Raw genomic sequence first — 56,103 nt, 5'->3', positions numbered from 1 at the left:
AAGTCTAACGCCTCGGTTGCCTTATCCAGCGGATAACTTGCGCTGATCCGAGGCTTTATCTTTTCGTTCAGGTACATCTGAAACAGCTCGCCTATATTTTCGGCGTGGCCCTGAGGGTCGCGAAACACTGCAGCTCCCCAAAAGACCCCAACGATCTGACATCCTTTAAGCAGAGGCAAATTCAGGGGGATGTTGGGAATGCCTGCGGGAAAACCAACCACCAGATACCGACCATTCCACGCCATGCTGCGCAGCGCTGGTTCAGCATACTCACCCCCGACGGCATCATAGATCACGTCGACACCTTCACCACCGGAAAGCCGCTTAATCTCCGCTGACAAAGCCTTCTGTGCGTCCCTGTCGAGCTTTCGCGGATAGATGATCGTTTCATCAGCGCCAATTTCGCGACAAAACTTGGCCTTGTCCTCCGAAGAGACCGCAGCGATTACACGTGCGCCCATGGTTTTCCCAAGCTCAATCGCTGCAGACCCAACGCCACCGGCGGCCCCGAGTACCAACAGCGTTTCTCCGGGTTTCAACGCCGCCCGGTCTTTCAGGGCGTGGTAGGAGGTGCCGTACGTGAAGATAAAGCAGGCGGCATCTTTAAACGGCATCGTCTCGGGAAACTTGATCGCCGAAGATGCATTGATGCACAGATGCGTTGAAAATCCGCCATGGCCGGTTAGCGCCAGAACGCGATCACCCACCTGGAAACCTTCAACCCCAGATCCGGTTGCGATGACCTCACCCGAAACCTCACCACCCGGCGCAAACGGGCGAGGTGGCTTCATCTGATAAAGGTCTTGAATAATCAGTGTGTCCGGGAAATTGACGCCTGCTGCCCGCACTCTGATCAACAACTCGTTCTTTTTCGGCTCCGGATCGGACATTGTGGTCAATTCAAGAGTCTCGGGGCCTCCTGGCGCGACGCTGAGTAATGCTTGCATTTGAGTCTCTCGTAATTGCCTCTGTTAAGCACAGAAAGTTGAACCACCCGCATGTGTTGTCAAGAATTTAGCGAAATGTAATTCTGCACAGCGAAACAGCCTCGGTTTGAGAGGTTGTGTTTATGTAAGAACGGGCAACACAGAGCAGTCGATTAGAAAAGGACACCCTATGACCCCTGAACAACTCTTTTCCCTGCAGGGTAAGACTGCACTGGTCACCGGCGGTGCAACAGGTATCGGGCGCATGGCCGCCGAGGCGCTGGTGCGAGCAGGCGCAAGAGTGTTGATCGCGTCGCGAAAGGGAGACTCCTGTGAGGCTGTGGCGGCAGAATTGAACGCACTTGATGCCGAGGGAACTGCAGAGGGTTTTGCAGGAGATATCAGTACAGAAGAAGGTATTGACGCGCTGGTATCTGAAATCAAAAACCGGACGGAACGCCTTGATATTCTGATGAATAATGCGGGCATAAGTTGGGGGGCTCCGCTGGGTCAATTTCCCTATCATGCCTGGGAAAAAGTCATGTCGGTCAATGTCGCCGGTATCTTTGACCTAACGCAAAAGCTGCTGCCTATCTTGATGAAATCAGGATCCGGCGACGATCCTGCGCGCGTGGTTAATGTTGCGTCAGTTATGGGTGAAGTTCCTATGGGAGATGGGGCCTACAGCTATTCGGCTTCGAAGGCGGCAGTCATCCACCTTACAAGGATCATGGCCAAGGAACTTGCCCCGTACAACGTTACGGTTAATGCGCTGGCCCCCGGACCATTTGTCTCGCGGATGACCGCCTTCGCAACAGCAGACGAAGAAAAGAGGGAGAAGGTAGGCAAATCCGTGCCGCTGGGCAGAGTAGGCCGCGACGAAGACATCGCGGGCTGTTTGTTGTTCCTTTGCGGCCGCGGTGGCAGCTACGTGACCGGTTCGGTGATCCCTGTCTCTGGCGGTATCAACGTGGTAACGGGCGGCAATATTTTTGCCGACGCGCTATGAGCACCGATACGTTGGATATCGATGCTGTCGACGCCTATTTGGCAAATCACCTGGACGGTCATCGTGGCCCGCTGGAGGCTACTAAGTTTGCGGTGGGGCAATCTAACCCCACCTTTGAGTTAAAAACTCCAGATAAAAGCTTTGTTTTAAGGCGAAAACCGCCTGGTGTCTTGTTGAAATCGGCTCATGCTATTGACCGTGAGTTTCGTGTGCAGAGCGCTCTTGCAGGCAGCAAGGTGCCGGTGCCCAAGATGTATCTGCTATGCGAAGATGACGACATCATTGGATCCGCCTTTTATGTAATGGAACATTTGCAGGGGCGAACCTTTCTAGAGCCGACGATGAAAGGCGAATCCAACGAAACCAGAACCGCAATACTGGACGAAATGAACCGGGTTCTGGCCGAGCTTCATATGGTCGATATCGATGCGGTTGGATTGTCTGACTATGGACCGACGGGAAACTACTTTGAACGTCAGATTGCGCGTTGGACCAAACAGTACCGGGCTTCGGAAACCAACGAGATTGCAGATATGGACGCTCTGATTTCTGCGTTGGAAGCCTCGATTCCGGAAGATGATGGTCAGCGCACTCTGGTGCATGGTGACTACAGGATCGACAACCTGATGTTCGAGCGTGACGGCAGCCGTTGTATCGGGGTTCTGGACTGGGAACTGTCAACGATTGGCCATCCATATGCCGATTTGGCTGCTGTCATTATGCAATGGCAAATGCCACCGGGTAGAGAGGGACGGGGGCTTGCCGGTATCGATCGCGATAGCCTTGGCCTACCATCGGACCAAGCCTTTATCGCCAGATATTGCGAGCATCGCGGGATATCCGGTATCGAAAACTTCGGCTTTTATCTTGCTTTCAACTTCTTTCGTATGGCGGGCATCCTGCAAGGGGTCTACAAGCGCGCACTCGATGGGAATGCATCGGATCCTGCACGCGCGCAGGCCTTTGGCGCCTATGTTCCTGTTTTTGCACAACATGGGTTGTCAGCATTGAAGTGATAGGAAACGCGCATGGCCACAGATGATCTAGCCGAACCCGGTCAAGGGGAAAAAGACAGGAACTTTGTCACTTCGCTGGCGCGTGGCCTGCAAATTCTGCGTTGTTATCGCCATGGTGAGGCAGCTTTAACCAATACCGATTTCTCTGATCGAACAGGTTTGCCGAAACCCACAATTTCTCGATTGACCCACACACTTTGCCAACTTGGCTATTTGGTTCAGGATCATCCCGGGGGCTCATACAGGCTTGGGGCAGGGGTTCTGAGGCTGGGTTTCAGCGTCTTGGCCGGAACAGATATCTGCGAACGCGCGACGGATGTGTTGCGCGATCTAAGAAGCGGAGCGAACCCCTATCTTACAGTCGCACTGGGAGAAGCCCACCGCGCCGAAGTGATCTACGTGGCGGTAAACCGATCGACCGAGAATGTTGCGCTAACCATGCATGTCGGATCACGCCTGCCATTGTTCACCTCGGCAATGGGCCGCTCCATTCTGGTTGGAATGCCCCAAGACCGCCAAGAGGCAGCAATCGAAGCTGCAAAACAAGATCTCGGCTTGGGGAAGGTTCAGCTGCAAGATTCGATAAAAACTGCGCAAGATGAATATGATAGGCATGGGTATTGCACCGGATACTCGCTCTGGCGCGACGATGTTCATGCCATCTCTGTTCCAGTCCCTTCACCACAAGATGACCGGTTCTTCGGACTGAATATCGGTGGGCCTAGTTTCTATGTCAAACCGGAAGAACTGGAAAATGAACACGCTGAAAGATTGAAGTCTGCTGCACACGAGTTGGGGATGCGGCCTTAGAGCCTACTTGTCCAGCGAAAGCTCAAGGTCCAGATTCCCCAGGCTGTTCTTTCCAAAGAACATCTCGGGCCCGACAAACATGCTGGGTACGCCAAACACACCGCTTCGCACTGCTGCCTTGGTTTGCTCTTTCAACTTCTGTTTGATGTCGGCGCTCGAGATCGCTTCTCGGATCTTTCTTATAGGAAGACCATTTTCCTGAAGAACATCAGACAAAACGTTAAGGTCATCGATCTTTTGGCCATGCACCCAAATTGCGTCAAAAATAGCATCTATGTATTTGTTTTCCCATGGTTTACCCATCGCAAACACCGCACCTCGCATAGCGAATTTTGTATTCAGTGGGAAATGCGGGCTCATGTGAAAGCTAATTCCGCGACGTCGCGCGAAACGGTGTAGATCATGCGTCAGGTAAGCCGATTTTTGTCGGTTCTCCGCAAATGCCTGAAAGGGGCTCTGGTTATTCGTCGCCTTAAAAACAATACTTAGTAGTATCGGAACATTCCGCAGATCGGCCGAGCGGCGACTGATAAGATCCGGTAGTACCTTGTGCGCAAGAAACGCATTAGGACTACTAAAATCATACATAAAATCAACACTATGCGGCATGATCTTACTCCGAAATAATTCTTTGATGCGGGGAAAAACAAAAACACTGCGAATCTTTACCTGTTTCAGTTTAGCAGCGTCACTGTGCAGACGCCGATACTGCTTTGGCTTTTCAGGCAAACCCTTTCATTTTTGTCTGTCGTTTCATCGGACAAGGCGGCAAGATCACCTCAGATAAGGGTATTGAGCGGGTAGGGATCGTGACGGCAAATTTTGATACAGCACGGTTGGATCGCATCCGCGATTGGATGCAAGGCTATGTAGACCAAAGAAAATACGCAGGCAGTTCAATATTGCTGCACCAGGGTGGACGAGAAGCTTTTTTTCACACCTGTGGGCAGCGTAGTGTCGAGAACAAACTTCCATTTAAGCGGGATACCCTGGTCCGAATATACTCGATGACCAAACCAATAACATCTGTCGCATTGATGATGCTGGCAGAGCGCGGATTGTTCCATCTGGAAGCACCCGTTTCAGAGTTCATCCCAGAATTTCGGGATATGCAGGCCTTGGTTCCAGATGCAGAGCGCATTGATCAAACCGAAGATGCTCCGACACCCACACTGCACCAGTTACTCACCCATACCAGCGGTTTAAGCTATCCATTCAACCCCGGCATTTTGCCAGCGGCAATGGATGAGCTGGACCTGATTTTTGGGCCAAACCAAGGGCACTTGGCAGACAAAGTCAAAGAGTTGGCGCAACTCCCGCTCGCATTTAAACCAGGAACTCAATGGGAATATTCGGTCGGGATTGATGTAATCGGGCGTGTGATCGAAATCGTATCGGGACAAACGCTGGATCAGTTCTTCGCAGAACAAATATTTGCGCCATTGGGGATGCAAGAGACTGCCTTTCCCGTACCCTCAGGGGCAGGGGATCGATTTGCCTCGCTCTACACCCCGCTAGAAGGTGACGCGATGGCCCTGAATGCGGCTAAAAGCGGTGGGGAAACCTTGCGTCTGACGGATCAGCCCGGTCAATCACCGTTCGAGAATGCCTCAACATTTTCCGGTGGCGGAGGATTGGTCGGAACGATCGACGACTATGCCAGATTTGCAGAGATGCTACGAAACAAGGGAGCATTCAACGGCAACAGACTACTGGGTTCAAAGACCGTCGACTTCATGATGCGCAATCACTTACCCGGTGACATCGCATCAATGGGGCCGCATAGCTTTGCTGAACAACCTATGGAAGGCATGGGCTTTGGTTTGGCCGGCGCTGTCGTTCTCGATCCGGCACGTGCCCGCACACCCGGCTCAGTTGGCGACTTTAGTTGGGGTGGAATGGCCTCAACTTTCTTCTGGATTGACCGTGAGAACGATTTCACTTGTGTGTTCTTCACCCAACTTTCGCCGTCCAGCTCCTACCCGTCGCGATCAGAACTCAAGGGGCTTGTCCTTGGGGCATTGATTGAATGAGGGCCGTAGGGCTGCTACCCGAAGGCAAAACCAAACCGGAGAGTCGGATATGACTGAAGCCGAGCGCATTCTGCTGGACCTGTTGAACATTGAGCGCCTTGAGGTCGATCTGTTCCGCGGCACCGGATCGGGCGGTGAGACGCCAATGCGCATATTTGGCGGTCAGGTGATCGCACAGGCGTTGGCGGCAGCGTATCGGACCGTTGAGGATCGTTTGTGTCACTCGCTACATGCTTATTTCATAAGGCCCGGCGATCCAGAGATTCCGGTTATATATCAAGTTGATCGGGCACGAGATGGAGGTTCATTTACTACCCGTCGCGTTGTTGCCATTCAACACGGAAAGCAAATCCTGAACATGTCGGCATCTTTTCACATTCAAGATGACGGCTGGGATCACCAGCATAAAATGCCGGACGTGGAACCGCCGGAAAAGCACGCCACGCGGGATCAGTTAAGGCAAAGATATCTGCCTCGCGTCCCTGAGAGGCTACGCACGGAATTCCTACGTGAACGTCCCATTGACGTACGAGAAATTGAGCCGCTGGACCTATTTCAACCAGAGAAAGCAGATGATCATAACCATATCTGGTTCAGGATGCAGGCCGCCGATCAAGCAAGCCAAGTGACGCAACACCTTTTGTTGGCCTATGCATCGGATATGAGCCTGCTGAGCTCGGGCATGCGCCCGCATGGACTCAGCTGGTTTACCGGTGAAATCAATGGCGCAAGCCTCGATCACGCGATGTGGTTCCACGCGCCAGTTCAGTTTCAGGACTGGCATTTGTATTCGATGGAGTCGCCATGGACGGGGCAGGGACGTAGCTTTAACCGCGGGTCAATCTATTCCCAGGATGGCACTCTTGTCGCGTCGGTGGCACAGGAAGGGCTGTTGCGCAAACCTCAAAAAAAAACTTAGGTTTCACCGGCAAACTGTTGATTTAGCTTCCGCATTCCGCCCAGCCATCGATCATAGTCAGCTGTTTTCAAACGCATATAATCGAGTACCTGCGGATGCGGCAAAACAAGGAAGCGCTCTTCAGCGATTGCTTCTACACAGGCCTGCGCCACATCTTCGGGCTCAAGCATTCCATCGATTGCGGCAACCGAATTTTCGTGTCCGCGCGTCATCTCGGATCGAACAGCCTGCGGACACAGTACCGAAACGCGTATACCTTGATTGCCGTAAGTCAGAGAAAGCCACTCGGCAAAACCAACGGCTGCGTGCTTGGTGACCCCATATGGAGCAGCGCCAGGTTGGTTCAACAAACCAGCAGCTGATGCAGTTGTCAGGATGTAGCCGTGACCACGCTCAACCATCTTTGGCACCAGATGACGTGCGACCCAAACATGCGACATGACATTGATTTTCCAGATCCGGTCCCAATCTTCATCTGGCACCTCAAGTCCGCCAAGAGTCAGAATTCCTGCATTGGCACAAAAGAGGTCGATTGGCCCGAGTGTGCTTTCGACGGTTTCGATCAACGCCTGGATGTCATCTTCACTAGATACATCGCATTTTACGGCTTTGCCCTTGATAGCATCAGCGACTGCTTGAGCTTCGGGTAAATTCAGATCTGCACAGACGATACGTGCACCTTCGCGGGCGAACCGCTCAGCCAGTCCTTTGCCAATACCACCGGCAGCTCCGGTAATGACAATTACTTTATCCTTAAGTTCCATTTGGGGGTCCGCTGTATCTGTTTCAAATCACAGCGTAACATCTTGTAAAAACACCGCCAATGCGAACATTGGCAGTGTTCTTAGGGTATATTATTTACATAATACCGATTACACGATACCTGTCATATGGTTCAATAGAACGCCTGCAGCCCGGTTTGTGCCCGCCCTAGGATCAGTGCATGAACGTCATGCGTCCCTTCATAGGTGTTCACAGTTTCCAGATTGATCATGTGCCGCACGACCTGGAACTCCAGCGAAATTCCGTTGCCACCATGCATGTCACGCGCCATCCGAGCGATATCCAGTGCCTTGCCGCAATTGTTGCGCTTTACGATCGAAATCATCTCTGGTGCAGCTTCGGCCTGATCTAACAGACGGCCAACACGCAAGCTGGCCTGAAGACCCAGCGCTATCTCGGTCTGCATATCAGCCAGTTTGCGCTGGAACAGCTGCGTTTGCGCCAAAGGACGATTGAACTGCTTCCGGTCCAAACCGTATTGACGAGCTGCATGCCAGCAGCACTCAGCTGATCCCATCACACCCCAACTGATCCCATAACGCGCACGGTTGAGGCAACCAAATGGTCCTTTGAGGCCCTGAACGTGCGGCAGCAAGGCGCCCTCGTCTACCTCAACGCCATCCATCACGATTTCACCGGTGATCGATGCGCGCAGGCTCAGCTTGTTCTGAATCTTTGGCGTACTGAGGCCTTTCATGCCTTTCTCCAGCACAAAGCCTCGGATTTTACCGTCATGTGCGTCAGATTTCGCCCAGACCACGAACACATCCGCAATAGGTGAGTTGGAAATCCACATCTTGCTACCGGTCAAACGGTAACCGCCATCAATCTTTTCTGCGCGGGTCTTCATGCCGGCGGGATCAGATCCGGCGTCGGGCTCTGTCAGACCAAAACAGCCAATCCATTCGCCACTTGCAAGCTTTGGAAGATACTTCCTGCGCTGTTCCTCACTGCCGTACGCATAGATCGGATACATCACCAATGAGCTTTGAACTGACATCATCGAACGATAACCAGAATCCACGCGCTCGACCTCACGAGCAACCAGCCCATAGGTTACATAGCCCGCGCCAATCCCACCGTATTCCTCGGGAATAGTAGTCCCTAACAGGCCCATTTCGCCCATTTCTCGGAAGATTCCGGGATCAGTTTCCTCATTTTCAAATGCTTTGGTAACGCGCGGCTGTAGCTTCTCTTGCGCATACGCATGTGCACTATCGGCGATCAGGCGTTCGTCCTCATTCAACTGATCGGACAAACGGAATGGATCGTCCCAAGTAAAGTTGCCAAGGTCCGGAGCATCTTTTGCGCGAAGGACAGGTTTTGTTTCTGGGGCGTTCATCTTGCAGCTCCTTAAATCTGGTTGCCGCACCCTACTCTGACAAAACCGCAAAAAACAGCGAGACATTTGCATGTTTCCATGAGTATATCGCATACATGGAAACCACCCGACGCCTTTTCCCGTCAATCTCTTCGCTCCGTGCGCTTGAAGCACTGGATCGCCTTGGATCAGCTTCTGCGGCGGCTGAGGAACTTGCTCTTACTCAAAGTGCAGTAAGCCGCCAGTTGCAAACACTGGAAAATCAATTGGGTGTGGAACTGATCAGCCGGGATCGAAAACGCCTATCACTGACGCCGGCTGCACAGGAATACGTCGCCGAAATTCGGCAGGGATTGAACCACATAGCACAGGCTTCGCTGAAGCTTCACGTTGCGCCAGTTGGGGGTACCCTGAACCTGGCTATCCTACCGACTTTCAGTATGCGTTGGCTTGTACCACGCTTACCTGACTTCGCGCGCCTGCATCCTGATATCACAATCAACATGTCAACGCGCCTGCGGCCATTTAACTTTACCGCAGAACCATTTGATGCAGCACTACATTTTGGCGAACCTGACTGGCCGGGAACAGAGCGTCTGCTGCTTAGCGTCGAACGTGTCCTTCCGGTTTGTTCGCCTTCCTTGCTACCGACCGGGCGACTTCGTTCACCCGCTGATCTTCTGAAACTGCCACTGTTGCACATACAGACCCGCCCGGCAGCCTGGCAGGAATGGTTTCGCCAAATGGGCGTTCATCATCCAGACGCCCTGCCCGGCACAGTTCATGATCAGTTTACAACCATCAATCAGGCTGCGTTGCATGGCCTTGGTGTCGCGCTGCTGCCGAACTATTTGATCGAGCAGGATCTGGCGACAGGCAAACTGATTGCTGTCTTTCCAGATGCCGTGGAAACCATGGGCGCATATTATCTGGTTTGGCCCAAATCCAAATCCAATGACCCCTCTTTGCGAGAGTTCCGGCACTGGCTTGCCTCTCAGGCACAGACCGAGGAGACGCTGCCGCGATAGGCTTAGCCCAAGGCGTATCCAGCGCCTCGAACTGTGCGCACAGGATCCTCACCACCGTGCTGTGTGAGTGCTTTCCGCAGTCGCCCGATGTGGACATCCACGGTGCGTGTATCGACATAGATGTCCCTGCCCCACACCCGATCCAGCAGTTGCTCACGGCTCCAGACCCGGCCCGGTTTTTCCATGAACGTACTCAGCAGCCGAAACTCTGTGGGACCAAGTTTCAGAGGCTTGTTGCCACGGCTGACCTTATGAGTTTCCGAGTCGAGGATGATGTCATCGAACTCCAGCCGGATACCAACCGTCGCCGGACGTACCCGGCGCAACTGGGTCCGGACGCGAGCCATAAGTTCGACCACCGAATACGGCTTGACCACATAGTCGTCTGCGCCGGTTTCCAGGCCGCGAACCTTGTCCACCTCTTCACTGCGTGCCGACAGCATGATGATGGGGATCGAGCGTGTATCCGGGCGCGTTTTCAGGCGCCGGCAAACCTCGATCCCGCTGAGATTGGGCATCATCCAGTCCAGAACAATGATGTCTGGGCTGTCTTCATCCACAAGCAGCATGGCTTCGTCGCCGCTGGCCGCTTTGGAAACGCGGAAGCCTTCGGCCTCAAGATTGTAGGCCAGCACTTCGCGCTGCGCCAATTCATCCTCTACAACCAGAACTGTTGGCTGATCAGCGGACATTGTCTTGTCTCCTAGGCGGTTTGCGACGTGGTATCGGCTTTGGGCCGCGCCTCGGTCGGGCGCTCACCTGTCACGAGGTACACGACCTGCTCGGCAATTGCCGTGACATGGTCACCCATGCGCTCGATGTTCTTGGCGATGAAATGCAGGTGCATACACGAAGAGATGTTGCGCGGATCTTCCGCCATAAAGGTCAGGAACTCGCGGAACAGACCATTGTACATCTGGTCGACTTCTTCATCACGCTCGATCACATCGGTGGCCAGTTCGGCGTCACGCTGGATATACGCATCCAGAGCGTCACGCAGCATAACCTCAACCTCTCGTGCCATGCGGCGCAAGGCGGCAGCGCTGCCGTTAATCTCGCCGGCATTGACCAGAACCGTAGTCCGCTTGGCGATGTTTTTGGAATAGTCGCCGATACGTTCCAGGTTGGCCGAAACCTTCAGCACCGAAAGAACCAACCGCAAGTCACCGGCTGTGGGGGCCCGCAATGCGATCAGGCGCGCGGTTTCTTCGTTGATAACGTCTTCCAACGCGTCAATGGCCTTGTCGCCTTGGCGAACCTCTTGTGCCAGTTCTTCGTCACGTGTTTCCAGTGAGCGCGCAGCGCCCATAATCGCAGCCTCGACCAGACCACCCATTTTCATAATGTGTGCCTGAATGGCTTCGAGATCCCGGTCGAATGCGGATGCAATATGTTGTTCGGTCATATCTGAATACCTGTGTTCAGCCGATACGGCCTGTAATGTAGCTTTCCGTGCGAGGATCAACCGGATTGGTGAAGATCTGACCGGTTTCGCCAAACTCGACCAGATTGCCCAAGTGGAAGAACGCGGTTTTTTGGCTGACGCGCGCAGCCTGCTGCATCGAGTGGGTCACGATCACCACCGAGTAGCGTTCGCGCAGTTCATCAATCAGTTCTTCGACCTGAGCGGTTGCGATCGGGTCAAGCGCCGAGCATGGCTCGTCCATGAGCAGCACTTCGGGCGCCGTTGCCACGGCGCGTGCGATGCAAAGACGTTGCTGCTGACCACCGGACAATCCGGTTCCCGGAGCGTCGAGGCGATCCTTTACCTCATCCCAGATCGCACCTCGGCGCAGGGATTTTTCAACGATCTCATCCAGTTCCGCCTTGTTCTTAGCAAGGCCATGGATACGCGGGCCGTAGGCTACGTTATCGTAGATCGATTTCGGAAACGGGTTCGGTTTTTGAAAAACCATGCCAACTTTTGCCCGCAACTGAACCGGGTCGACTCGCTTGTCATAGATATCCTCACCATCCAGCAGGATATCCCCTTTGACACGGCAGATGTCGATGGTGTCATTCATCCGGTTCAGACAACGCAGGAACGTTGACTTGCCGCAGCCCGAAGGACCGATGAAGGCGGTAACCGTCTTGTCTTCGATTTCCACGTCTACGTCTTTGATGGCGTGGGTATCGCCATAGTAAACCTGAACGTTCTTCGCGGCGATCTTGATATCTTTGGAGTCCACAGTTCTCTCCACTCGTGACATGTCGTTCATTTTAGCCTCCACTTACCAGCGGCGTTCGAAGCGGCGGCGCAGGATGACCGCAATCGTGTTCATTGTGACGAGGAAGATCAACAAAATGATGATGCCTCCCCATGCGCGTTCATAAAAGGCCGGGTCGGCACGCTTGGACCATTCGTAGATCTGCGCCGGCATGGCCGAGTTTGGCGACAGGAATCCTGCAACGATGCCGTCGGGCGGGTTCGAGGCGATAAAGCCCACCATCCCGATCAGAAGCAGCGGAGCAGTTTCCCCTAGCGCCTGTGCCAGACCAATGATGGTACCGGTCAAAATACCGGGCGCGGCCAGCGGCAGTACATGATGGAACACGGCCTGCATTTTCGAGGCCCCTACCCCCAACGCCGCATCTCTGATCGACGGCGGAACCGCTTTGAGCGACGCACGGGTCGAGATGATGATCGTCGGCAAGGTCATCAGCGTCAGCACCAGACCACCGACCAGCGGCGCGGACGTCGGCAGGTGCATATAGTTGATGAATACGGCCAGACCCAGAATGCCGAAAACGATCGACGGCACGGCCGCTAGGTTCGAGATGTTGACCTCGATGATGTCCGTCAGGCGGTTCTGCGGCGCGAATTCCTCAAGATAGATCGAGGCCGCAACGCCAATCGGAAGCGCTAGCGCAAGCACTACGAACATCATGAACAGCGAACCCAGCATGGACACACCGATTCCCGCAGCCTCGGGTCGTTGGTCGGAGGCATCAGCGCCCAGTATGAAGTCCGGGTTGAACGCCTTGTAAAGAACTCCGGCATCCCGCAACTGGTCAACGAAATCAAGTTGTTCGACCGAGATACTCTTATCGTTGGCAATCGAGTCGCGAGTTACGCGGCCTTTCATGTAGCCATCAACGCGGCTGTTGGTCAGAAAACGGAAGCTGACCGTCTTGCCGATCTCATCAGGGTTGGCGATGACGTAGTTCCGCAACTCAGCTTGGGCTGCTTTGGACAGGATTTTGCCCATGTCCTTGGCCGACAAATCGGTCTGAATACCAAGTTTTGCAACTTCGGATTCCAGCGCAGACGCGATCAGAGGCGCATAACCAAAGGTCGACACCTTCTTGATGTCCTCGATATTCCGATTGCCTTTCTTGTCCAGCTTGTCAGCTTTCAGATCGACATCCAGTTCAAGATAGGTTTGCTGAAAGGCTCCGGTACCGGCGGTCACAATGTTCGTCACCAGCACGATCAGCATCAGCAGCCCGATACCGATGGCAGCGATACCGTACATCTTGAACCGGCTTTCAGCCGCGTTACGCCGCTTGGTGCGCGCGTCCTTTTCGAACAGCGAACCACTTTTAGGTTTAGCGGTCGGAGCAGCGCCAGGTGTTTGGGAAATATCGGTCATTCGTACTGCTCCCGGTATTTACGTACGATGTAGAGGGCGAAGATGTTCAGCCCCAGTGTGATGATGAACAAGGTCAGACCCAGCGCAAACGCGACCAGCGTTTCGGGGCTGGCAAAGTCAGTGTCCCCGGTCAACTGGCTCACGATCCGCGTCGTGATTGTGGTCATAGCCTCGAACGGGTTGCCCGAAAACTTGGCAATTGCTCCAGCAGCCATAACAACGATCATGGTTTCACCGATGGCGCGGCTGGCGGCCAGCAGAACCGCTCCGACGATACCCGGCAGCGCTGCTGGCAGGATTACACTACGCACGGTTTCGGAATGGGTTGCGCCAAGACCCAGCGAACCATCGCGCATGGATTGTGGCACGGCATTGATGATATCATCCGACAGAGATGACACAAACGGGATCAGCATGATCCCCATCACCAGCCCGGCGGTCAGAACTGCGTTGGAACTGGCCATCCAGCTGATGCCCAGCGTGCCGCCGTGGCCAAACATCGACACGAGTGCCGGACCAACGGTCAGCAACGCGAAAAGACCATAAACGATAGTCGGGATACCTGCGAGAATTTCAAGCAAGGGCTTGGCGATAGACCGTGTCGCACCCGATGCATATTCAGAAAGGTAAATCGCTGCAAAGAGGCCGATCGGCACGGCCACCAGCAATGCGATTACCGAGATATACAGTGTCCCCCACAGCAGCGGCAGGATCGACAGCTCACTGCCTCCGCGGAAATTCGGGGCCCAGGTGCTGCCGAAGAAGAAGTCCTTCCACGAATGCAGCTGGAAAAAGTTCATGGTCTCAAACAGCATCGACAGAACAATGCCGACCGTAGTCAGGATCGCGATTGATGCGGCCAACAGTAACAGCGCCAGAACGCCCTGCTCCACTACATTGCGCGCGCGGAATTCCTTGTGCGTACGCACATAGGCAAAGGCAGCACCAAGCAGCGCCAGAGCTAGTACGACGACTTGCATCGCAACCTTACCGGTTGATGTCATGCTGCGGAACTTTTGCGCCGCCACCAAAATTGGTTGCGTAATATCCTGTGTCAGAACCTGTCCTGAATCTTTCAGCGTTTTGGTCAGGGTCTCGATATCTGCGCTGCCGTCCTGCGCCTGTGTTTCGGTCATTGCACCGCTCGTGACGGCACCTTCCAGACCATAAGCCACACGGCGCACCTCGCTCATGACCAAGCCGCGATCTGAACCTTCGGGGATCGCTTGATCAGGAATAAGGCCGGATACTGTGCTGTTCACGATCATCGGCTGCACCAAGAGCCAGATGATCAACACGCCCAAGGCCGGAACCAGTGCTGTTAGCGCAACGTTGTAGCCATAGTAGGATGGCAGAGAGTGCAAATCGCGGGTGTCACCTCCCACACTTGCCAGAGAGCGGGATCGACCCGCAAAGTATCCAATCACTGCCAGCGCAAGCAGGATAAGCAACAGCCAGGATAACGCCATGAGAACTCCGTAGGAATGGCAGACTTGGAGTCAAAAAGAACCGGGGCGCGCATAAATCGCCCCGGTTCCGTTAGCAAGGGTTATTAGGAACCGCCGCCCAGAACGGTTTCGTTGGCAACAGCTTCCTGTACCTTGACTAGCTCAGGGTCAGATACCAGGCCGTATTCTGCCAGCGGACCATCGGGGCCAGCGATCTCGTCAGCGACGAAGAACTCGGCATATTCTTTCAGGCCGGGGATCACACCGATGTGGGCTTTCTTCACGTAGAAGAACAGCGGGCGCGAAACCGGGTATTCACCCGAAGCAATGGATTCGGTCGAAGGAACAACGTCCGACATGGTCGCAACCTGCAGCTTGTCGGTGTTGTTCTCGTAGAACGCCAGACCAAAGACGCCGATGCCGTCCTTGTTGCTGTCGATACGAGCCAGAGTTTCAGTGTAGTCGCCATCGATATCGACAGAAACGCCGTCGGTGCGCAGAGCGATACAGGCTTTCTCGGCCGCTTTCTTCTTGGCTTTGTCGCTGTCGCCTTCTGCAGCTGCCAGATAGGCGTCGAAGTCACCCAAATGCTCACAACCAGCCAGGATCACTTTGTCTTCGAACACTTCACGGGTGCCGTGTTTGGTGCCCGGGATGAATGCTGCGATCGGCTGCGCCGGGAACGCAGGGTTCACGTCGGCCCAGGTTTTGTTCGGATTGTCGACCAACTGGCCGTCAACAACGATCTGAGCGGACAGAGCTTTGTACCAGTCTTCCGGGGTGAACTCGAACGAGTTGCCATTGATGTCAGATGCGAAAACGATGCCGTCATAACCGATCTGAACTTCGATGATGTCGGTTACGCCGTTTTCGGCACAAGCTTTGATTTCTTTTTCACGGATGGCGCGCGAAGCGTTTGCAACGTCGATGGTGTTTTCGCCAACACCTTCGCAGAAACGCTTCAGGCCTGCCGAAGAACCACCCGATTCAACAACCGGTGTCGGGAAGTCAAAGTTCTCACCGAAGGCTTCAGCAACGATCGACGCGTAAGGCAGAACGGTCGAAGAACCAGCAACCTGTACTTGGTCACGAGCAGCAGCAGCAGTGGCCGATACGGCAGCGATAGCAAGCGCCGAAGCCGACAGTTTCACAAAGGACATCTCAGTCTCCTTGGTAATGATATACATTGATCACCCCCATGATGATCTTGTCGGCACCCCTAAGTACCGCGCGTAAGCCTTTTGTGACACATACGTAACGGTTTTATGACAACTCACGAATTTCTTAGGTTTTCTTAACTTGACGATGGGTAAGGTCATCGGCGAACGGATCAAAACCCGTTCCTCAGCGCGGCAAAATCACTGTAAAGACTGAACCTTTACCAAGATCGCTTTCCACGCGAAGTCGCCCGCGGTGACGATTCACAATATGCTTCACGATCGCCAGCCCAAGCCCGGTCCCACCCAGTTCTCGGGATCTGTGACTGTCGGCACGGTAGAATCGCTCGGTCAATCTGGGCAGATGCACCGCATCGATGCCCGGTCCCTTGTCCACAATCTGGACCCGAACAGCAGGTCCGCGCATTGCAGCATCGCGTTCAGAAATGGTCACCAACACATCAACACTGCCGCCGCTACCGCCATACTTGATCGCATTCTCAATCAAATTGGTAAAAACCTGACGCAGCTGATCGCTGTCACCAACCAGTGAAATCGGCGCATCCGGCGCGTTCAACTTCAAGACCACTCCGGCATCATCGGCCAGAGGGCGCAGTGAATTGAGAGTCGATTCCAGCAGACCTGTAAGTTCCAGCTGCTCTTTCGGTCGAACCCGCTCTTCGCTTTCGACACGGTTCAATGACAGCAAATCACCCACCAGCCTGTTCATTCGGTTGGCTTCGTCGTTCATGATCTGAAGAAATCGATCACGGGCGTTTACATCCTCTCGGGCAGGGCCACGCAGAGTTTCGATGAAGCCCATCAATGCGGTCAGAGGGGTACGCAATTCATGGCTGACATTTGCGACAAAGTCGCGCCGCATCTGGCTTGCCTGCTCAAGGTGCGTGACGTCCTGAAACGTCGCCAGCACCACACCACCTTCAACGGCGCCAACCCCTTTCATATACCGGCACTGAATCTCAAACGTTGTGTCCTGAGCACCATCATTCGACAGATGCCGCGCTTTAGCAGTACCTTTAGAGCGCAGGCTTTGCTCAATTGCGTCGATTACCTGAGGTTGGCGAAGAATTGTCGCAAAATGACGGCCAACGATATTCTGGCCCAGCAGTGTCCTTGAATCAGTGTTGGCCGCAATAATCCGTTCAGTCTGATCAACCATCAGAGCAGGCATCGGAATGGCCGAGACGACTTCGTTCAACAGATCGCCGGTCATGGATCAATCCTCTGAGATGGCTTGCTCATGTGACGGGTTTGAGAGTGTCCCGAAACTTGCGCATGTTGTCCTGATAGTGCAGCGCACTGAACGTAATGCGCTGGGCGGCGGCCTCATCAAGCTGCCTGACGACCTTACCCGGCGACCCCATGACCAAGGAGTTGTCAGGGATTTCCTTACCTTCTGTTATCAGAGCCCCGGCCCCGATCAGGCAGTTCTTACCGATCTTTGCACCGTTCAGTACGATAGCGCCCATACCGATCAGAGTATTGTCGCCAATCGTGCAGCCATGCAGCATGACCTTATGCCCAATGGTGCAGTTCTTACCGATGGTCAACGGAAACCCGGCATCGATATGCATAACGCAGTTTTCCTGAACGTTGCTGCCTTCCCCGACACGAATTTCCTCATGATCAGCGCGGATCGTGCAGCCAAACCAGACCGAAGCCCCCTGCTCCATCACGACTTTGCCAACAAGGTTCGCATCTGGCGCGACCCAAGTATCTTCGTGGATCTGAGGGGCATGCTCACCAAGCGCATAAATAGTCATGACAGGGCCTCGAACTCATTTTGCAGTGCACGAACGTGATTTTGCAGATCCGGCTGTTGGATCCGGCGCATCCGCTCAGCACTCACGATGGTTTTTAGTTTGGCTTCGGTAGCATCCAGATCATCATTGATAAGCACGTAGTCGTAGTAGCCCCAGTGACTGATCTCATCCCAGCTTTTGAGCATGCGCTTTGAAATCACATCTTCGCTGTCTTGTCCGCGCGTTTCCAGCCGACGGCGAAGCTCTCGGATCGATGGAGGCAGGATGAAGATCGACAAAGCATGTTTGCCAAGCTCCGAATTGCGGATTTGGACCTCACCTTGCCAATCGACATCGAACAATACGTCCCTGCCGTTGGTGATTGATGAGCGCACGGGACCGGCTGGTGAGCCGTAAAAATTGCCGAACACATGGGCGTGTTCCAGCATCTGTCCGTCAGCAACCTGCTGTTTGAACTCATCCTCACTCAGGAAATAGTACTCGCGACCGTGTTCCTCTCCCGGACGCGGAGCCCGGGTGGTGGCCGAAACCGAGAACTCAAGCTCAGGGTCCCATTTCATCAACCTTTTGGCCAGGGTGGATTTCCCAGCGCCCGAGGGTGAAGACAGAATGATAAGTAGGCCTCGGCGATCCGCCATCGTTAGTCTTTCCCGTATTTATTCAACGTTCTGCACTTGCTCGCGCAACTGATCTATGACCGCTTTGAGTTCCAACCCCACCGCAGTCAGTTCGGCATTCTGAGATTTGGAACACAAGGTGTTGGCCTCTCGATTGAACTCCTGCATCAGGAAATCCAGCTTTCGCCCAACCGGCCCCTCTTGCGACAGCAAAGCGCGTGCCGCGGTTACATGCGTCGCCAGACGATCAATTTCTTCGGTGATGTCAGCCTTGACCGCGATCAGGGCCAGTTCCTGTGCAATACGATCCGGATCAACGCCCTGCGCGTTTTCCAGTACACGCGCGAGGTTGTCGCGCAGCGTTTCTGCCATCAGGTCTTTGCGTTTTTCGGCCAGCGCGGCGGCTTGGCTGGTTAGTTCGGAAATGAGATCCAGTTGTCCGTTCAGAACAGTCGACAACGCCTCACCTTCGGTTTGACGCATATCCAGAAAGGCTGCCAGCAAACCACCAAACTCTGACTTCAACTCCTGCACCAACGGTGCTGGGTCATCCAGTTCACCGCCCGAGTCCAACATACCTTTGATGGCAATCAGTTCAGCCGCCGAGGGTTGGCTCAGTTCCACGCTATGTTCTTCAGCCATTACTTGCGTCTGCACCAACGCCCTTAAAGCTGCAGTCATCGCTGCTTCGTTGAGTTTAAGTTCTGTCGCTGTTTCTTCTCTGCTCAGCCGCAGGGACAAAGTCACGTTACCCCGGCTCAGCGATTTCGACATCTCCGCCCGCAACGCTGTCTCAAGCCCAGTCAACCACTCAGGGACACGCAACCGCATGTCCAGCCCCTTGCCGTTCACACTGCGCAGTTCCCAGGTCCAGCTGTGAGGTCCGAACTCTCCTTTACCCGAGGCGAACCCGGTCATGGATCTGATCATGACTGCCCTTTCCTTTTTCTGCCTGCGACCCGCTTGCTTGCCGCACCTAATGCCATCCGGAGCGATAGGGCAAGACTCACTGTCGCTGCAATTCATCACCAGAAGTTAACCATTCATTAAAGATTTGCTCCAATTTTGAATAAACCCGTGTCAATCTGTCCGTCACGATGACGGGTTGGCTACCTCTCCGCCCAATGCGGAGCATTTTATGAAAATGGTGGTCAATCGACATGAGGGTGGCAAAATGAAAACCTTTTTCGGGAATGGTTCCGGGTCGAAATTTGGAAAGATCGTTGCAATGGATCGCTTTGACAGTGGTCGCAGCCTGTCACCCATCCGACAGGCCGAAGCGTATTGGACGGCATTGCTGACAGGTGATGGCGTGCCGATGCGTTCGCAGATTGACCCGCGCGGGCTGGAGAATATTCTGCAATACACCTTTATTCTGGAAAGGATAGCACCCGGCCTCGCGCGCTTTCGGCTGGCAGGCAGTCATCTGAACCAGCTTGCTGGCATGGAGGTACGCGGCATGCCCCTGACGGCATTTTTCGAACCAAGCGCCCGCTCGGAAGTCAAAGACGCGCTGGAACAGGTTTTCGCGTCCCCAGCTATCGCTGAATTGGGACTGAATTCATCGGGAAAACTTGGCCGTACGCGACTGCAGGCCCGTATGATACTGTTGCCGTTGAAAAGCGATCTGGGGGATGTGAGCCGGGTATTGGGCGTCATGATCGGCGATGGCGCGATCGGAGCGACACCAAGACGTTTCGCAATCGAAGACATCCGGACGAAACCTGTGGCAGATCTTCATACTCCAGCAAACCCTAGGTCCACAGAGCCGGCAGGCTTTGCGGAGGAAAAGGCTGAGTTCGCCAGACCTGCCAACCACCTTCGCCTTGTTGTTTCGCGGGATGACTAATCAATAAAAAACGGCGGGCACATGTCCCGCCGTCTCAAAGTATTGTCAATCGACTTAGCTTGCAGCGCGCTTGCTGCGATCCCGCCGCAGATTGGTCAGCTCTTCTGCTACTAGGAAGGCCAGTTCGAGCGACTGTGTCGCGTTGAGGCGCGGATCGCAGGCAGTGTGGTAACGATCCGACAGATCTTCTTCGGTAACAGCACGTACACCGCCGGTGCACTCAGTCACGTCCAGACCGGTCATCTCGAAATGCACGCCGCCTGGGATTGTCCCCTCGGCCTGGTGCACACCAAAGAAGTCACGCACTTCGCGTAACACTGAGTCGAAGGGGCGCGTCTTGTAGCCCGTGGCCGACTTGATGGTGTTGCCATGCATCGGATCACAGACCCAGGTAACTTTCGCGCCCTCTTCCTTAACGGCCTTGATCAGGCGTGGCAGATGCTCACCTGCTTTGCCAGCGCCAAAACGTGCGATCAGAGTCAGACGACCCTCTTCGTTCTCCGGGTTCAGTTTGGACATCAGAACCTTGAGGTCTTCGGCGGTGGTTGTCGGACCACATTTCAGGCCAATCGGGTTCAGAACACCACGGCAGAACTCGACATGAGCACCATCTGGCTGACGAGTACGGTCACCGATCCAGATCATATGGCCCGAACCTGCCAGCCAGTTGCCGGAGGTCGAATCAAGACGGGTCAATGCTTCTTCGTATTCCAGCAGAAGGCTTTCATGGCTGGTGTAGAATTCTACGGTCGAAAACTCATGAGTCGTGTCCGCCGTGATGCCAGCCGCACCCATGAAATCGATCGTGTCCTGGATCCGGTCAGCGATCTCGGAATACTTCTGAACATCCTGTTCATCGGTAAAGCCAAGCGTCCATGAATGCACACGGCTCATATCCGCGAAACCACCGGTCGAGAATGCACGCAGCAGGTTCAGTGTTGCAGCAGCCTGCGTGTAGGCCTGCAACATTTTACCCGGGTTCGGAATGCGCGCCTCGGGTGTAAAGGCCAGTTCGTTGATGATGTCACCACGGTAGCTGGGCAGCTCTACACCATCCACGACCTCGGTCGGTGCGCTGCGCGGCTTGGCGAACTGCCCTGCCATACGGCCGACTTTGACCACAGGCACCTTAGCGCCATAAGTCAGAACCATCGCCATCTGCAGCATCACCTTAAAGGTGTCGCGGATTGCGTCTGCGCTGAACTGTTCAAAGCTTTCAGCACAATCCCCACCCTGCAGCAGGAAGGCCTCGCCGCGACCAGCGGCACCCAGATGTTGCTTCAGGCGCCGCGCTTCGCCAGCAAAGACCAGCGGGGGATACTGCGAAAGCTGAGCCTCGACTTTGGCCAGTGCGGCCGCGTCGGTATAATCGGGCATCTGAACTCGGGGCTTGTTGCGCCAGTTCGATTTTTGCCACTCGGTCATAGCTTTGATCTCCGCTGAGGTATTTCAGGGTGCCTCTATACAAAATGCATTACAGAGTGACCATATCTCATTTGCGCCTCTTGACTGGGCAAACAAGCTTTGAGCATGTTGTCTGGCAAATCCGTCGCAGCTAAAGAGCAGCGGTCGCCGAATCAAGGACAGTTCGCCATGCAAGAGCAACGCCAAGTTGTCACTGTGGACAGCAGCGCGGCAAAGCCGCTTAATTTCGTCTTTGTCCTGCTGGACAAGTTTTCGCTTTTGTCATTTGCGTCAGCTTTGGACAGCTTGCGCATTGCAAATCGTATGTCCGATCGCCCGATCTATACATGGACTTTGGCCGGAGAAGGCGGAGACGTCGTTCATTGTTCTGCCGGAACCACTTTCAAACTCGACACTGACCTGTCCGAACTTCAGCGCGATGATGTCATCCTGGTCTGCGGCGGGGTTGATGTGCAGGCAGCCACGACCAAGAAGATTCTGAACTGGCTACGTCGAGAAGCCCGCAAGGGGATCAAAATAGGTGGTCTTTGTACGGCGGCCTACACTCTGGCAAAGGCCGGGCTGCTGGAGGGCAAGAAAGCGACGATTCACTGGGAAAACTCCGATAGTTTCTCAGAGGAATTTGACACCGTCGAACTGACCAAATCGGTCTTTCAGATTGATGGCAACCGGATGACCACCGCGGGCGGAACATCATCGATCGACCTGATGCTCAAGTTGATTGCCAACGACTACGGCGAAGATTTGGCAAACGCGGTTGCGGATCAGATGATCTATTCGTCGATCCGCACCGATCAGGACACGCAACGCCTGTCAACACCGACGCGGATTGGAGTACGCCATCCGAAACTCAGTCAGGTTATCCTGATGATGGAGAAGAACATCGAGGAGCCGATCTCGCCTTCGATTCTTGCCAAAGATGTCGGCATGTCCACTCGTCAGCTGGAACGTCTTTTCCGCCGTTATCTCAGCCGCTCACCCAAGCGCTATTACATGGAACTTCGCCTGCACAAGGCCCGGAACCTGCTGATGCAAACCGACATGAGCGTTATCAACGTCGCATTGGCTTGTGGCTTCGCAAGCCCGTCGCATTTTTCAAAATGCTACCGCGCGCACTACAACACGACTCCGTATCGTGAGCGTGGAACTCAGGGCGGGCGCTTGTCTGTCTGACTTTGTCGCGAACTATCCGGGTGTCAGTCGGTAAACGGCACCCTGCCCCACAGAAATAAACCAGATCGATCCATCAGGCGCTTCGACGATATCGCGCACGCGTTCCGTCTCAGCGCCTTTGATCTGCTCGACTTCGCGTAGAGGACTGCCAGCAAGACGGGAAATGTAGTCGAATTTCAGAGATCCCACGAAAAGATCGCCTTTCCACTGAGGCCAGAATTTGCCCGAATACACCAACAAGCCTGATGGAGCGATGGAGGGATCCCAATAGAATTCGGGTTGCTCCATCCCCGGTTTGGATGTGCCCTCACCAATCTTTTGGCCAGAATAGTGTTTGCCATATGAAATGACCGGCCAGCCATAGTTGAGACCGGGCTGCACAAGATTGACCTCATCCCCACCCTGCGCGCCATGTTCTGAGACCCACAACATGCCCCGCGCATCAAGCCCCGCGCCCTGTGGGTTTCGGTGCCCATATGACCAAATTTCTGGTCGCGTGTTAGGATCGCCAACAAAAGGATTATCAGACGGGATTGTTCCGTCCCGATTGATCCTGATGACGGTGCCCATATGATTTGATTTGTCCTGCGCAGCTGGTCGGTCTCCGCGTTCACCCAGCGTGACGAACAGCGACCCGTCATTTGCTTCCACGACGCGCGAACCGAAATGACGACCACCAGACCCGCCTGGCACTGCTTCGAAGATCACGCGCAGGTTGGTAAGCCTCTTTCCATTTTCAGACAATCGCGCCACAGCAACGGCAGTCCCGGCACCACTACTCTGACGCTTGGAATAGGTCAGGAAGATCTCCCGACTATTCGAAAAATCCCGAGCGATCGTGACATCCAGCAATCCGCCCTGCCCAGATGCCGCAACTTTCGGCACACCTGACACTCGCTGAGACTTACCATCCTTCACAAATAGTAATTCACCATCACGTTCGGTCACCAGAAAGCTCTCGTCCGGCAGAATGCCTATGGCCCATGGCGTATCCAAGCCACCCAGCATTTCTGTTACTCGAACAGAACCGGCTGAAGTTTGAAGCACATCAGCCCTGATACCTCCGGATATCACCAGCAGAACTAGAATCGCGCAAACTCTGATCATCGTTGCTCTCCAATACCGGATGTTCGCCGCCATCATCGGGCAAACCCATCAAAACAAATAGAGTTATGGCCCACAAAAGCACTTTTTCGTTAGGACTTTTCTTTTCCGGACAGCTTGCCTAGGGTCGTGCGCAGAACGAATACGTTCCAATTAGGGAGTAACCATATGAAAAAGCTGCTTACTGCAACTGCAGCAACCGCTCTTCTGGCCGGCACCGCGATGGCTGAAGACGTCAAACTGGGCGTGCTGTTTGGCTTTACCGGTCCGATTGAATCGCTGGCCCCGGCAATGGGTTCAGGCGCCGAGCTGGCGATGGCTGAAGTTACCGAATCCGGCAAACTGCTGGATGGCACGACCGTAACCGCTTCGCGTGCTGACACCGGCTGCATCGACAACGGTCTGGCAACGTCGAACGGTGAACGCATGATCGCTGACGGCGTTGCTGGCATCATCGGTGGTGACTGCTCGGGCGTAACTGGTGCGATCCTGCAGAACGTTGCGATTCCGAACGGCATGGTCATGATCTCGCCATCGGCAACGTCACCTGGTCTGTCGACAATGGAAGACAACGGCCTGTTCTTCCGCACCGCACCGTCGGATGCGCGTGAAGGTCAGGTTATGGCTGACATTCTGAAAGATCGCGGCATCAACTCGATCGCCCTGACCTACACCAACAACGACTACGGCAAGGGTCTGGCCGACGCGATCAAAAGCTCGTTCGAGGCAGCCGGTGGTGAAGTAACCATCACAGCCGCGCACGAAGATGGCAAAGCTGACTATTCGGCCGAAGTTGGTGCCTTGGCATCGGCCGGTGGCGATATTCTGGTCGTCGCGGGTTATCTGGATCAGGGTGGTCTGGGCATCATCCAGTCGTCGCTGGACAGCGGCGCGTTTGACACATTCGGTCTGCCGGGTGGCATGATCGGTGACTCGCTGCCTGCAAACGTTGGTCCGGACCTCGATGGTTCGTTTGGTCAGATCGCAGGTTCGGGTGGCGAAGGTGCTGAAAAGTACTTCGCAATGGCCGAAGCCGCAGGTTTCGACGGTTCTTCACCTTACTCGCCTGAGTCTTACGACGCAGCCGCTCTGTTCATGCTGGCCATGCAGGCCGCAGGTTCGACCAGCCCAGCTGAGTACGGTGCCAAGATCATGGACGTCGCCAACGCTCCGGGTGAAAAGATCTATCCGGGTGAATTGGCGAAAGGTCTGGAGCTTCTGGCCGCAGGTCAGGACATCGACTATGTCGGCGCATCGGGCGTTGAGCTGATCGGCCCCGGTGAAAGCGCGGGTTCTTATCGTGAGATCGAAGTCACTGACGGCGAGAACAAGACCGTCAACTTCCGTTGATCCGACCGTTTTCTTCATAATACCAAGCAGCCCGGGCCTTGTGTCCGGGCTGTTTCAATGACAAAAGACCGCACCTCTTTCGGGGGGATGGGGCAATTCAGCAAAGCGCCGCACAAGTGGCCAGGGGAACACATGATCGTCGTCGAGGACGTGCATAAGCATTTCGGCGGTTTTCACGCGGTGGATGGTGCATCGCTGGAAATCGAAAAGGGTTCGATCACCGGGCTCATCGGGCCCAACGGGGCCGGAAAAACCACTCTGTTCAATGTCATCGCCGGGGTGCTTCCACCCACCAGCGGCAAGGTGTTCATGGATGGCGAAGATATCACCGGCCTGCCCCCGCATGATCTGTTTCATAAAGGTCTGCTGCGTACGTTCCAGATCGCGCACGAGTTTTCATCGATGAGCTGCCGCGAGAACCTGATGATGGTCCCTGGCGCCCAATCGGGTGAATCGCTCTGGAACACTTGGTTCGGCCGCAAACGCATCGCTGATGAAGAGCGTGCGCTGAAGGCCAAAGCAGACGAGGTGCTGGAATTCCTGACAATCGAACATCTGGCCGACCACAAAGCGGGTCAGGTCTCGGGCGGTCAGAAAAAACTGCTTGAGTTGGGCCGCACCATGATGGTTGACGCCAAGATCGTATTTCTGGACGAAGTTGGCGCGGGCGTGAACCGCACCCTGCTGATGACAATCGCCGACACGATCCTGCGTCTGAACAAGGAACGTGGCTATACCTTCGTCGTCATCGAACACGACATGGATTTCATCGGCAAGATCTGTGACCCGGTCATCTGTATGGCTGAAGGCAAAGTGCTGGCCGAAGGCACTCTGGACGAAATCAAGGCGAATGAGCACGTGATCGAAGCCTATCTGGGCACCGGCCTTAAGAACAAAGATAAGCTGGAGGCCGAGGCATGAGCGATAATCCCTATCAGGACGATCACGGGAACAAGGACGCCTCGATCACCAACACCCAGGGCGTCGGCACAATGACACCCGCACATCGCGTAAGCGGTGAAACACACTATGTTGGCGGCGGCCCCTTCCTGATTGGTGACACGATGACGGGTGGCTATGGCAAAGGCCCCGACATTCTGCATGATTGCACCATCGCCGTGGACAAAGGTGAGATTGCGGTGATCGTGGGCCCGAACGGCGCTGGCAAATCGACCGCAATGAAGGCTGTCTTTGGGATGCTGGACGTTCGCGCAGGTTCGGTACGTCTGGATGGCGAGGACATCACCAATCTCAGCCCTCAGGACCGCGTGATCAAAGGCATGGGGTTCGTTCCGCAAACGCAAAACATCTTTACGTCTATGACGGTCGAGGAAAACCTCGAGATGGGCGCTTTCATCCGTCGCGATGATATCAGCCAGACGATGGAGCAGGTCTATGACCTCTTCCCCATCCTGCGAGACAAGCGCAATCAGGCCGCCGGAGAACTGTCGGGCGGCCAGCGCCAGCAGGTCGCCGTCGGCCGTGCGCTGATGACCCAGCCCAAAGTGCTGATGTTGGACGAACCGACCGCCGGTGTCTCGCCCATCGTGATGGATGAACTGTTTGACCGGATCATTGAGGTGTCCCGCACTGGCCTGCCAATCCTGATGGTTGAACAAAATGCTCGCCAAGCGCTGGAAATCGCGGATAAGGGATATGTGCTGGTTCAGGGGCGGAATGCCTATACTGGCACGGGCAAAGAACTGCTGGCTGATCCGGAGGTTCGAAAGAGTTTCTTGGGGGGGTGAGTAAGGTGTTTACTCTTCAGAGACTAAAACACAGTGCAATTTTGACTGCCGCAGGGTTTGGCTTGGCTGACATGGCCTATGCCGAAATCACTCCTCAGAGCTATTGCCGTATGAAAATGTGTGAAGTTCGTGCACACTGCATCTCAAACGACTGTGATGCCGTCGAGTGTCTTGAAGGCAGCTTTACTATGGAGCTTTCTTCTATCGGTAACCAGCTGAACACTTTTGCCGTCGGACCAGACAAAGACTCCAAAATTCCAATATCCGGGTTTGAGATAGACTCAGAGCTTTCGATAGATGGCGACCTAGTTGCAAGCCGAACTAATGATGAAGAAATAGCCTTCATACAGGTCCAGCTACACAAGGGGCAACCAACCGACGTAACGATCACAACCCAAACTAGAGGTTCGCTGGTCGATATCTCTGTGCTTCACGGCCATTGCGGAGAAGACTATTAATGGACTTCCTAAATGCCCTTTTGGCGCTCTCGAATTTCGTCCTTGTTCCCGCAATAGGGTAAGAAGGCCAATCTCCACCGTACGCCTTTGAGCAATTACTCTTCTTTTACCCGAGCCTACTTTGGCTTGTCTGAACAAAAGGACGCTACTGACAATTCAGTTACTCTTACGGACAGCCTAAGTATATTAGAACAGGGCTTGTACCGCTAAGCCCTGTCACAAAACGAACTCAAACCTCAATCACCCAATCGGATCACCACAAGAGCCAAAGTCCTGCGCAGCGTGCGGACCTTTGATCGACATGTCGTAGTTGAGGTTGTCAAAATCCACGACAAAGGTCACGACATCCTTGTCCATGATATGCAGGAAGGTCAGTGAATTCAGACCTGCAATAATTGTCGCCTCGCCCTTGATGTCATCAGTTACGATGAATCCTTTGTCGGTCGCCCCAGACCGTGCCAGCGTCACCGCACCACCATTGCTGTCTGACACACAGTTCACAACGAAGTCCGCTCCGTTCAGCGGATCGTTTGTTGCGGCGAAAGCTATCGTGGGCATGGCAAGACCGGCGAGCAACAAGATGGTATTTTTCATAGTTCTACTTTCCTTCTGGGGTCCGGTTCGGATGAGTGATCGACCGGGACCCTTTGTTCCTGTCTGGGGCGGGACATGCCCTGCGCCACGAACATAGGTAGATAGAATACTGCCTTCGCAAAGACTTATCGGTCTTGCCTCACGCCTAGTTGAGAGTAAGTGAGAATTGTCGCGCAAGCGCCTGGGGAGTTCACAGGTCAGACAGACTCAGCTTGGTGACGGGTTGGCTTTAGCGACAGCGCTGAATCACCTAAAAGCAAACAAACCAACGTGTTTATGACCGATTTTGTGTCTCCAATGTGGCGCCACACCAGCGATCAACGTTTCCGAGGTCAAACATACATTCTAAACCATTGATTTGGTTGATTTGACCAACTGGAAAAAAGAACAAGCAGATTTTCGCAGGAACCGAAGTTGGACACCGTTAGGCTGTATTGGCGTCACAATGCCTGACTAGTTCCGCATCGTCCGGATACAAAATATATCCGGGCTAAACATGTAATTTGAACATGCTGCCAAAGCGAAACAAGACCAATAAAACTAAGGAAATCTCAACATGAAAACCTGGATCATGGCTGCTGTTGCCGCTGTTCTTGCGACCGGTGCAGCTGCAGAGGAACGTCACTTTGTCTGTGTATCAGATCGTGACGGCAGCGAAGTCCGCCTGAACCGTGCTCCTGAAGGAGACAAGGGCAGCATCGAGACAAAGGACATCGAGGGCGATGCAATGGTCTTCAAAGGTGTTGGCAACATGACTTTCGTGCATATCGAAGAAAGTGATGTGATGACCTTTGTCGTGCATTTCTCTGACATGACCTACGACCTGTCCGTCAAAGGACCTCACGCCGGGACCGACCACGGATCGTGTGAAGAGGTATAATACAGCTCATCCAGTAATTGAATTCGATGCACGCGATTCAACGTTTGATTTTGTGATCCTACTCGCCTACCCCGGTGCCGAAAATCGTGAGTCAAAAACTCACGATTCTTTGGTGCCACGTCGCAGCAGCCTATGCCACAAGCGACCACTTCAGGAGAAGCAAAATGAAACACCTGGCCGCCCTTGCAGCCGTATTTATTCCTGTCGCCGCTCAGTCCGTGACGCTGGATGTTCCCAAAGGTCGGTTCGTCTATGAATGTCAGCTGACCGAGATCTGCAAGGCGGGAAAGTGCTCGTCCCTCGATCCCGTTATTCCAGTCACGCTGGACCGGGTCGAAGGGAATTCCAAGGGCACCGTGACTAAGCAAGGTAAGGTTGTCGAAGTACTGGTGTTCCCCGGTCTGGGAACCCACGAATTCCTCTCGATTTCTGCTGGCGGAAGTGTTGGCTATACCGTCAATGACGAAACCGGAAAGGTCTCAGTGCATACGTCAGGTGGCCAGATGCATGACGAACGCGGAAGCTGCGCAGTAACCAACAAGTAGTCTGTTTATATTCATCACTTCGACGATTGGGCCGAACGGATATGAACTCTGTTCGGCCTTTGTATTTTCAGGCCCTGCATCGATATGCGAGTTTTCAACCTGACGATGCGGGGGACAGAAAAAAACATGAGAAAATTGCCGATTTAACAGCGTTATTCGCTACCTGATTGTTGTGTATCGGGCGGCCTGCATGCCATAAAGCCGCACCCGAGAAAATGAGAAGGTCACATGGACATACTGAACGCGCTTGTCGCGCTTGCTAACTTTGTGCTGGTGCCGGCAATCGCCTACGGATCCCAGCTTGCCCTAGGGGCGCTGGGGGTCACTCTGATCTACGGCATTCTGCGATTTTCCAACTTTGCTCATGGTGACACGATGGCGTTCGGCGCCATGATTGCCGTGCTTGTCACTTGGGGGCTGCAAGCCGCCGGTGTCAGCTTTGGCCCGTTGCCCACTGCATTGCTGGCCCTGCCATTCGCGATACTTGGATGCATTATTCTTGTCCTGATCACAGACAGACTGGTTTATCGTTTCTATCGTGAACAGAAAGCCAAACCAGTCATATTGGTCATTGTCTCGATGGGTGTCATGTTCATCATGAACGGCCTTGTTCGCTTTATCATCGGACCCGACGATCAGCGCTTTTCGGATGGTGCGCGTTTTCTGATTTCCGCACGTGATTTCAAGAAGATGACTGGCCTGAACGAGGGACTTGCGATCAAGACCTCACAGGGCATCACCGTCGTCGTCGCCGTTGTCTCGGTCGCCTTGCTGTTCTGGTTCCTGAACAAAACACGCACCGGGAAATCCATGCGTGCCTATTCCGACAACGAAGATCTGGCGCTGCTTTCGGGCATCAACCCGGAACGCGTCGTGATGATCACCTGGATCATCGTGGCAGCGTTGGCGACAACCGCCGGTGTGCTGTATGGGCTGGACAAAAGCTTTAAGCCGTTTGTGTACTTCCAGCTTCTGCTTCCAATCTTTGCTTCGGCTATTGTCGGCGGTCTGGGTAATCCGTTGGGTGCCATCGCCGGAGGTTTCATCATCGCTTTCTCGGAAGTCACGATCACCTATGCGTGGAAGAAAGTCCTCACCTACATTGCACCCGAAAGTTTGGCACCGTCAGGCTTGGTTCAGTTCTTGTCCACGGACTATAAATTTGCCGTCAGCTTCGTCATCCTGCTGATCGTGCTTCTGTTTAAGCCCACGGGGCTGTTCAAGGGGAAAGCGGTATGAGTGAGATGACCAAAAACACTCTGTTATTCGTAGTGGTCGGTGCGCTTATTCTTGTGACCGGTTTTTCCCAAAGCTGGAACACCGCGATCCTGATCCTGAACATGGGGCTGATCTCGGCCATCATGGCCATAGGCGTTAACCTTCAGTGGGGTTTTGCGGGCCTGTTCAACGTCGGCGTCATGGGCTTTGTAGCCCTTGGCGGACTTGGTGTGGTTCTTGTTTCCACCCCACCGACCCCCGGTGCATGGTCTGCCGGCGGCTATGGAATCATCCTTGCGCTGCTGCTAGGTGCCGCAACGGTTGTAGCTGCTGTTCTTGTGGCGCAAAAACTGCCCAGCGGACGTGTTCGGACTCTGTCGATCATAGGTATTCTGATCGTTGGTTTCTTTGTTTACCGTGCAATTTTTGACCCGAATGCTGCTGCAGTCGAAGCAATCAATCCCGCGGTGGAAGGCAACATTGGCGGACTGAACTTGCCGGTTCTGCTGGCATGGCCTGCAGGTGGATTGCTGGCTGCTGGTGCCGCATGGTTGATCGGCAAAACGGCGCTGGGGCTACGTTCGGACTATCTTGCAATCGCTACACTGGGTATCGCCGAAATCATCATTGCCATCATGAAGAACGAGGATTGGTTGGCGCGGGGCGTTAAGAATGTCTACGGCATCCCGCGTCCATCCCCGGTCGTTGGCTATGAGATCGAGCTGCAAAAAGATCCGGGCTTCATTGAGCGTGCAGCGTGGTTCGGTCTGGATCCGGTTACAGCCTCCACACTCTCGGTCAAACTGGGATATTCGGTGTTGTTCCTGGCTGTCCTGCTCATTCTGCTCTGGATGGCTCAAATGGCGTTGAAAAGCCCTTGGGGCCGTATGATGCGCGCAATCCGAGACAACGAGGTTGCCGCCGAAGCCATGGGCAAGGATGTGACCCGTCGCCACTTGCAGATTTTCGTACTGGGGTCGGCCATTTGTGGAATTGCGGGTGCCATGATGACCACGTTGGATGGGCAGCTGACACCAAGCGCATACCAGCCATTGCGCTTTACGTTCCTGGTCTGGGTCATGGTTATTGTCGGCGGCTCCGGCAACAATTTCGGCGCTGTTCTGGGGGCATTCCTGATCTGGTTCCTCTGGGTTCAGGTCGAACCAATCGGGCTGTGGTTGATGAACCTGATCACAGCCGGAATGCCGGACGGAAGTGCACTCAAGACACATCTGATCGAAAGCGCGGCCCACATGCGCCTGTTCACCATGGGCCTGATATTGCTGGTTGTTCTCAGATTTAGTCCAAGGGGCCTTATTCCGGAGAAATAGTTCCGGAAACCTCCACAAACTAAAAGCCGCGTCGCAATTCGGCGCGGCTTCTTGATTCTAAACAAAGAACTTTATACACGGGTTCATCGTCGGTAAACGTGTTCGTTCCAATGTAACGAACCAATTCACTCAGTATCATCGACGTTTCGTAACAATCAGCTCTGGTCATCATAAAAGAACACAGACACTCATGAAAAAACCATTCACCACATCCGTCACTCTTTTGCCCGTTCTGGCAGCCTTGGCCGGCTGCATCCCCAGCCCGGAAGACCTTGAAACGACTCCAGTCCAAGTTCAGACACCCCAAGGTGTCGTCACCTGCCAGCTCTATCGTCTGGATCGTGTAACTTGGGATCGTGCAATCGATTACCCTGCTACTAAGATGTCTGTTACTCAAGCGGATAACTACTGTCGGCAAGAAGGCCAAAGGCGGCTCAAACGCTAAGCGATAAAAGCCCCGCAGTTTCGTTTCAGCGGGGCTTAACGCCAATTCTATCGGTTTCTGAACAAACCGCCCAAAATGCCACGCACAATCCGGCGGCCTGTGGTGCCTTTGAGTTCCTTTATCACCGCTTCACTCATTGCACTGGCAAAAGTGTCTTTCTTGCGCACCGCCCTTGATGTTGATCGGCCAACACGTCCACCGGTGTATCGGCGAGCCGACGAATACTCCCGTTCCATCGGACTTTGCCGTTCAACTACTTCGTCAGCTTCCGCGACCTCTGCCTCTTGCGCAGCCTGGTTCGCTCTAGCCTGCAAAATCTCAAACGCCGATTTCCGATCCAGCAGCTTGTCATACTTTCCCGCCATTGGAGACGCATCGAGAACAGCTTGACGTTCCGCTGCAGTGATTGGCCCAAGCTGGGACCCAGGAGGGCGAATAAGGGTGCGTTCAACCATGCCCGGAATACCTTTTTTCTCAAGCATGGACGTCACGGCTTCTCCGACCCCAACTTCCCGGATAGCAGTCTCGGTATCGAAGGCCGGATTCTCGCGATAGGTTTCGGCCGCAAGCCGTAGGTTCTTGCGATCCCGCGCGGTAAAGGCGCGTAACGCATGCTGAACCCGGTTACCCAATTGACCGAGTATATCCTCGGGGATGTCGGCCGGGTTCTGGGTAATGAAATAAACCCCAACCCCCTTTGACCGGATCAGGCGCGCCACCTGTTCAACCTTGTCGACCAGAACCTTCGGAGCATCCTCAAATAGCAAGTGTGCTTCGTCAAAAAAGAAGACCAGTTTTGGTTTGTCGGGATCACCAACTTCGGGAAGTTCTTCGAACAGCTCGCTCAGCAACCAAAGAAGGAAAGTCGCATAGAGGCGCGGTGCCCCCATCAACTTATCCGAAGCCAGGATGTTCACCATCCCGTGCCCGTTTTCATCCTTTCGCATGAGATCGGACAAGGCCAAGGCTGGCTCACCGAACAAACGGTTCCCACCCTGGTTTTCCAGTACCAGCAAACGCCGTTGTATCGCCCCAATCGAAGCTGTCGATACGTTACCGTATCTCAGGGAAAGTTGTGCCCGATTTTCACCGATCCAAACCAGCAATGCCTGAAGATCTTTGAGATCCAGCAATGGCATTCCCTCTTCATCGGCAACCCGAAATGCAATGTTCAGAATCCCTTCCTGGGCTTCGGACAGTTCCAGCAAACGGGAAAACAGCAATGGGCCCATCTCGGTTACTGTCGTGCGGACCGGATGTCCTTGCTCACCAAACAGATCCCAGAATGTCACCGGACAAGCAGAATAGGAAAAATCCGTAAACCCAATTCGTTCAGCACGCTCCATAAAAGCTTTATGTAACTTGTGTTGGTCGCTGCCGGATCGTGCAAGGCCAGACAGATCCCCTTTGACATCGGCCAGAAACACAGGAACACCAGCTTGCGAGAAACCTTCGGCCAAGATTTGCAACGTTACGGTTTTGCCTGTGCCCGTTGCACCCGCAATCAAACCGTGACGGTTTGCATACTTCAAAGTCAGCCCTTGTGCTTGCCCGTAGTCCGGCCCTGCACCGCCAACAAATATGTTCTCGCTCATGGATTTACTATCCTAAACTTCATCGCTCTTTGACCAGCATACAAACTTAACCTTTGGCTGCGATAGTCAATTTGCCTTCAATGCGGCTCAAGCCGTCGAGGGCAGACTTCCTCCCTGTCGACTGGCCGTGCCTGCGGGCACGGCTTTTTTCGTGGCCTTTATGTAAAATATTCAAATGCGTAGAATGATTAAATTTTCAGGATAGCTGTTGACCGCTGGCTTCCCCTTTCGTAACGTCTGCGCATAACTAAGTCGGCCAGTCCGACGGGGAGAACTATTCTAAGGGGAGCCGCCTCACCGGCTCCCTTTTTCATTGGCCTGCACAAGACCGAAAACAGCGGTCTTTGTGCGTATTCGGCAGAATTTCGTTCAATTCGCAAAACAATGACAGGTTTGCGCCTGACACCTGAAGTTTCAGATGTTAGACGAGTGGAAAAGCTGGATCAGCACAATGAGGCATTCATGATCAAGAAACTTCTCCCACTTAACATGGTGGCGGCCGCTCTTTGGTGCGGTGTAGCCATTGCTCAGGAAACCACGCAGGACGCGGAAACACCGGCAGATGCGCCGCAAGCCGAAGCGGGTACTGACCTGGATCTGGGCGAAACCGGTCCCCGCATTGGCGAGCAGTACGTTAAGGAAAAATCGGGCGATTGGGAAATTTCGTGTCTGAAGGCTGAAAACGGTGAAGACCCTTGTGCGATGGTCCAGGTACTTAGTGGCCAACAGGGTGAACCCATTGCTGAGATTACCGTTGGAAAATTGCCCGAGGGCGGTGCCGCTGTCGCTTGGGCAAACGTGATTGTTCCGCTCGAAACTCTCCTGCAGGCCCAACTGGCTCTGTCAATCGATGGAGCTCCGCGCAAGCTCTATAACTATCACCACTGTGTGCCGGTCGGCTGCGTAGCGCAGCTGGGTCTGACGCAAGGTGATGTGGACGCAATGAAGGCGGGCACAAAAGCCGTTCTGTCGCTGGTTCCGGCCCGTTTCCCGGATCAGATACTGGACATGGAAATGTCCCTCAGCGGTTTCACGTCAGCATTTGACGGACTGTCCGTTAATCTGAATTAAGACGAAAACAAACCTACGAAAAAGCCGCCGGTTATCTCGGCGGCTTTTTTTGTTAGACCCGCTTCAGCGCGAGAACCGCATTCAGGCCACCGAACGCAAACGCGTTGCTCAAAGCAACATCGATCTTCGCATCACGCGCCTCATTCGGGACAACATCCAAAGCGCATTCCGGATCAGGTTCTTCATAGCCGATCGTCGGGGCAATAACGCCGTCTTTGAGTGCCATAATACAGGCCAGCAATTCCACTGCACCCGTACCACCAATAAGGTGACCATGCATCGATTTGGTCGAAGAAATCATCAATTCATCGGCATGAGGACCAAACACATCTGCAACCGCAGCGCATTCGGTTTTGTCATTTGCCGCTGTACCGGTTCCGTGCGCATTGATGTAACAAACATCGCTGGCATTCAGCTTGGCATCAGCCAGTGCCCCGGACATCGCGCGTGATGCGCCTTGTTTGCTGGGCATCACGATATCTGCGGCATCGGAAGACATCGCATATCCAACGACCTCACACAAAATCTCAGCACCCCGAGCCCGTGCGTGCTCGTACTCCTCGAACACGAACACACCTGCACCTTCGCCCTGAACCATACCATTGCGGTTAGCGCTGAATGGGCGGCAGGCGTCCTTGGACATAACGCGCAAGCCTTCCCAAGCCTTTACGCCCCCAAAGCAGAGCATAGATTCCGAACCGCCAGTCAACATCGCTGGCGCAGCACCGCTGCGGACCATCTGAAAGGCCAATGCCATCGCGTGATTGGAAGATGCACAGGCTGTGGAAACTGTAAAGCTTGGACCTTTGAGGTTGTGCTCCATCGAAACGTGGCTGGCAGCAGCGTTGTTCATCAACTTAGGGACGACAAAGGGATGAACGCGGTTTTTGCCATCTTCATAGACAGAGCGATAGTTATCGTCCCATGTAGACACTCCACCGCCGGCAGTACCCAAGACGACCCCGGACCGTGCAGCAAGTTCGCCATGAAACTCGATACCTGATTGTTCGATGGCCTCTTTTGCGGCCGTCAGTGTGAATTGAGTGAACCGATCATACAATGTCATTTGCTGACGGTTAAAACGGCCTTCAGCTTCGAACCCGCGGACCTGACCGCCGATCTTGATTGCCAGCCTTTCGACATCCCGGAATTCCAGTTCCGATATGCCGCACCGGCCTTCTCTCATGGCTTCAAGCGTATCCGGAACTGAATGGCCCAACGAGTTGATTGTGCCGGCACCTGTAATGACAACGCGTTTCATGATCGCTTGTCAGACCTTTTCCGCAACCAGCTTTTCAATCCCGGCGATGATGGCAGCGACATTCGAAATATCGAAATCGCTGGCTGTTGGTTCATTCGCGTTGAAGGGGATCGTTATGTCAAATTCTTCTTCAATGGCGAAAATGCTCTCGACCAATCCAAGACTGTCGATGCCCAGATCCTCAAGCGTGCTTTCAGGCGTGACATCGGATGGCTCCAGCACTGCCTGCTCTGCAATGATCGCGATGACGCGGTCGCTGATGCTCATAGTGATCCCCTAATTATCGCTTTGAGGATGATTTAATCGCTTGGAGGCTGTTTGAAAACAGCCTTTTTCAACGCCTCGACGTCACGTGCCATACGCGGCAGCCGGCGCTGAGCCTTATAGATGTCTGTGTGGCTTTCCATTTTTATGCCCGGATAGCCCATGATTACGCGCCCGGCAGGTACATTGGACAGGATCTTGGTTCCACCGCCAGAGATCACTCCATTGCCAATGAAAATATTATCCACGACCCCGGTTTGACCGCCCAGAACAACATTGTTTCCGATTTCAACTGAACCTGAAACGCCTGTCTGGCCGCACAACAAGCAATCTTGCCCAACCCGGGTATTGTGGCCCACGTGGACAAGGTTATCCAGTTTCGATCCGCTACCAATGCTCGTATTGCGGATAGTTCCGTTGTCGATGGTGCAGTTCGCGCCGACCTCGACATCATCACCGATTTCGACCGCGCCGAGCGAATGGATGCGCAGCCAGTTCTGAGCCTTGGCGTCTCCTTTGTCGCCCATGGTCTTGCGGACATTTTCGACGTCAGACACTTCGGGCGTAACAAAGCTAAACCCGTCACCGCCAATCCGTGCGCCGGGTTGCGCAATGAAACGGTCGCCAATCTGAGCCCGTGCGCCGATGCTGACCATTTCGCGCAGGACCGCGTTGGAGCCCAGCTTCGCATCCATCCCTATAACGCAATGGGCGCCGACCACTGATCCCGCGCCAATTTGGGCGCGCGCGCCAACCACACTCAGAGGGCCGATTGCAACGTCGTCACCGATGTCAGCAGTTGGATCGATCACTGCCGAAGGGTGAATGCCCGGTTCTACGCCCTGCCCCCGGTCCAGCATGGCTGTAATCCCGGCCATTGCCATCCGCGGACGTGGCACAAACAACGCTGCCTCCAACCCAAGAGCCTTCCAGTCTGCACCTTCCCATAACACTGCTGCGCGAGCAGTACCGGACGAAAGTGCCTCGGCGTATTTGGGCGACATTGCCATTGCCAGGTCCGTGGCCCCCGCCTCAGCCGGTTCCGCAGCACGCAGGATTGTCAGATCAGTGTTACCCTCGGCCGGGACACCGAGCGCGTCAGCAATTTGTTGAATGGTAAACTGCATGGCAGGCTTCCTTATATCAGGACTTGCCTGCGTGATTACCCCTGAACGTCAGGCAGGACCACCCCTGCTTTTTGCAGCGCTTCCCAAATTTTTCGATCCCGATCATAGACATCGCGGCGATACTGCACCTCACCTTTGGGGCCGATATAGGCTGTCCGGTAAATCAAGTGCACCGGAACCGGTTTATCCAGGTTCACCTTGGTTTCTTTACCCGAGCTCAGGATGCGGTGGAAAAACGCTTTGGGATCTTCTTCCTGACGCGCCAGCAAAGCATACGCAAATTCGAATGGCTGCGCCAAACGAATACATCCGTGCGAGAATGCACGCACTTCACGCGCAAACAAGCTCTTTTGCGGCGTATCGTGCAGATAGATATTGTGCTTGTTCGGGAACATGAACTTCACCAAACCAAGTGCATTGCTCTTGCTTGGAGGCTGTCGCATGGCGAACGGAAAGTTCTTAGCCGTGAATTGGGTGAAATCCACCGCCCCTCGGTTTACCTGACGCCCCCGGCGATCGGTGATCTCGATATGACCTACCGCATTCGGATTGGCGCGCAATTTTGGCAGATATTCTTTGGTGATGATCGAGCGTGGCACGTACCAACTCGGGTTAATCACCATATGCTCCATCTCATCCGAGAATTCCGGGCTACGACGATCATGAGTGTTTTTTCCGATAACCGCGCGCGTTTCGAACGTGACGCGACCGTCATCTACGATCTTAGCCGAAAAATCCGCCTGATTTACAAGGATATGGCGTTCGCCCCGTTCACGCGGCAGCCAACGCTCCCGCTCTAGCGCAACGAGTACGGCTTTCAAACGATCCGAGGCCGGACGGTTAAGTTCGGTTATCGTGCCCTGACCAGCAACACCATCAGGCTCCAGGCCATGATCTCGCTGAAAATCCTTCACTGCGGACAGAAGCGTTTTATCGAAAGTCGGGCTGGCAGTCGGCTTCATATACCCCAATGAAACCAATCTGTTGCGAAGCTTAATTACATTCGGCCCACTGTCGCCCAACTCCAGCTTATCAACCGGAACTGTCGATCCCCAACCGCCTTTCGCGATCAGAGCTTCAAGCGCCATTTTCTGCTTCATAAGCGCGCGATATTGCCCGGTCTGAGGCGCCAGCTGCTGAATGTAGGCACCATCTTTAGAAGCCAAGACCGCGTTCAGATGTTCCTCGGCCGGCAGCCGATTGACGGTTCGAACAAGGCCGGGATCAACTTGTGAGGGGCGCAACGCACCCGACTGCACGTCACGCGCGTAATTCAGAAAAACACGGCTGAGCTCAGCCTCTATCTGGCCAAGATCCCTGACCGATTTGGCATCCTGCATTTTCGAGATCAGCGACTGAACATCATATCTGGACGCTGGCAAACCGTGCATTTCCACGTTTGACAGAGCTCTGATCAGAGCCGCACGTCTGGCTGCATGTTCCGGCGTATCGCCAACCCAAACTGGTTCAAAGCCATTGTTGCGATAGAACTCAGCAAGACCAGACCCTGCCGAAGTGCTCTCGGCAACTGACATCTGGAAAGCTGTACTTTGCCCTTCATCGGTTGCTGCCGATGTAAAGGACGCTGAAACCGCAAAACAGGCGGCAAGAAGAAGACTGGTACTTGTCCGAAAGACAGACTGCATGGGATGGCCTTGAATTTTCAATAACTTGTAGATTGCGCTGCTCGCCGAACAAATATGATTTCGGTACCTGCCCTTTGTCCATTCACAAATAGATGACTCTGACCTATCTGTCAGACGCTGATGCGCGTTTGCATCGGACGCCGGAAAAATCGTCGAAATGTGTCATAACTGTGCACACCTGTGTCATATGCGCAAGAAACTGCCGAATATTCCCCCTTGAAAACATGAGTGCGAAAGACTTCTTGGCGGATGATTCCTACTGTGTCATAAATCCCGCATCTGGGGATGGGAAAAAATTAAGAGAGCGCACGTAACATCGTGTGCAGGCAGGAACAGTACGGGACGAAACATAAAATGGCCGAGAGCAGTACTTCGGGGTTGACCCGGCGTGCCCTATTGGGCGCATTTGCGGCAACAGCAGTGGTTGCAGCACCGACTTATTCCAACGCAGCGGGCTTTCTTCGTGGGGGTGGCGATATTCGTCGTATCCGCATGTATTCTGGTCGCACTGGCGAACGTATCGACATGATATATTGGGTCGATGGAAAATACATCAAGGATGCTGTCAAAGAAGTGAACCACTTCATGCGCGATTGGCGTACCGACCAGTCCAAATCAATGGATTTGCGCACAATCGACATCATGGCAGCTTCCCATAACTTGCTGGACGTGAACGAGCCTTATATGCTGCTGTCCGGCTATCGCTCCCCACAAACCAATGCAATGTTGCGCTCGCGCTCGCGCGGGGTAGCGAGAAACTCGCTGCATATGAAGGGCCAGGCAGCTGATCTGCGCCTGTCTTCACGTTCAGTTTCGCAAATGGCCAAAGCAGCTATGTCCTGTCGTGCAGGCGGTGTTGGTCAGTACTACCGCTCGAACTTTGTCCATATGGATTGCGGTGTGGTTCGCAGTTGGCGCGGCTAAGAAACACAAATCGTTAACTGCCTGAAACCCCGGTGTGCCGTACCACCCGGGGTTTTGTTTTATGGATTTGTTCACTTTGGTCTGACTTAGCGCAGTTGTTTCAACCAGAACTGGTAAGTCAAGTGATTGCGGCAGATCACACAAGACTGCGCCCTGCGTCTTCAATCGGAAAAATAGTTGGTCGATGGCGCGCCTCAGAGCTCCACACGATTCGTAAGATTTTGTTATAAGTGCAGTCTATTCCGGCTCAGAAAGTGAGAAGTGAACTTGCATTTATTTTCAACCGATCCTGAAGGTTAGAACCACCGCAACATCTGGCAACATAAGCGCGACGACTCAACTGAAGCATCGCGCGGATAGCCAAAATACTGCCGCATTTCATCGATACGCCCTCTATCAATGCTATTTTAAGTCGATCGGTTCAGGCCTGTCGACGAACGTACTCGGAGAGCACAATGTGTGGATATTGCGGCAGGCCATTGAACCCTGGACTTATCGATAGTTTGAGAAACGATCTCCCGGACAATGTTGTTGCCAATGGCGATACGAACAATGCAGGAAGCACTGCTATGGTAAACGCAGTTGCGGTTGATGCCAGTGGCGGTTGGCAACTGCAGGAATTAGGAAACTTGTTCAAACTCGCTGAATCTGTAACCGCAACCAATGCATGGACTGGCAACGACGAGTTTGTATTTAACGCTCCGGCTCAGGACACCGAAAATGGCGCGTCAGCCAATGGGTTGGATCTCAGGTTGTCCAGTTTGATGGGACAAAAAAGTTCATCATTGTCTTCACAAACCACAGAAACCCCTGAAGCTGTGTTTTGGACTTTTGACACGGTCCCATCATTCGATGACTGGTTTTCCTGAGAGAACTGGCAGAAATACCCAGCACAGGCCACTCGCAATAATGCCCGACCACATAGGTCGGGTGATTGCTCTGATGGGGGGTAACGCCTTCTAGTCTGCACAGAACGAGCCCGAGTTTTGTTCATCGCAACTACGCAAAGACTTTGACCTAGAGAAATCTGGGTTTGGCAACGTCTTCACGCTTTCATCAGTACGGCTGGCTTATGGCTCAACCCGGGACATCCCCCAAGTACCGGTGTCGCAGGCTACCCATTGATTGCTGAGAGCGTTCAGCGAATTGATCGCAACGCTATCCACTTTCAGCATAGAGCCATCGATTACAGCTGCTGTTCTTCATCTCCTAAGAAGTACTGAACCATCTCCCTCACAGACGGGTCGCTAGGTACAATCGACCAAAAAGATCGAACTAGGAATGGATTAAAAAAACAGCTAGAACCAGCGCTCTTAAGTCGCCGATAAATCACATTAATTTAGGGTATATGGCGCACCTGAGAGGATTCGAACCTCTGGCCTCTGCCTTCGGAGGGCAGCGCTCTATCCAGCTGAGCTACAGGTGCCTTGGCCGTTAGCTAACCCTGATACGATCCGGGTGCAACTGAAAATCTGCTCTTGATGCCAAGCTTTTGGCAACATCAGGCGAACAGATCATGGGCAAGCTCCAGTGCGTCGATCAGCGTATCGACCTCATCTGTTGTGTTGTACAGACCAAAGCTGGCGCGGCAGGTGGCCGTCACTCCCAGATGATCCATCAGTGGCCCGGCGCAATGGTGACCAGCACGAACCGCTACGCCTTTTTTGTCGAGAATCGTAGAAACGTCATGCGCGTGCCCTGCCCCGTCCAAAGTGAAGCTGAAGATTGCAGCCTTGTTAGACGTCGTTCCCTGAACCTGTAGCCAGTTCAGCCCGGTAAGGCGCTGCATCGCGTAGTCACGAAGTGAAGATTCGTGCGCCGCGATGTCATCCATCCCTAGCTCCATCATGTAATCAAGCGCTACACCCATCCCTATGGTTTGTACGATGCCGGGAGTACCCGCTTCGAACTTCATTGGTGGGTCGTTGTAGATGACCTGATCTTTGGACACTTCCTTGATCATGTCCCCGCCGCCAATGAAGGGGCGCATCTCGGCCATACGCTCGGATTTGATATAGATCGCACCGGATCCGGACGGACCGTACAGCTTGTGCCCGGTGATCGCGTAGAAGTCGCAGCCAATATCCTGAACGTTGACCGGCATATGCACCGCGGCCTGGCTACCATCCACCAGAACCGGCACGCCTTTGTCATGCGCGCCTTCCGTAATCGCTTTGACGTCCACAACAGTGCCCAGGACATTCGAGCAATGGGTGACCGCAACCAGTTTGGTTTTCGGCCCGATCGCATCAATCACGGCTTGCGGATCCAGGCTTCCATCGGCGTCAACATCAACCCATTTTAATACAACGCCCTGCCGTTCCCGAAGAAAGTGCCACGGGACGATGTTTGCGTGATGCTCCATCACGCTGAGTACAATCTCGTCCCCCGCTTCCATCCGGGGCATGGCCCAACCATAGGCAACCAGATTGATGCCTTCGGTCGTGCCCGAATTCAGGACAATCTCATCCTCATTGGAGACACCCAGAAAACGCGCAACGGTTCCGCGCACGGATTCATACTTCTCAGTAGCGAGGTTGGACAGATAATGAAGCCCTCGATGCACGTTCGAGTACTCATGTGCATAAGCATTCGTCACCGCATCAATCACCACTTGTGGCTTTTGCGCTGATGCGCCGTTGTCGAGATAAGTCAACGGCTTGCCGTTCACCTCTCGTGACAGGATGGGAAAATCGGATCGGATCTTCTGAACGTCATACATGGGCGGGGATTCCCAGCATTGGTCCCCCAACGAGGGACAACAGGATAGTGATAACAACGGCGATAGCCAACGCCGAAAGAACGAGAACACCAAGCGCCTTGAGCGGAGATCCAAAGCGATGGGCCTGATCGATGAAGTGGACCGTGATGTAAAGGCCCAGCAAGAAAGCTGCAAAAGCCAGAATGTCCAACAGCCCGGGAAGGCTGATCAGCAACAACAGGCTGAAGGCCTGAACGGCGACACGCAGAAACTGAAGCCAGACCATCAGTATCATGATGTCATTGAAAGACCCTTTGCCGCCCATCTTTTGGCCGACCTGATAGAATGCGGCGATGCTGACGACCAGCCCACCGCCAACCACGGCGACATACAGGGTGATTGATCCGGCCAGATCCTGCATATCAGGGTCGCTTACGGGGTATAGGACGTTTGACAGAACCTGAAGCAAGGTGTTCAGAACAACGGCAAGCGCCAAAGCCACCCACAGCGCCTCGCGGTTCATATTCAGAGTCAACAACCTCCGCGCAGCTTCGGCGGGGTCTTTGACTGTCAGCAAAGCCAGATTACCCAATACGGCGACATTCATGCGGCAGGCCCTTGTGCTTGTCTGAAACCGGAGAACCAGAACCACACAAAAACCACAACCCACAAAAGACCCGCAGCCGTTTGCGCCGGTCCCGGTCCGATAAACCCGGCGATCAGGCCATTCAGCAGAACTAAAGGCGCTGAGGCCAAGAGCGCCCAGAACAAAGCAAGCCGGGCGCCATAGGATGTGCTTTTGCCTCCTACAAGCTTCGCCCCGAGATACGAAATCCAAGCCAGAAAATAGAACATCAACGGCAGGATGAAGACCGATCCCAGTAGCGCCCCGCCCAAGAGCATGTTGAGTTCAAGATTCTCAAGATGGGCGCGCCGGGCTAGACCGGGCAGCTGAGCAATAAAGCCAACCACGCAGAAAGCCATCACAAACGCTAGCGCTCGATCTTCGCGTGGCCCCATATCCAACAGGCGCCGCACCACACGGCCCGGCCCCCGATATGTGGCCACGATATCTGTGGTAACAGGCATTAGCCGCGCCGCGCCAGCCAGCCTTCCAGGCGCGTCACGATGTCTTCGGCCAGCGACTGATCTTCTATCTCATCCACGGCTTCTGCCAAAAACGCCAGCGTCAGCATATTTGTGGCGTCTTTCACGGGAACACCGCGCGAGCGCAAATAGAACAATGCTGTCTCGTCGATCGCACCCGAAGTGGAACCATGCGAGCAGGCAACATCATCGGCGTAAATCTCGAGTTCGGGCTTGGCCAAGAACTGACTGTCGTCATCCAAAAGTAGCGACTGGCTGATCTGATAACCATCTGTTTTCTGGGCACCTTCTTTCACAAGGATCTTGCCCTGAAACACACCAGTGGCACCGTTTCGCAGAACCTTCTTGAACACCTGCCGGCTTTCGCAGTTCACCGCATCATGGGTGATGAAAACCGTATCGTCGTGATGAAAGTCGCCATCTCCGACGCAAGCGCCTGCGACATGGGCGATCGCATCGTCGCCCGTCAGCTCGACCACTTGTTCGTTGCGTGTCAGCACACCATTCACGGTAAGCGTAAATGATTTATAGACCGACTCTTTGCCCAGTCGCGTAAACATATGTGTTGCAGCACGGCGCTGATGATCGCGGCCCTGCGCTCGCACATGATGCAATGCTCCACCGTCGGCAATATCGATTTCCATGCACTTGTTAAAACGAGATGCAGCTGGACCATTTTCAAGGATCGTGACTTCGGCACCACTTTCAACGCGGACGATATGGTGCAGGATCGCATCCGATGTTTCCGATGCATGACGGTAGATCAGGCTGATCGGCTTCGACGGCTTACCTGTAACATGGATCGCAACACCATCGGTGGCAAAAGCGGTATTCAGCGCTGCCAGAGGGCGCTCGACCGGTGATTGACCACGAGCTTCCAGTACTCCGTAGAGCTCTTTGGCCCAATGAATGTCCTTGCAGCAAATATCCTCAAGACGATCGATGCTAACGCCTTCCAGCGACAGATCATCTGATGCCTCGGCAATGAATACCCCATCGATGAAAACGATCTTCAACCGGTCAAATCCATCGAACATCATGGGTTCGTCGGATTTGAACAAGGCGGCCGGAGTAGCTTCTGGGGACACCAGAGTATCGGGATGTGTGTACTTCCAATACTCGTCCCTGCGGCTCGGCAGGCCCATTTCACGAACACGTGCAAGCGCTGCTTCGCGGGCAGCGCGCGTGCAACCGGCTTCGGGCAGGCTCAGCGTTGCCAGCCGAGCCTCAGTCGCGTTTTGTTTGACTTCGGGCAAGGCCATCAGTTCACCTCAGCAAGGATGTCGGCGTAGCCGTTGTTTTCAACCTCAAGTGCCAGATCAGGACCACCAGTTTTGACGATACGACCATCTGCCATGATGTGCACAACGTCCGGTTTGATGTGATCCAGCAGTCGCTGATAGTGGGTAATGACAAGGAAGCCACGGCCTTCGTTACGCAATGCGTTTACACCTTCGGCCACTAGTTTCATCGCATCGACATCCAGACCCGAGTCTGTCTCGTCCAGGATGCACATCTTGGGCTCAAGCATCGCCATCTGAAGAATCTCGTTGCGTTTCTTTTCACCGCCCGAAAAGCCAACATTGACCGGACGCTTGAGCATGTCAGCGTCGATCTTCAAGGATTTGGCCTTTGCGCGAACTTCCTTGAGGAAATCTGTCGCAGACAGTTCTTCTTCTCCACGCGCCTTGCGCTGAGCATTTACGGCTGTACGCAGGAAGGTCATGTTGCCAACGCCGGGAATTTCAACCGGGTATTGGAAAGCAAGGAAAACACCCGCTGCCGCGCGCTCTTCCGGTTCCATCTCCAACAGGTCTTCCCCGTTCAGAGTTGCTGAACCTTCGGTAACTTCATAGCCGTCACGCCCGGACAGCACGTAGCTAAGCGTCGACTTACCCGAACCGTTCGGCCCCATGATCGCGTGCACTTTGCCAGCTTCGACAGTCAGGTCGACGCCTTTGAGGATTTGCTTGTCTTCTTCCTCAAGTTTCACGTGCAGGTTTTTGATTTCCAGCATTTTTTCCTCACATACTTCGATGCCGTCTGATTTGGCGGCTTTATCTGATTGATCTCTGCAGGCCCGGGCCGTCACATCTCTGACCGAGATGAGACTGCCGCAGCAGAAACCATTGGTTTGAAAGAATCTTGTCAGTTACAGCGCCATCGACTGGCATCTGCAGATAAGTGTCAGTGATCGGCTCTGAGCTTTCCTCGATCAGTCGAAGGCGATCACTATACTGAACAGTCGAATACTTGATGGTTCGGTTTGCTTTTTCACCATTTCCACCCAGTCCGGCCCATACACCTGCTCGAACGAGTCTGGGTAAGCCCATACGGCATTGTGGAACGTGAACGTGGTTGCCATCATAGCCAATGCACTTGTCCGAGCGAATTCTTTCTGCCTGCCGTTCAACAGGAACGAAATCAGAAAGATCGCGGCCATAGCCAGAACAATACTGATCAGATCCTGAGAACCGGCTTTTGGATCGCCCGGCACGCCGATCATCTGAAACTGGATATAGCGCGAAAGGAAGACCGCCCCGACTCCCAGCAGAAACGCTCCGATGAATGAAATCGGATATGAAAGGCGATGCCAGATGGTGTCCCCTGACCGCCGAGATGTGCCTTTTAACGCTTCCTCCGCCCGGGCATTGATGCGTTCGACGCGTGATTGGAAGGCTGACTTTTGTTCTTCTATCATCGACGCGTCTACCAAATTCACAAACTCTATATCCGCGTCTGGATACCAAGCGTTGGAACGGCAGGCAAATCACCATTTTAGGGTGAGCCAACAATTGCTGTTGCAATGCTGACGCGACTCCGCCCGGCACTGCGCAAGCCACCGTGCGGACAGCCGAACGCGGCGCAGAGCCAGTTATGGTCCGGGTGTCCAACATAGCGAATTAGCCTACAGATCCTTCAAGACTGATGGCGACCAGTTGCTGGGCTTCCATCGCAAACTCCATCGGCAATGCCTGAAGAACGTCTTTGCAGAACCCGTTGACGACCAGTGCGACGGCCTCTTCCTCGTCCATACCGCGCTGGCGGCAATAGAACAGTTGATCATCGTCAACTTTCGAGGTTGTGGCCTCGTGCTCCACCCGGCTCGAGTTATTCTTTACTTCAATGTAAGGCACCGTATGGGCACCGCATTTGTCGCCGATCAACAGCGAGTCACACTGGGTATAATTGCGACTGTCCTTGGCTTTGGGGTGCATCGACACCAGCCCACGATAGGTGTTCTGCGCCTTACCGGCACTGATGCCTTTCGAGACAATCCGCGACTTGGTGTTCTTACCCAAATGCACCATCTTGGTGCCGGTATCAGCCTGCTGATAGTTGTTGGTGATGGCGATCGAGTAGAATTCACCCTGGCTTTCATTGCCGCGCAATATGCAGGATGGGTACTTCCAGGTTACCGCAGAACCTGTCTCGACCTGTGTCCACATCACTTTGGACCGATCACCCCGGCAATCGGCGCGCTTGGTCACAAAGTTGTAAATGCCGCCTTTGCCGTTTTCATCCCCGGGGAACCAGTTCTGAACCGTCGAGTACTTAACCTCGGCATCTTCCTCGATAATGATCTCAACCACGGCTGCGTGCAGCTGTGCTGTATCCCGCTGTGGTGCTGTACAACCTTCGAGATACGAAACGTAAGAGCCCTTGTCGGCGATGATCAGAGTGCGTTCGAACTGACCTGTGTTTTCCGCGTTGATACGGAAATAGGTGCTCAGTTCCATCGGACAGCGCACGCCAGGCGGTACGTAGACAAACGATCCATCTGAGAACACAGCCGAGTTCAGGGTTGCATAGAAGTTGTCAGAAACAGGAACCACAGATCCCAGATACTTTTTAACAAGTTCCGGATGCTCACGGATCGCCTCCGAGATCGAGCAGAAAATTACACCATGTCTTTTCAGCTCATCCTGGAAAGTCGTACCAACCGACACCGAGTCAAATACCGCGTCCACAGCAACCTTGCGGCCCTCTGCGGGCGCATCCTCTGCACCTTCCACACCAGCCAGAATCATCTGTTCTTTCAGCGGGATACCAAGCTTTTCGTAAGTCGCCAGAAGCTTGGGATCGACTTCATCCAAAGATTTCGGCTTCTCCTCCATCGATTTTGGACGGGCATAGTAATACTGGTCCTGAAAATCGATCTTCGGATAGTGAACCATGGCCCAGTTCGGTTCTTCCTTCTGGGTCCAGCGTTCAAACGCTGCAAGGCGCCACTCGGTCATCCACTCGGGTTCGTCGTTTTTTTCTGAGATCAGGCGAACGATATCGGGGTTTACGCCCTTTGGCGCATACTCCATCTCGATATCGGTATCCCAACCGTATTTATAGGTTCCGACCTCGCGTACCGCATCAACGGTTTCCTGATCGACACCTTCTTTTACCTGGGTCTGGTCCAAAGCGGCCATGACTCACCCTCCGTCAGATCACGCGGCGCGCGCGCGATGCTTTTTCTCTTTCTCAAGCCACGTTTCCGCGAAACGCAGCACATCTTCTTCGGTCGTCTGAGAGCCCAGCGAAACGCGGATCGCGCTGGCTGCTGTCACCTCATCATATCCCATCGCGGTTAGTACCGCGCTGGCCCGGACCTTGCCGCTGGAACATGCTGAACCTGCGCTGATCGCAAATCCGGACAAATCCATCTGCATCACTTGTGTTTCACCCTTCCACCCGGGTGTCGCAAAACACAAAGTGTTCGGGAGGCGATCCCGACCTTTCCCGACAAAAATAGTAGCTTTAGAACCGGCCTCAAGGGCCTTTTCTAGAATATTTCTAAGTTCTGCAACCTTTTCCCAAACGCCATCTGCCAAATCCTGGGTAGCCGCTTCAGCTGCAGCACCGAACCCTGCAATTCCAATGACATTTTCCGTGCCTGAACGACGCCCCATTTCCTGACCACCGCCCTTGATCTGAGCGGCCAAGTCGGTTCCGCGCTTCATCACGACTGCGCCAACCCCTTTGGGTCCACCCAATTTATGGGCGGAAATCAATGCCATCTGCGCACCCAGCCAGTTGAAAGCCACTGGCAGTTTCCCAAAGGCCTGCGTCGCATCCGTCACTGCGATGCCCTGCGGTAGCTTTTGGATGATCCCAGTCTCGGAATTTGCAAGCTGAAGCGTCGAATCCTTAGGGTCAGGTACATCGACCACCCCAAGACTTGAAACTGAAAGATCTTCAACAGACCAAGCCCTTACAGCATCATGCTCAACAGCCGCGCCATTCAGGTTACGCCCAGCCATTGTCAAAGCGGCACCCTCGGTAGATCCGGATGTAAAGACGATATCTGCACCATCCGCGCCAAACGCTGAAGCAATCTGTGCCCTGGCCTTTTCAACCACTGCCTTGGCTGCCCGACCTTCGGCATGAACAGAAGACGGGTTACCACACACTTCCATGGCAGCAATCATTGCGGACCGCGCTTCGGGTCTGAGCGGCGTCGTAGCGTTATGATCCAGATAAACACGATTCATGGATGCATCTTTTCCTGCGAAAAACCTGTCCGGACTTTATGCTCAACCCCTAAACTCATCAGTCATCAACGACCGAAAACAAGTTGGGCACCGCAGGACATGGCGCAAGATCGTTCTTGATCACATCAGACAACCGTGTCTGATGCAGGAAAACATAAACATGAGCACTGAGGCTCTCCCACAAACGGTTTGTCAGTGACTGTGCCCGACTGCCCGATGATCCACCTGAGGCACCAGCCCCCTTGTGCATTGCATCGACGGTCTCATCAACGGCAGCCAGAATCTCAACCACGCGAATCTCGGACGCCGGACGCGCAAGCCTGTAACCGCCACCCGGTCCGCGCACAGAAGCAACCAACTCGGCGCGGCGAAGCTTAACGAACAACTGCTCGAGATACGGCAGGGAAATATCCTGACGTTCGGAAATTTCACCCAACGTGACCAGCGAATCTGAAGGCTGTAGCGCGATATCGGCCAGTGCGACCATCGCATAACGACCCTTGGTCGATAGCTTCATTTGTCTTCCCTCGTGGCAAGTATCGCGCGAAAACATTGACGCCGCCGCAGCCAGTGCGTATCTCCCACTGACAGCGTCTTCACGCTATGTATCGTAATTAGAACCGTTCTAAGGTGCCTGACGGATATCGTCAAGTATATCCCGGGGCCATAAGAGAAAAAGACAGGACCAAAGCACACATGCCCGAGGTGATTTTTCCCGGACCCGAAGGCCGTCTGGAAGGCCGCTACCACCCGCAAAAGGAAAAAGACGCACCGATCGCCATCGTGCTTCACCCGCATCCACAGTTTGGCGGGACCATGAACAACAAGGTGGTCTACAATCTGCACTATGCGTTCTACAACATGGGCTTTACCGTGTTGCGCTTTAATTTCCGCGGCGTTGGCCGCAGTCAGGGTGAATACGATCAAGGCGTCGGAGAGCTAAGCGATGCCGCTTCGGCGCTCGACTACCTGCAGTCGATGAACAACAACTCCAAGCATTGCTGGGTTGCCGGTTTCTCGTTTGGTGCGTGGATCGGAATGCAATTGCTGATGCGTCGCCCTGAAATTACCGGTTTCATCAGCGTCTCGCCACCAGCGAACATGTATGACTTTTCATTCCTCGCACCCTGCCCGTCATCCGGCCTGATCATCAACGGATCAGCAGATCGCGTGGCACCGCCCGCCGATACCACCACTCTGGTCAGCAAGCTGCACGAGCAAAAAGGTATCACGATCACACATACCGAAGTCGAAGGCGCAGACCACTTCTTCCAGGATCGTCACATGGACACGCTGATTGATCACACCACGGAATATGTGAAGCGTCGTTTGACAGAGAACACACGCTGATGTCGGACACCATCACAACCCTGGCCTCGAAACTGGCCGAGGACACGATGAAAGTGATGGATGAAACCGGTCAGGACCGGTTCTACGTCGAAGTTGGTGAACTGCTGGGCGCGTCCTCGCAGTCTCTTGAAGAGGCGTATCTGACCGAGATTCGCGTACGTCTGGCCGAACGCAAGGCCAGACAATTCGTAATCAAGCGGTTGTCCGACCATCGCTCAAAACTGAAGGCCATAGAAAAACAATGAATGACCGTTTGCCTGCACAGATCGCTTTCCTGAAACAGGCAGACAAACTGAAATCGGTCGAGCGGGCGAATGTCCTGCTCGATCAATCCCGACCCGAGAACTCTGCCGAACACAGTTGGCACCTGACCCTTTGGGCGCTGGTCATGGAGCCGCTTGCGGAGAAAGATGTCAGTATCAACCGGGTGATTCAAATGCTGCTGCTTCATGATCTGGTCGAGATCCTGGTGGGTGATCACCCAATCCATCTGAAAACTGATTGGCAGGCCGTGGCACTGGCTGAAAACAAAGCCGCAGAAGAGTTGTTTGGCATTCTCCCCGAGGATCAAGCGATTGCGTTACTGAACCTCTGGCGCGAGTTTGAGGAAGACAAAACACCAGACGCCCGCTTTGCCAAAATTCTGGATCGTTGCCAGCCATTGTTTCAAGTACTGTGCGCCGGTGAGCCGCGCCCTGATCATCTGGACGTTGTGCAGAGCAATCTGGATGGTGGACGCGCCGCCTATCTCGAATACGCTTTTCCATGTGCCTATGGGCACGCCCGGCAGCTGTATTCCGGGGGTACGCCGACAGACACTAATCCGTTCGCACAACGTCTTCCGTTTCTCACAGAGGCCGATCAACTAAAGTCTGTACAGCGCGCTTCACGATTGTTGTCCGGCGTCCGCTTTGAAAACTCGGCCGAGCACTCGTGGCACATAATGCTGCATGCATGGGTTTTGGCGGAATACGCAGAACCCACGGTTAAAACTGACCGGGTTCTCAAAATGCTACTACTGCATGACATTGTAGAAATCGATGCAGGCGACCATCCGATCCACGGGCAGGTTGATCACGCAGCCCAGGCCGCCAAAGAAGAAGCTGCTGCATCGCGATTGTTTGGCATGCTTCCTGCGGATCAATACGAAGAGTTTCTAGCCTTGTGGCATGAATTTGAAGCCGCAGAGACGCCTGATGCCCGGTTCGCCAAAGCAGTTGACCGGATTCAAACACCGATTGCCAATCTGGAAACGGGCGGCGGATCGTGGATCGATTACGATGTAACCTTGGAACAGATTGAGAGCCGGGTTGGAACATCTGTACACCGGGGCTCACCAAAGCTCTGGGCGTGGCTCAGGCCGCAGCTTGAGGATTTTTTCTCAAACTTCAAACCCGCTGCCAGTTAGTTTCAGAATAGAAAAAGAGGCCCGAAAGCCTCTTTATCCTTTACCCGGCAGACGCCTAAACCGCTGTATCATCAAACCGTTCAACCATCTGGGCTGCATCAATTTCGACGGACCCCCCGCCAGCAAGCCACCCAAGCGCCACAATAAGAGCCGAAGCAAAAATGACGTATTTAGCAAATTTCGTCATGACAAACACTCGTTAAACTTAAAATCAAAAACATCTAAATAATAACATAACTCACCAAGTCCTCATAGTCGGGATTACCTGACCTCACGGAAGATATCTTTAAATATGCAGTGACAGAAAGCGATCAACGGTCAAACGAATCCGCTTGCCCAGCATTCCGGTTTCGTGCTCAAGCTTGCGCGAAAATCAGCGAGAAGGTTCTGCCCGGTGCCCAAAGCTTATCTGATCCTATTACTGGCTGTTGTCGCCGAAACCATTGGAACAACAGCCCTTCAGGCAAGCCAGCAATTTACCCGCTTCTGGCCATCTGTCCTTGTTGTATTTGGCTATGGATGCGCGTTTTACCTGATGGCTCTCACACTCAAGGTCATGCCGGTTGGCATCGTCTATGCGATCTGGTCAGGTCTGGGAATTTTCCTTATCGCGCTGATTGGATTTATCGTTTTTGGACAAAGGCTGGATTGGCCAGCCGTATTCGGCCTGACAATGATCATGGCCGGAATTCTGGTTATTCACCTGTTTTCGAAGACAGCAGGTCACTGACCGCCGGTTAGGGCTGGTATATTTGTTCGCGTCGCGTTATGCGCGCGGCAACTTCCCGTTCAAAGGCTGACCTCTCATGGACCTGCGCAATATCGCAATCATCGCTCACGTTGACCACGGCAAGACGACTTTGGTCGATGAGCTGCTTAAACAATCCGGTGCATTCCGGGAAAATCAGGCCGTGGCCGAGCGCGCCATGGACAGCAACGATCTTGAGCGTGAGCGCGGCATCACCATTCTTGCCAAAGCGACTTCGGTCGAATGGAAAGGCACGCGGATCAACATCGTCGACACCCCCGGTCACGCCGACTTTGGCGGCGAAGTAGAACGTATTCTCAGCATGGTCGATGGTGTTGTCCTGCTGGTGGATGCTGCCGAAGGTCCGATGCCGCAAACCAAGTTCGTGACCTCCAAGGCGCTGGCGCTGGGCCTGCGTCCCATCGTGGTACTCAACAAGGTCGACAAGCCTGACGCCGAACCTGACCGCGCGCTGGACGAATGTTTCGACCTGTTTGCGAACTTGGGGGCCGACGATGACCAGTTGGACTTCCCTGCCATGTACGCCTCGGGTCGTTCGGGCTGGGCAGATATGGAGCTGGACGGGCCGCGTAAGGACCTGACCGCCCTGTTCGATCTCGTCGTCGATCACGTTCCTGCCCCGAAACAGGCCGAAAAGAAAGACGAACCCTTCCGCATGCTGGCCACCACACTGGGCAGCGACCCTTTTATCGGTCGCATCCTGACCGGCCGTGTTGAAAGTGGCACGCTGAAAGCCGGTGACAGCCTCAAGGCGCTGAGCCGCGACGGCACGCTGATCGAGAATTTCCGCGCGTCAAAGATCCTGGCCTTCCGTGGTCTAGCGCAACAGCCCATCGACGTAGCCGAAGCCGGTGACATCGTCACCATTGCTGGCATGAGCAAAGCAACCGTGGCCGACTCGCTGGTATCGCCGCAGGTCGAAGAAGCCCTGCCCGCGCAGCCTATTGATCCACCAACGATCACCGTGACCTTTGGCATCAACGACTCGCCTCTGGCTGGACGCGATGGCAAAAAGGTTCAGTCGCGTGTGATCCGTGATCGACTGATGAAAGAAGCTGAATCGAACGTCGCAATCCGCATCACAGACACTCCGGGCGGCGAAGCCTTCGAAGTCGCTGGCCGTGGTGAATTGCAGATGGGTGTTCTGATCGAGAACATGCGCCGCGAAGGCTTTGAGCTCAGCATCTCGCGTCCGCAGGTTCTGTTCCGCGAGGAAGACGGACAGCGTCTGGAGCCCATCGAAGAAGTCACAATTGATGTGGACGACGAATACTCGGGGGCGGTTATCGAAAAGATCACCGGCGCCCGCAAAGGTGAACTGGTCGAGATGCGCCCCGCTGGCGCTGGCAAAACCCGCATCATCGCGCATGTGCCTTCACGCGGCCTGATCGGCTATCACGGTGAGTTCCTGACCGACACCCGCGGCACCGGCGTTCTGAACCGCGTCTTCCATGGTTGGGCGGCACACAAGGGCCCTATCCCCGGCCGTCGTGCAGGGGTTCTGATCTCGATGGAGAATGGCCAGGCTGTCGCCTACGCCCTCTGGAACCTCGAAGAGCGTGGTCGCATGTTTGTTGGCCCGCAGACAGATGTCTATCAGGGCATGGTCATTGGCGAGCATTCGCGTGATAACGATCTGGAAGTGAACCCTCTGAAGGGCAAGAAACTGACGAACGTACGCGCCAGCGGATCTGACGACGCAGTAAGACTCACTCCGCATGTTCAGTTCTCGTTGGAAGAGGCGATTGCTTATATCGACGATGATGAACTGGTAGAGGTCACACCAAATGCCATTCGTCTGCGAAAGCGGTTTCTTGACCCCCACGAACGCAAACGCATGGCTAAATCAGCCTGATTTAAGGCAATTTCATGCCGGACAGTTTGGAAACAATGGCACACCTGTGACATTTTTTCATCCATTCTGAAAATGATCAGAAACCGAAGGCCTGCCGCTACGTCAGGTCTTCTTTCTGATTTCTATGAATAATCTACTTAAAGGTGAGTCAACTTTAACGGAATCCCTCAAGTACGCCCTTGTAAATCCGGCCGGACAAAGGTGTATTTATGTCCAAAGTGTGACGTTGTTCATAAACGCCGATGGTTTAACGGTGCATAAGGCAACGGAGTAGGTAAAGAGTTTCAAGGAGAGGCGCTATGCGCATCAAACCGCGTTTGTTATCTTTCGTTTTTGCTTCCGCGACATTTCCCCTGCTGGCCGGTGGTGCAACACAAGCAGCCGAGAAATGTACGGTTCGAACAGCTAAGCAATCAGTTTCAACCGAAACACTCTGCGCATGTACTGTCGTTGACGCGCGTATGTTGCGTTACATTCAGCGGCGCGCTGACTTCGAGGACATTCTTGCCCGCACCTTGAAAACCTGCCCGGGCTTTGCAGCGGTGCTCACCGACTTTCCAACAGCAACAGTTTCAGCGACCGATCAGCGGTCTGGTGACGGTCGGGCGAACGAAGATGATGAAGATGTCGTTGGCAGCGGCACCGGTGGTGGAACTGGCGGCAGTGGTTCGGGTGGCAGCGGCTCAGGCGGCAGCGGCTCGGGTGGCGGCTCCGGTGGGAGCGGTGGAGTAACTCCAACTGGCGGCGGTTCTGGCGGCAGCGGTGGTTCTGGCGGCAGCGGTGGCTCCGGTGGCAGCGGCGGTTCCGGCGGCAGCGGTGGTTCCGGCGGCAGCGGTGGCTCCGGTGGCAGCGGCGGTTCCGGCGGTAGCGGTGGTTCCGGCGGCAGCGGCGGTTCCGGCGGCAGCGGCGGTTCCGGCGGCAGCGGTGGTTCCGGCGGCAGCGGTGGTTCCGGCGGTAGCGGTGGTTCCGGCGGCA

Annotated in this window: 57 protein-coding genes and 1 tRNA gene (1 of these 58 only partly in view); 25 read left to right on the top strand and 33 right to left on the bottom strand. The window is 54.2% G+C overall.

Going from position 1 to position 56,103, the window contains the following annotated elements:
- Positions 1-947: the 5' portion of an NADPH:quinone oxidoreductase family protein gene (locus GOX61_RS00285; protein ID WP_170330404.1), read on the bottom strand. Its footprint begins 52 nt before the window's first position; 947 of the gene's 999 nt are visible here — the first part of the coding sequence; it begins with the start codon at positions 945-947; the stop codon falls past the left edge of the window.
- Between the two features lie 169 nt (positions 948-1,116).
- Here GOX61_RS00285 and GOX61_RS00280 point away from each other — a divergent pair, with 169 nt between their 5' ends.
- Genes GOX61_RS00280 through GOX61_RS00270 form a run of 3 tightly spaced genes read left to right on the top strand, consistent with a single transcriptional unit; the run spans position 1,117 to position 3,761 of the window.
- Positions 1,117-1,935, top strand: a complete 819-nt coding sequence (locus GOX61_RS00280) for an SDR family NAD(P)-dependent oxidoreductase (protein ID WP_155143177.1) — start codon at positions 1,117-1,119, stop codon at positions 1,933-1,935.
- Positions 1,932-2,951 carry a phosphotransferase family protein gene (locus tag GOX61_RS00275; RefSeq protein ID WP_170330402.1) on the top strand — a complete coding sequence of 340 codons (1,020 nt, stop codon included), beginning with the start codon at positions 1,932-1,934 and terminating at the stop codon, positions 2,949-2,951. Before GOX61_RS00280 ends, GOX61_RS00275 begins: the two co-directional genes overlap by 4 nt.
- A gap of 12 nt (positions 2,952-2,963) precedes the next feature.
- On the top strand, positions 2,964-3,761 hold the full coding sequence (locus GOX61_RS00270; protein ID WP_170330400.1) for an IclR family transcriptional regulator: 798 nt from the start codon (positions 2,964-2,966) through the stop codon (positions 3,759-3,761).
- Positions 3,762-3,764: 3 nt separating this feature from the next.
- Here the strand turns inward: GOX61_RS00270 and GOX61_RS00265 are convergent, their stop codons facing one another.
- Complete coding sequence (locus tag GOX61_RS00265) at positions 3,765-4,490, bottom strand: 2-hydroxychromene-2-carboxylate isomerase (protein WP_170330398.1); 726 nt, start codon at positions 4,488-4,490, stop codon at positions 3,765-3,767.
- A gap of 128 nt (positions 4,491-4,618) precedes the next feature.
- On the opposite strand from GOX61_RS00265, the gene GOX61_RS00260 reads away from it, so the two are divergent.
- Both GOX61_RS00260 and GOX61_RS00255 read left to right on the top strand, forming a co-directional pair.
- On the top strand, positions 4,619-5,794 hold the full coding sequence (locus GOX61_RS00260) for a serine hydrolase domain-containing protein (RefSeq protein WP_170331072.1): 1,176 nt from the start codon (positions 4,619-4,621) through the stop codon (positions 5,792-5,794).
- A 49-nt stretch (positions 5,795-5,843) separates the two neighbouring features.
- On the top strand, positions 5,844-6,713 hold the full coding sequence (locus GOX61_RS00255; protein ID WP_170330395.1) for an acyl-CoA thioesterase: 870 nt from the start codon (positions 5,844-5,846) through the stop codon (positions 6,711-6,713).
- On the opposite strand, the gene GOX61_RS00250 is transcribed toward GOX61_RS00255, so the two are convergent.
- On the bottom strand, positions 6,710-7,477 hold the full coding sequence (locus tag GOX61_RS00250) for an SDR family oxidoreductase (RefSeq protein ID WP_170330393.1): 768 nt from the start codon (positions 7,475-7,477) through the stop codon (positions 6,710-6,712). The genes GOX61_RS00255 and GOX61_RS00250 overlap by 4 nt on opposite strands.
- Positions 7,478-7,608: 131 nt before the next feature.
- Positions 7,609-8,838, bottom strand: coding sequence for an acyl-CoA dehydrogenase (locus GOX61_RS00245; RefSeq protein WP_170330391.1), 1,230 nt, complete (start codon positions 8,836-8,838; stop codon positions 7,609-7,611).
- A 95-nt stretch (positions 8,839-8,933) separates the two neighbouring features.
- On the opposite strand from GOX61_RS00245, the gene GOX61_RS00240 reads away from it, so the two are divergent.
- The gene (locus GOX61_RS00240) at positions 8,934-9,845 is read left to right on the top strand and encodes a LysR family transcriptional regulator (protein ID WP_170330389.1); all 912 of its coding nucleotides are present in this window, start codon (positions 8,934-8,936) and stop codon (positions 9,843-9,845) included.
- Positions 9,846-9,847: 2 nt separating this feature from the next.
- On the opposite strand, the gene phoB is transcribed toward GOX61_RS00240, so the two are convergent.
- From phoB to GOX61_RS00190, 10 genes are all read right to left on the bottom strand, one after another.
- On the bottom strand, positions 9,848-10,537 hold the full coding sequence (phoB, locus tag GOX61_RS00235) for a phosphate regulon transcriptional regulator PhoB (protein ID WP_155143169.1): 690 nt from the start codon (positions 10,535-10,537) through the stop codon (positions 9,848-9,850).
- Positions 10,538-10,548: 11 nt separating this feature from the next.
- On the bottom strand, positions 10,549-11,250 hold the full coding sequence (gene phoU / locus GOX61_RS00230; protein WP_155143168.1) for a phosphate signaling complex protein PhoU: 702 nt from the start codon (positions 11,248-11,250) through the stop codon (positions 10,549-10,551).
- A gap of 16 nt (positions 11,251-11,266) precedes the next feature.
- The gene (pstB, locus tag GOX61_RS00225) at positions 11,267-12,064 is read right to left on the bottom strand and encodes a phosphate ABC transporter ATP-binding protein PstB (protein ID WP_155143167.1); all 798 of its coding nucleotides are present in this window, start codon (positions 12,062-12,064) and stop codon (positions 11,267-11,269) included.
- A 12-nt stretch (positions 12,065-12,076) separates the two neighbouring features.
- A complete protein-coding gene (gene pstA, locus GOX61_RS00220) occupies positions 12,077-13,438 on the bottom strand; it encodes a phosphate ABC transporter permease PstA (RefSeq protein ID WP_170330388.1) in 1,362 nt (453 codons plus the stop codon).
- Positions 13,435-14,907: a phosphate ABC transporter permease subunit PstC gene (gene pstC / locus GOX61_RS00215; protein ID WP_170330386.1), complete on the bottom strand. Its 1,473-nt coding sequence runs from the start codon at positions 14,905-14,907 to the stop codon at positions 13,435-13,437. Before pstC ends, pstA begins: the two co-directional genes overlap by 4 nt.
- Positions 14,908-14,990: 83 nt before the next feature.
- Complete coding sequence (locus tag GOX61_RS00210; RefSeq protein WP_155143164.1) at positions 14,991-16,046, bottom strand: substrate-binding domain-containing protein; 1,056 nt, start codon at positions 16,044-16,046, stop codon at positions 14,991-14,993.
- A 184-nt stretch (positions 16,047-16,230) separates the two neighbouring features.
- Positions 16,231-17,277, bottom strand: a complete 1,047-nt coding sequence (locus GOX61_RS00205) for a sensor histidine kinase (protein ID WP_170330384.1) — start codon at positions 17,275-17,277, stop codon at positions 16,231-16,233.
- Between the two features lie 25 nt (positions 17,278-17,302).
- Positions 17,303-17,827, bottom strand: a complete 525-nt coding sequence (locus tag GOX61_RS00200; protein WP_170330381.1) for a gamma carbonic anhydrase family protein — start codon at positions 17,825-17,827, stop codon at positions 17,303-17,305.
- On the bottom strand, positions 17,824-18,465 hold the full coding sequence (gmk, locus tag GOX61_RS00195; protein WP_170330379.1) for a guanylate kinase: 642 nt from the start codon (positions 18,463-18,465) through the stop codon (positions 17,824-17,826). Before gmk ends, GOX61_RS00200 begins: the two co-directional genes overlap by 4 nt.
- A gap of 18 nt (positions 18,466-18,483) precedes the next feature.
- The gene (locus tag GOX61_RS00190; protein ID WP_170330377.1) at positions 18,484-19,374 is read right to left on the bottom strand and encodes a YicC/YloC family endoribonuclease; all 891 of its coding nucleotides are present in this window, start codon (positions 19,372-19,374) and stop codon (positions 18,484-18,486) included.
- Between the two features lie 244 nt (positions 19,375-19,618).
- On the opposite strand from GOX61_RS00190, the gene GOX61_RS00185 reads away from it, so the two are divergent.
- Positions 19,619-20,293 carry a PAS domain-containing protein gene (locus tag GOX61_RS00185; RefSeq protein ID WP_170330376.1) on the top strand — a complete coding sequence of 225 codons (675 nt, stop codon included), beginning with the start codon at positions 19,619-19,621 and terminating at the stop codon, positions 20,291-20,293.
- Between the two features lie 54 nt (positions 20,294-20,347).
- Here the strand turns inward: GOX61_RS00185 and GOX61_RS00180 are convergent, their stop codons facing one another.
- The gene (locus GOX61_RS00180) at positions 20,348-21,718 is read right to left on the bottom strand and encodes a class II 3-deoxy-7-phosphoheptulonate synthase (RefSeq protein ID WP_170330374.1); all 1,371 of its coding nucleotides are present in this window, start codon (positions 21,716-21,718) and stop codon (positions 20,348-20,350) included.
- Between the two features lie 168 nt (positions 21,719-21,886).
- Between GOX61_RS00180 and GOX61_RS00175 the strand changes: the two genes are divergently transcribed.
- Entirely contained in the window at positions 21,887-22,891 is a 1,005-nt protein-coding gene (locus tag GOX61_RS00175) for a GlxA family transcriptional regulator (RefSeq protein WP_155143157.1), read from the top strand.
- 12 nt (positions 22,892-22,903) lie between these two features.
- On the opposite strand, the gene GOX61_RS00170 is transcribed toward GOX61_RS00175, so the two are convergent.
- Entirely contained in the window at positions 22,904-23,998 is a 1,095-nt protein-coding gene (locus GOX61_RS00170; protein ID WP_170330372.1) for a PQQ-dependent sugar dehydrogenase, read from the bottom strand.
- Between the two features lie 165 nt (positions 23,999-24,163).
- On the opposite strand from GOX61_RS00170, the gene GOX61_RS00165 reads away from it, so the two are divergent.
- The 4 genes from GOX61_RS00165 (at position 24,164) to GOX61_RS00150 (ending at position 27,551) form a co-directional block, all read left to right on the top strand.
- The gene (locus tag GOX61_RS00165) at positions 24,164-25,345 is read left to right on the top strand and encodes an ABC transporter substrate-binding protein (RefSeq protein WP_155143155.1); all 1,182 of its coding nucleotides are present in this window, start codon (positions 24,164-24,166) and stop codon (positions 25,343-25,345) included.
- 132 nt (positions 25,346-25,477) lie between these two features.
- The gene (locus GOX61_RS00160; RefSeq protein WP_155143154.1) at positions 25,478-26,266 is read left to right on the top strand and encodes an ABC transporter ATP-binding protein; all 789 of its coding nucleotides are present in this window, start codon (positions 25,478-25,480) and stop codon (positions 26,264-26,266) included.
- A complete protein-coding gene (locus GOX61_RS00155) occupies positions 26,263-27,093 on the top strand; it encodes an ABC transporter ATP-binding protein (RefSeq protein WP_155143153.1) in 831 nt (276 codons plus the stop codon). Before GOX61_RS00160 ends, GOX61_RS00155 begins: the two co-directional genes overlap by 4 nt.
- A gap of 5 nt (positions 27,094-27,098) precedes the next feature.
- Positions 27,099-27,551 carry a hypothetical protein gene (locus tag GOX61_RS00150; protein WP_170330370.1) on the top strand — a complete coding sequence of 151 codons (453 nt, stop codon included), beginning with the start codon at positions 27,099-27,101 and terminating at the stop codon, positions 27,549-27,551.
- Positions 27,552-27,791: 240 nt separating this feature from the next.
- Here the strand turns inward: GOX61_RS00150 and GOX61_RS00145 are convergent, their stop codons facing one another.
- Positions 27,792-28,145, bottom strand: coding sequence for a hypothetical protein (locus GOX61_RS00145; protein WP_155143152.1), 354 nt, complete (start codon positions 28,143-28,145; stop codon positions 27,792-27,794).
- Between the two features lie 556 nt (positions 28,146-28,701).
- Here GOX61_RS00145 and GOX61_RS00140 point away from each other — a divergent pair.
- From GOX61_RS00140 to GOX61_RS00125, 4 genes are all read left to right on the top strand, one after another.
- Positions 28,702-29,025 carry a hypothetical protein gene (locus tag GOX61_RS00140; protein WP_155143151.1) on the top strand — a complete coding sequence of 108 codons (324 nt, stop codon included), beginning with the start codon at positions 28,702-28,704 and terminating at the stop codon, positions 29,023-29,025.
- Between the two features lie 164 nt (positions 29,026-29,189).
- Positions 29,190-29,570, top strand: a complete 381-nt coding sequence (locus tag GOX61_RS00135; protein WP_170330368.1) for a hypothetical protein — start codon at positions 29,190-29,192, stop codon at positions 29,568-29,570.
- A 228-nt stretch (positions 29,571-29,798) separates the two neighbouring features.
- On the top strand, positions 29,799-30,809 hold the full coding sequence (locus GOX61_RS00130) for a branched-chain amino acid ABC transporter permease (RefSeq protein WP_155143149.1): 1,011 nt from the start codon (positions 29,799-29,801) through the stop codon (positions 30,807-30,809).
- Positions 30,806-32,119 (top strand): branched-chain amino acid ABC transporter permease, encoded by a 1,314-nt coding sequence (locus GOX61_RS00125; protein WP_155143148.1) that lies wholly within the window; start codon positions 30,806-30,808, stop codon positions 32,117-32,119. The genes GOX61_RS00130 and GOX61_RS00125 overlap by 4 nt, the downstream gene beginning before the upstream one ends.
- Before the next feature lie 492 nt (positions 32,120-32,611).
- Here GOX61_RS00125 and GOX61_RS00120 read toward each other — a convergent pair whose 3' ends face one another.
- Entirely contained in the window at positions 32,612-34,159 is a 1,548-nt protein-coding gene (locus GOX61_RS00120; RefSeq protein ID WP_170330366.1) for a helicase HerA-like domain-containing protein, read from the bottom strand.
- 462 nt (positions 34,160-34,621) lie between these two features.
- Between GOX61_RS00120 and GOX61_RS00115 the strand changes: the two genes are divergently transcribed.
- Complete coding sequence (locus GOX61_RS00115; RefSeq protein ID WP_170330364.1) at positions 34,622-35,230, top strand: invasion associated locus B family protein; 609 nt, start codon at positions 34,622-34,624, stop codon at positions 35,228-35,230.
- A gap of 52 nt (positions 35,231-35,282) precedes the next feature.
- Here GOX61_RS00115 and GOX61_RS00110 read toward each other — a convergent pair whose 3' ends face one another.
- From GOX61_RS00110 to GOX61_RS00095, 4 genes are read right to left on the bottom strand one after another with little or no spacing between them, the layout of a single operon-like run.
- Positions 35,283-36,491, bottom strand: coding sequence for a beta-ketoacyl-[acyl-carrier-protein] synthase family protein (locus GOX61_RS00110; RefSeq protein WP_170330362.1), 1,209 nt, complete (start codon positions 36,489-36,491; stop codon positions 35,283-35,285).
- 9 nt (positions 36,492-36,500) lie between these two features.
- Positions 36,501-36,758 carry an acyl carrier protein gene (locus GOX61_RS00105; RefSeq protein ID WP_155143143.1) on the bottom strand — a complete coding sequence of 86 codons (258 nt, stop codon included), beginning with the start codon at positions 36,756-36,758 and terminating at the stop codon, positions 36,501-36,503.
- A 32-nt stretch (positions 36,759-36,790) separates the two neighbouring features.
- Positions 36,791-37,882, bottom strand: a complete 1,092-nt coding sequence (gene lpxD, locus GOX61_RS00100) for a UDP-3-O-(3-hydroxymyristoyl)glucosamine N-acyltransferase (RefSeq protein WP_170330360.1) — start codon at positions 37,880-37,882, stop codon at positions 36,791-36,793.
- 35 nt (positions 37,883-37,917) lie between these two features.
- On the bottom strand, positions 37,918-39,528 hold the full coding sequence (locus GOX61_RS00095) for a L,D-transpeptidase family protein (protein WP_170330358.1): 1,611 nt from the start codon (positions 39,526-39,528) through the stop codon (positions 37,918-37,920).
- 354 nt (positions 39,529-39,882) lie between these two features.
- On the opposite strand from GOX61_RS00095, the gene GOX61_RS00090 reads away from it, so the two are divergent.
- Entirely contained in the window at positions 39,883-40,452 is a 570-nt protein-coding gene (locus GOX61_RS00090; RefSeq protein ID WP_155143140.1) for a YcbK family protein, read from the top strand.
- 455 nt (positions 40,453-40,907) lie between these two features.
- Positions 40,908-41,321 (top strand): hypothetical protein, encoded by a 414-nt coding sequence (locus tag GOX61_RS00085; RefSeq protein ID WP_170330356.1) that lies wholly within the window; start codon positions 40,908-40,910, stop codon positions 41,319-41,321.
- 480 nt (positions 41,322-41,801) lie between these two features.
- Here the strand turns inward: GOX61_RS00085 and GOX61_RS00080 are convergent.
- The 10 genes from GOX61_RS00080 to GOX61_RS00035 all read right to left on the bottom strand — a co-directional run bounded on the left by GOX61_RS00080 (position 41,802) and on the right by GOX61_RS00035 (position 50,263).
- Positions 41,802-41,878: transfer RNA gene (locus GOX61_RS00080), tRNA-Arg, on the bottom strand.
- 75 nt (positions 41,879-41,953) lie between these two features.
- A complete protein-coding gene (locus GOX61_RS00075) occupies positions 41,954-43,174 on the bottom strand; it encodes a cysteine desulfurase (protein ID WP_170330354.1) in 1,221 nt (406 codons plus the stop codon).
- Positions 43,167-43,760 (bottom strand): YIP1 family protein, encoded by a 594-nt coding sequence (locus tag GOX61_RS00070; RefSeq protein WP_155143137.1) that lies wholly within the window; start codon positions 43,758-43,760, stop codon positions 43,167-43,169. Before GOX61_RS00070 ends, GOX61_RS00075 begins: the two co-directional genes overlap by 8 nt.
- Complete coding sequence (locus GOX61_RS00065; RefSeq protein WP_170330352.1) at positions 43,757-44,242, bottom strand: YIP1 family protein; 486 nt, start codon at positions 44,240-44,242, stop codon at positions 43,757-43,759. The genes GOX61_RS00070 and GOX61_RS00065 overlap by 4 nt, the downstream gene beginning before the upstream one ends.
- Positions 44,242-45,522 (bottom strand): Fe-S cluster assembly protein SufD, encoded by a 1,281-nt coding sequence (gene sufD, locus GOX61_RS00060; RefSeq protein WP_170330350.1) that lies wholly within the window; start codon positions 45,520-45,522, stop codon positions 44,242-44,244. Before sufD ends, GOX61_RS00065 begins: the two co-directional genes overlap by 1 nt.
- On the bottom strand, positions 45,522-46,277 hold the full coding sequence (sufC, locus tag GOX61_RS00055; protein ID WP_170330348.1) for a Fe-S cluster assembly ATPase SufC: 756 nt from the start codon (positions 46,275-46,277) through the stop codon (positions 45,522-45,524). The genes sufD and sufC overlap by 1 nt, the downstream gene beginning before the upstream one ends.
- A 198-nt stretch (positions 46,278-46,475) precedes the next feature.
- Positions 46,476-46,961 (bottom strand): hypothetical protein, encoded by a 486-nt coding sequence (locus GOX61_RS00050; protein ID WP_170330346.1) that lies wholly within the window; start codon positions 46,959-46,961, stop codon positions 46,476-46,478.
- Between the two features lie 202 nt (positions 46,962-47,163).
- Complete coding sequence (gene sufB / locus GOX61_RS00045; RefSeq protein ID WP_170330344.1) at positions 47,164-48,684, bottom strand: Fe-S cluster assembly protein SufB; 1,521 nt, start codon at positions 48,682-48,684, stop codon at positions 47,164-47,166.
- 18 nt (positions 48,685-48,702) lie between these two features.
- Positions 48,703-49,746 (bottom strand): cysteine desulfurase family protein, encoded by a 1,044-nt coding sequence (locus GOX61_RS00040; protein ID WP_170330342.1) that lies wholly within the window; start codon positions 49,744-49,746, stop codon positions 48,703-48,705.
- A gap of 58 nt (positions 49,747-49,804) precedes the next feature.
- A complete protein-coding gene (locus GOX61_RS00035) occupies positions 49,805-50,263 on the bottom strand; it encodes an Rrf2 family transcriptional regulator (RefSeq protein ID WP_170330340.1) in 459 nt (152 codons plus the stop codon).
- Positions 50,264-50,442: 179 nt separating this feature from the next.
- Between GOX61_RS00035 and GOX61_RS00030 the strand changes: the two genes are divergently transcribed.
- From GOX61_RS00030 to GOX61_RS00020, 3 genes are read left to right on the top strand one after another with little or no spacing between them, the layout of a single operon-like run.
- Positions 50,443-51,096: an alpha/beta hydrolase gene (locus GOX61_RS00030; RefSeq protein ID WP_155143131.1), complete on the top strand. Its 654-nt coding sequence runs from the start codon at positions 50,443-50,445 to the stop codon at positions 51,094-51,096.
- Complete coding sequence (locus tag GOX61_RS00025; protein WP_155143130.1) at positions 51,096-51,341, top strand: hypothetical protein; 246 nt, start codon at positions 51,096-51,098, stop codon at positions 51,339-51,341. The genes GOX61_RS00030 and GOX61_RS00025 overlap by 1 nt, the downstream gene beginning before the upstream one ends.
- Complete coding sequence (locus GOX61_RS00020; protein ID WP_170330338.1) at positions 51,338-52,504, top strand: HD domain-containing protein; 1,167 nt, start codon at positions 51,338-51,340, stop codon at positions 52,502-52,504. Before GOX61_RS00025 ends, GOX61_RS00020 begins: the two co-directional genes overlap by 4 nt.
- A gap of 55 nt (positions 52,505-52,559) precedes the next feature.
- On the opposite strand, the gene GOX61_RS22515 is transcribed toward GOX61_RS00020, so the two are convergent.
- Positions 52,560-52,691: a hypothetical protein gene (locus GOX61_RS22515; RefSeq protein ID WP_256372778.1), complete on the bottom strand. Its 132-nt coding sequence runs from the start codon at positions 52,689-52,691 to the stop codon at positions 52,560-52,562.
- A gap of 207 nt (positions 52,692-52,898) precedes the next feature.
- On the opposite strand from GOX61_RS22515, the gene GOX61_RS00015 reads away from it, so the two are divergent.
- From GOX61_RS00015 to GOX61_RS22325, 3 genes are all read left to right on the top strand, one after another.
- The gene (locus GOX61_RS00015; RefSeq protein WP_170330336.1) at positions 52,899-53,234 is read left to right on the top strand and encodes a DMT family transporter; all 336 of its coding nucleotides are present in this window, start codon (positions 52,899-52,901) and stop codon (positions 53,232-53,234) included.
- A 76-nt stretch (positions 53,235-53,310) separates the two neighbouring features.
- The gene (typA, locus tag GOX61_RS00010; protein ID WP_155143127.1) at positions 53,311-55,128 is read left to right on the top strand and encodes a translational GTPase TypA; all 1,818 of its coding nucleotides are present in this window, start codon (positions 53,311-53,313) and stop codon (positions 55,126-55,128) included.
- Between the two features lie 299 nt (positions 55,129-55,427).
- Positions 55,428-56,103, top strand: a 676-nt coding sequence (locus GOX61_RS22325; RefSeq protein ID WP_217353724.1) for a hypothetical protein, incomplete at its 3' end; no start/stop codon positions are given.

It is taken from the genome of Ruegeria arenilitoris, from assembly GCF_013030265.1.
Taxonomy (GTDB): domain Bacteria; phylum Pseudomonadota; class Alphaproteobacteria; order Rhodobacterales; family Rhodobacteraceae; genus Ruegeria; species Ruegeria arenilitoris_E.
This window is presented reverse-complemented; position numbering and strand designations above follow the sequence as displayed.

Bases quoted from the DNA above. Each gene is read 5' to 3' on its own strand.
- lpxD (WP_170330360.1), bottom strand. From the start codon at position 37,882: ATGCAGTTTACCATTCAACAAATTGCTGACGCGCTCGGTGTCCCGGCC.
- GOX61_RS00160 (WP_155143154.1), top strand. From the start codon at position 25,478: ATGATCGTCGTCGAGGACGTGCATAAGCATTTCGGCGGTTTTCACGCG.
- GOX61_RS00250 (WP_170330393.1), bottom strand. From the start codon at position 7,477: ATGGAACTTAAGGATAAAGTAATTGTCATTACCGGAGCTGCCGGTGGT.
- sufC (WP_170330348.1), bottom strand. From the start codon at position 46,277: ATGCTGGAAATCAAAAACCTGCACGTGAAACTTGAGGAAGAAGACAAG.
- GOX61_RS00110 (WP_170330362.1), bottom strand. From the start codon at position 36,491: ATGAAACGCGTTGTCATTACAGGTGCCGGCACAATCAACTCGTTGGGC.
- GOX61_RS00090 (WP_155143140.1), top strand. From the start codon at position 39,883: ATGGCCGAGAGCAGTACTTCGGGGTTGACCCGGCGTGCCCTATTGGGC.
- GOX61_RS00140 (WP_155143151.1), top strand. From the start codon at position 28,702: ATGAAAACCTGGATCATGGCTGCTGTTGCCGCTGTTCTTGCGACCGGT.
- pstB (WP_155143167.1), bottom strand. From the start codon at position 12,064: ATGAACGACATGTCACGAGTGGAGAGAACTGTGGACTCCAAAGATATC.
- GOX61_RS00095 (WP_170330358.1), bottom strand. From the start codon at position 39,528: ATGCAGTCTGTCTTTCGGACAAGTACCAGTCTTCTTCTTGCCGCCTGT.
- GOX61_RS00145 (WP_155143152.1), bottom strand. From the start codon at position 28,145: ATGAAAAATACCATCTTGTTGCTCGCCGGTCTTGCCATGCCCACGATA.
- GOX61_RS00245 (WP_170330391.1), bottom strand. From the start codon at position 8,838: ATGAACGCCCCAGAAACAAAACCTGTCCTTCGCGCAAAAGATGCTCCG.
- GOX61_RS00240 (WP_170330389.1), top strand. From the start codon at position 8,934: ATGGAAACCACCCGACGCCTTTTCCCGTCAATCTCTTCGCTCCGTGCG.
- GOX61_RS00025 (WP_155143130.1), top strand. From the start codon at position 51,096: ATGTCGGACACCATCACAACCCTGGCCTCGAAACTGGCCGAGGACACG.
- GOX61_RS00280 (WP_155143177.1), top strand. From the start codon at position 1,117: ATGACCCCTGAACAACTCTTTTCCCTGCAGGGTAAGACTGCACTGGTC.
- GOX61_RS00050 (WP_170330346.1), bottom strand. From the start codon at position 46,961: ATGATAGAAGAACAAAAGTCAGCCTTCCAATCACGCGTCGAACGCATC.
- GOX61_RS00035 (WP_170330340.1), bottom strand. From the start codon at position 50,263: ATGAAGCTATCGACCAAGGGTCGTTATGCGATGGTCGCACTGGCCGAT.
- GOX61_RS00190 (WP_170330377.1), bottom strand. From the start codon at position 19,374: ATGATCAGATCCATGACCGGGTTCGCCTCGGGTAAAGGAGAGTTCGGA.
- GOX61_RS00120 (WP_170330366.1), bottom strand. From the start codon at position 34,159: ATGAGCGAGAACATATTTGTTGGCGGTGCAGGGCCGGACTACGGGCAA.
- GOX61_RS00205 (WP_170330384.1), bottom strand. From the start codon at position 17,277: ATGACCGGCGATCTGTTGAACGAAGTCGTCTCGGCCATTCCGATGCCT.
- GOX61_RS00115 (WP_170330364.1), top strand. From the start codon at position 34,622: ATGATCAAGAAACTTCTCCCACTTAACATGGTGGCGGCCGCTCTTTGG.
- GOX61_RS00200 (WP_170330381.1), bottom strand. From the start codon at position 17,827: ATGACTATTTATGCGCTTGGTGAGCATGCCCCTCAGATCCACGAAGAT.
- GOX61_RS00030 (WP_155143131.1), top strand. From the start codon at position 50,443: ATGCCCGAGGTGATTTTTCCCGGACCCGAAGGCCGTCTGGAAGGCCGC.
- GOX61_RS00020 (WP_170330338.1), top strand. From the start codon at position 51,338: ATGAATGACCGTTTGCCTGCACAGATCGCTTTCCTGAAACAGGCAGAC.
- GOX61_RS00130 (WP_155143149.1), top strand. From the start codon at position 29,799: ATGGACATACTGAACGCGCTTGTCGCGCTTGCTAACTTTGTGCTGGTG.
- GOX61_RS00180 (WP_170330374.1), bottom strand. From the start codon at position 21,718: ATGACCGAGTGGCAAAAATCGAACTGGCGCAACAAGCCCCGAGTTCAG.
- GOX61_RS00155 (WP_155143153.1), top strand. From the start codon at position 26,263: ATGAGCGATAATCCCTATCAGGACGATCACGGGAACAAGGACGCCTCG.
- GOX61_RS00075 (WP_170330354.1), bottom strand. From the start codon at position 43,174: ATGTATGACGTTCAGAAGATCCGATCCGATTTTCCCATCCTGTCACGA.
- GOX61_RS00070 (WP_155143137.1), bottom strand. From the start codon at position 43,760: ATGAATGTCGCCGTATTGGGTAATCTGGCTTTGCTGACAGTCAAAGAC.
- pstA (WP_170330388.1), bottom strand. From the start codon at position 13,438: ATGACCGATATTTCCCAAACACCTGGCGCTGCTCCGACCGCTAAACCT.
- sufB (WP_170330344.1), bottom strand. From the start codon at position 48,684: ATGGCCGCTTTGGACCAGACCCAGGTAAAAGAAGGTGTCGATCAGGAA.
- GOX61_RS00125 (WP_155143148.1), top strand. From the start codon at position 30,806: ATGAGTGAGATGACCAAAAACACTCTGTTATTCGTAGTGGTCGGTGCG.
- pstC (WP_170330386.1), bottom strand. From the start codon at position 14,907: ATGGCGTTATCCTGGCTGTTGCTTATCCTGCTTGCGCTGGCAGTGATT.
- gmk (WP_170330379.1), bottom strand. From the start codon at position 18,465: ATGGCGGATCGCCGAGGCCTACTTATCATTCTGTCTTCACCCTCGGGC.
- typA (WP_155143127.1), top strand. From the start codon at position 53,311: ATGGACCTGCGCAATATCGCAATCATCGCTCACGTTGACCACGGCAAG.
- GOX61_RS00040 (WP_170330342.1), bottom strand. From the start codon at position 49,746: ATGAATCGTGTTTATCTGGATCATAACGCTACGACGCCGCTCAGACCC.
- GOX61_RS00260 (WP_170331072.1), top strand. From the start codon at position 4,619: ATGCAAGGCTATGTAGACCAAAGAAAATACGCAGGCAGTTCAATATTG.
- phoU (WP_155143168.1), bottom strand. From the start codon at position 11,250: ATGACCGAACAACATATTGCATCCGCATTCGACCGGGATCTCGAAGCC.
- GOX61_RS00085 (WP_170330356.1), top strand. From the start codon at position 40,908: ATGTGTGGATATTGCGGCAGGCCATTGAACCCTGGACTTATCGATAGT.
- GOX61_RS00105 (WP_155143143.1), bottom strand. From the start codon at position 36,758: ATGAGCATCAGCGACCGCGTCATCGCGATCATTGCAGAGCAGGCAGTG.
- GOX61_RS00175 (WP_155143157.1), top strand. From the start codon at position 21,887: ATGCAAGAGCAACGCCAAGTTGTCACTGTGGACAGCAGCGCGGCAAAG.
- GOX61_RS00255 (WP_170330395.1), top strand. From the start codon at position 5,844: ATGACTGAAGCCGAGCGCATTCTGCTGGACCTGTTGAACATTGAGCGC.
- GOX61_RS00185 (WP_170330376.1), top strand. From the start codon at position 19,619: ATGAAAACCTTTTTCGGGAATGGTTCCGGGTCGAAATTTGGAAAGATC.
- GOX61_RS00135 (WP_170330368.1), top strand. From the start codon at position 29,190: ATGAAACACCTGGCCGCCCTTGCAGCCGTATTTATTCCTGTCGCCGCT.
- GOX61_RS00065 (WP_170330352.1), bottom strand. From the start codon at position 44,242: ATGCCTGTTACCACAGATATCGTGGCCACATATCGGGGGCCGGGCCGT.
- GOX61_RS22515 (WP_256372778.1), bottom strand. From the start codon at position 52,691: ATGACGAAATTTGCTAAATACGTCATTTTTGCTTCGGCTCTTATTGTG.
- GOX61_RS00270 (WP_170330400.1), top strand. From the start codon at position 2,964: ATGGCCACAGATGATCTAGCCGAACCCGGTCAAGGGGAAAAAGACAGG.
- GOX61_RS00165 (WP_155143155.1), top strand. From the start codon at position 24,164: ATGAAAAAGCTGCTTACTGCAACTGCAGCAACCGCTCTTCTGGCCGGC.
- phoB (WP_155143169.1), bottom strand. From the start codon at position 10,537: ATGTCCGCTGATCAGCCAACAGTTCTGGTTGTAGAGGATGAATTGGCG.
- sufD (WP_170330350.1), bottom strand. From the start codon at position 45,522: ATGGCCTTGCCCGAAGTCAAACAAAACGCGACTGAGGCTCGGCTGGCA.
- GOX61_RS00275 (WP_170330402.1), top strand. From the start codon at position 1,932: ATGAGCACCGATACGTTGGATATCGATGCTGTCGACGCCTATTTGGCA.
- GOX61_RS00210 (WP_155143164.1), bottom strand. From the start codon at position 16,046: ATGTCCTTTGTGAAACTGTCGGCTTCGGCGCTTGCTATCGCTGCCGTA.
- GOX61_RS00170 (WP_170330372.1), bottom strand. From the start codon at position 23,998: ATGATCAGAGTTTGCGCGATTCTAGTTCTGCTGGTGATATCCGGAGGT.